The sequence below is a fragment of the Planktothrix paucivesiculata PCC 9631 genome (genome assembly GCF_900009265.2).
GTDB classification, from domain to species: domain Bacteria; phylum Cyanobacteriota; class Cyanobacteriia; order Cyanobacteriales; family Microcoleaceae; genus Planktothrix; species Planktothrix paucivesiculata.
Map to the genome: position 1 here is coordinate 1 of NZ_LR735014.1, position 55,291 is coordinate 55,291.

A 55,291-nucleotide genomic window follows, 5' to 3' on the forward strand; every position below is an offset into this window, starting at 1 on the left:
CATTACCCATTACCCATTACCCATTACCCATTACCCATTACCCATTACCCATTACCCATTCCCCATTACCCATTCCCCATTCCCTATTCCCTATAATGACCCAGTATTTTGCCACCGTTGCCAAGGGTTTAGAGTTTGTAGCGGCTCAAGAATTAGAAACTTTAGGTGCCCATGATGTTCGTCCCGACTTTGCGGGGGTTCATTTTAGCGGTTCCCGCCAACTGCTTTATCGAGTTAATCTTTGGGGAAGAACTCTGTTTCGGGTATTAGTTCCCATTGCTGAGTTTCCCTGTCCCAATGGAGAACGGTTGTATCAGGAAATTCAAAATATTGATTGGAATAACTATCTCTCACCCCTGAATACTTTTGCGGTTAACTGCACGGGCAAAAATGACGTTTTAAACCATACCCATTTTACCGCTCTTCAGGTTAAGAATGCCATCATTGATCAACAGCGTTTGGAATTTGGAGAACGCTCAGATATTGATATTAATAATCCCGATTTATGGATTAATTTTCATATCCATGACAATCAAGGAATTTTAAGTTTAGATAGTTCAGGCAGTAGTTTGCACCGTCGGGGATATCGTCCAGCCGTGGGGCTGGCTCCCTTAAAAGAAAGTCTAGCCGCCGCCCTCCTACACATGGCAGAATGGCATCCTGATTTACCGTTTTTAGACCCGTTATGTGGGTCAGGAACCTTACCAATAGAAGCCAGTTTAAAAGGTTTAAATATTGCTCCGGGGCTATTCCGAGAAACCTTTGGATTTATGAAATGGAAAGATTTTGATCCTAAATTATGGGCAGATCTAAAACAGGATGCCTTAGACGGACAATTAACTAGCTTAACCGCGCCGATTGTCGGTTCTGACCAGGATGAAGATATGATTGATCAAGCCTATGAAAATGCTCAACGCTGCGGCGTAGCCAAACAAATTCGACTGCAACAAATAGAATTATCTCAAGTCGAACCTCCGGCGGATCATGGGATCATTATTTGTAATCCTCCCTATGGCGAACGCCTAGGAAATACCGAGGACTTGGCTCCTTTATATAAACAGTTGGGAGATGTTTTTAAACAACGGTTTAAGGGCTGGACAGCTTATGTTTTAACCGGAAATAAAGCCTTGGGAAAACAGATCGGCTTGAGGACATCTCGAAGAATTGCGGTTTATAATGGGGCTTTACCTTGTACTTTGTTAAAGTACGATCTTTATTAGGCTAAATATAATTAGGCTAAATATAATTAGAAAAATTACCATTTCAGTATTAAGAAGATTGGAAAATATTCAATCTTTGGAAATCAGAAAAAATCATGCTATGATCTAAAGCTAAATTAATCATAAGTTCAAAAAAATATGTTAAAATTTGGCGCGTATGGTAAATCTCAAAGTAAATTTTTATATTTACTCATTGCTAGTATTGTTTTTCCAGTCCTAGCAGTCAGTTCTTTCAATATTATTAATTCTCGCCAATATTTAATGGATTCAGTGGTTCGTTCCATGACCAATGAATCCCAAAGTGGTGGAACAACCATTAATTTATTTTCAGATATTTTTAAATCTGATATTTTGTATCTAAGCCAAACCCCCCCGGTTCAAGGAATGATCCGAGCCCTGGAAAATAAGGGCATTGATCCAGAAGATAAATCGACCTATGAAAGTTGGAATAATCGCCTAGAAATTATTTTTACCTCTTTCATTAATAATCGACGGTATTATGATCAACTTAGGTATATTGATGAAAAAGGCAATGAACTGGTGAGAGTGCGGGCGATGAATAATCAAGCGGTAGTCACTCCTTTGAATCAGTTACGCAATGTATCTTCTACGGCATATTTTCCTAAAACTATAGGGCTAAAATCGGGAGAAATCTATGTCTCTGAGATTAATTTAAGCCGAGATAATGGTCAAATTGAAATCCCGTATAAACCGATTATTCGGTATGCGACACCCGTTTATAATCAGGCCGGAGAAAAACGAGGAATTTTAATTGCGAATATTTTGGTTGAACGTCTTTTTGAACTCGCGGATAATAGTGCCTTAAATGAACAAATGCAGCAACAGTTTTCAGCGATTAATCAAGATGGATATTATTTAAGACATCCGGTGGCTGATCGGCAATGGGGGTTTGAACTCAATAACAATAATAATATCAAAAATGACTACTCGGAAGCCATTGTAAACCAACTGCTATCGGGAGAAAGTGGTTTAGTGACAGAGAGTAATGATTATATTATGACTTATAATACTATTTTTCCCAATCAAATCACCCGGGAAAATCCTTTTATCATCTTCTATAAAGTCCCTAAATCCGTTGTTTTAGAACCGATTAATAGCTTTATTCGAGTCGCGGTGATTGTCACCCTCTTAGTCGGGGGAATTTTCATTGTTTTTGGTGTTATTTTATTCAAAAAATTAGTTAATTCTATTCTGGAAGTTGTAGCGGTAGTAACGGCTTTTTCCAGTCAGATTTTTGCCACAATTAATCAACAAGAACGGATTGCCAATCAACAATTATCTTCCGTTCAAGAAACCAATGTCACCATGGACGAACTCAGCGCCTCCTCTCAACAATCGGCGCAACAAGCAGAAGGGGCGGTTTTTGGCGCAAAACAAGCCCTAGAGCGGGTCGAACAGGGAACAGTTGCCATTCAGAAAGCCCTACAAGAATTAGAAACCCTAAAAGTTAAAGTTGAATCCATTGCCGAAAAAATTCTACAATTAAGTGAACAAACCCATCAAATTGGGAGCGTTTCGGATGTGGTGAGTGATTTATCCAATCAAACGAATATGTTAGCTTTAAATGCCGCCGTTGAAGCGGTACGCGCCGGAGAACATGGTAAAGGATTTGCCGTCGTGGCTTCGGAAATTAGAAAACTCTCCGATGCGAGTCAGAAATCGAGCCAGAAAATTAATATTTTGGTTAATGATATTCAACGAATGATTCAAACAACCGTTGTTGTCACCGAAGAAGGAACTAAAAATGTAGAATCCGGGGTACATATTGCCCACCAAACCGCTCAAGTTTTTGCAGATGTGGCTAAGTCTATTGAACAAATTTTTCAAAGTAGTCAACAGATTGCCTTAACTTCCAATCAACAAGCCCTAGCTATTGGACAAGTCAATCAAGCTATGAATAATTTAACCTCCGGGGCGAATGAAACCGCAAAAGGAATTAGTCAAATAAAAGTTGGCGGTGAAAAACTGAATGAATCCACTCAAAACCTCAAAGAAGTTTTGTAATCAGTCTCCTCGCCCTCACCAGTAATCAGACTTATTCCCTATTTATTCATTGATTTCATCAATTTCAGACTGAAAAGGGATGAAAGATTTCACCAAAACTAGCATCAAATCCAAATCCAAAGGTTTACTTAAATAAGCAGAAGCACCCGCATCTAAACAGCGTTCTCGGTCGCCAGACATTGCCATGGCGGTTAAAGCAATAATAGGAACGGATTGCCAGATAGAATGGGCTTTTAATTGACGCATTAATTCTAACCCATCGACCTCGGGTAATTGTACATCCATTAAAATTAAATTAGGAAGTGTTGTTTGCGTAACCAAGGGAGACTGAATGGCCTCTAACATGGTCTGACCATTACTAATTAATTCGACTCGATATCCCTCTAATTCTAAAACTTCCGACACTAATAATTGATTAAAGGGTTGATCTTCCACCACTAAAATTCTAGGGGAATTTTCACAATCAGGATTAGGATCTTTTAAAGATTCAGATAGTTTTTGTAAGGATAAATCGCAGGATTCTGGATTTAAACTGAGTTCTCCCCGCATTTCCGTTAACGGCAACCAAGCCCGAAATAAACTCCCTTGATTTACTATTGAACTAATAGAAACTGTTCCCCCATGTAATTCGGCTAATCGTTTAACTAAAGCTAATCCTAATCCCGTCCCTTCATGCCGTCGTGTCAGGGCAGAATCGACCTGTTGAAAGGGACGAAATAACAAATGCCAGCGATCTTCTGGGATGCCAATTCCTGAGTCTTGAACCTCTAAACAAAGATAGGGTGTACTGGCATTTACCGGAGAACAATCGGGTCGATAGTCGTGACTCATTTGGCTTCCATAGGCTAAAAATCCACTTAATTTAATGCTTCCGGCTTCCGGTGTAAATTTAACCGCATTAGAGAGTAAATTAATAATAATTTGGCGTACCCGTCGTTCATCTAAAAACGCATGATGCACACGATAATCTAATTCTACAGACATTTTTAACCGCTTTTTATCAGCCCGAGGCTGCATCATTTTCAAACATTCATTACAGAGGAGGTGAATATCCACGGATTGTAAATCTAATTCAGTTTTACCCGCTTCAATTTTGGATAAATCTAAAATATCGTTAATCAGTTGTAATAAATGTTGACCACTTTTTTCAATCAGTTGTAAATGGTTGAGTTGACGTTCATTTAAAGGGCCGCCAATTTGACGTTTAAGCAAGTCAGAAAAGCCCAAAATACTATTCAGGGGAGTTCTCAATTCATGGGACATGGATGCTAAAAATTCAGATTTGAGTTGAGAAGCCCGTTCTAAATCTTCATTAATTTGTTGCAAACGGGCTTGAGCTTGTATCCGTTCAATTGAGGCTCCCAGGGTTCGACAAGCGGCATTTAACATATCCCGTTGAGGATATTCTTGTAAACGATCTAAATCCCGGGATTCTAAAGTTAATACACCAATAATATTGCCATTCGTTGCCGGAATTGGAAAGATTCCTAACCGACCTAATCCGGGTTCTCGAAATCTGGGAATAGATTTAGGATGTTGGGCATAATTGTCAACAAATAAAGGTTCCCCCGTTTCCACTACATCCCATAATAGACCTTGACCATAGGGAATTCCCTGGTTTAAAACTTCCTGCATCGAAGCAATAGCAGGTTCTCCATAGGTAGCAATAAATTGACCGGAAATTTGATTGACAATGGCTCCCGCTTGGCGATTTTTTCCCTCTCCAGAAATGACTTTCACATCTCCAAAAGCCGCATCCATGACCGAGACTAAATAATTTAAGGCAAACTGGGCAATTTCTTGTAAATTATCCGAGTTTTGTAGGCGTTCATTTAATCCTAATAAAAATCTGAGTCGGCGCACTTCTGTATTTAAGCTGGCTTGGGAATTGCGATAATAGGTAATATCTCGAAAGGTAAATAATCGACTGCCATTGGAGGATAATCGGCTTTCAATTTCCAGACAAACTCGGTTATTTTGTTCGATGCAAAAGGATAAATTATCAATCTCGACTTGTTCTAAACAATTTTGCAGTTGTTGACAGTGCTTTGCTTCCCAATACCCTTGTAATAAAATCTCGGAAATTAGCACAGATATCGGGGGTTTTTGGTTGAGAAATTCTGGAGATAATCCCCAAATATCGGCTAATTTTTGATTGAATAGGATTAATTGGTGAGTATCATTGAATAGAGCGATCGCATTATCAATCTGATTTAAAATCAACGACCGTTCTTCCCGCAACTGTTGGACATCTAGGCTAGATTGTTGATTGTTGCTACTTATCGGTTCCGTCATAGTATTTTTTTTGGGGAAAAACCAGGTAAACAGGGGTTGAATTTAACTCAATTAATAAATCTTAACAAATTTCTCAGATATCTCAATCATCAGTTCGGGGATCTCGGTTAACTTTAGACGAACCCCTTCCTTGAGACAGAGAATCAAGACTTAAAGGGCCAAAATCGCCAACTTTTGTAATTTTTGATATAAAATCAAATTTATGTGAAGATTTGTTTAGAATAACCGACACCCATTTAGAGAGGAGAAAACACTGTGGCTTTTGAACTTCCCGCCTTACCCTTCGCTGACGATGCTTTAGAACCAAGCAAAATGTCAGCTAAGACCTTTTCCTTCCATCATGGTAAGCACCATGCGGCTTATGTCACAAACCTGAATAAGCTGGTTGAGGGGACATCACTAGCGGATAAATCCCTAGAGGATATTATCAAAGCAACCGCCAACGACCCTAACAAAGCTGGAATTTTCAACAATGCGGCCCAGGTCTGGAATCATACTTTCTTTTGGAACAGTCTGAAAGCCGGTGGCGGTGGCCAACCTACAGGTGCTTTAGCCGAAAAAATTAATGCTGACTTTGGTAGCTTTGACAAGTTTATCGAAGAATTCAAAACCGCCGCTACGACTCAATTCGGTAGTGGTTGGGCTTGGTTAGTATTAGATAATGGCACTCTGAAAGTTACCAAAACCGCTAATGCAGGAACTCCTGTTGTGGATGGAGCCACTCCGTTATTAACTTTGGATGTTTGGGAACACGCCTATTATTTGGACTTCCAAAATGCCAGACCCGCTTACATTGAAAACTTCCTCAATAAATTAGTGAACTGGGATTTTGTGGCCGAAAACTTCGCCGCTGCATAATTAAGCATTCTTTCTGAAATAGATTGAACCACAAGCAAGACAGTCATTCTATTTTTAGAACTGTCTTGTTTTTTTTATCATCCCAATTAATTCAAATTTTAACCATGAATAGTCAAGATCTTGCCCGATATATTGAAAGTACCAATGGTATTTCTAAGTCTTGGTTATTGGTACAATTGCGGTTAAAAAAACTCCAAGAACGCCGTTTAGAAATTTCCCAGGAAGAATATATTCAAGAGTTAGCCCAACTGCATCAAGAATTAATTAATTTGGGGGAGTGGTGGTTAGGAATAGAAGATGAGGTTTTTAGTTAAAATTTATATAGCGCTAGGGAACAGGGAACAGGGAAGCTGATATTCTTTAATCTTTGTCAGTAGGTATTAATAATTATTCCCCCGTTCGTTGTTGGGCTTTAGCCCCTCCCCTAGCGCCTATAAACAAACAAAAAAGTTTAATGCTTACAACCCCTATTCATCTGTAAATAATCGAAAATAGGATAATTAATATTATTCATTAATATCGACGGCAAAACCGCAGATTGATCCAATTCAGGTAAAGAGATTATAGCCTGTTCGATGGGAACAGCAAAAGCTAATTCCACCATTTTTTCTCGGAGTTGGGGACTGGGTAAAGAACCATCTTGATAAATATAGGGATCTCCCCAAAGAGGATAGGCGTGCATTCCATTAATTCCAATCACTTTTCCCTGAATATTTAATAATGGCCCCCCACTCATGCCCTTTTTAATCGGATTAGTATAACCAATTTTATATCCCTGTTGAATTGCTTTTTTAGATAATAAAGAAACCCGACCTCTGGTTAAATTAAATCCTAATTTTGGTAAAAATTCCGGTTCATTCAGTTGGGAAAACTTAGAAGGCAGTGGTTTATGATTAATCCTTAAATTAGAAGTATTTTTAGGGTGAATAAGTCTATTATTAATTTCAATAATATCCGGTGATTCTGAGCGTTTTACCCAAGGAAAACCCGCCCCAAATACCTTATCCCCTGGCTGAAGTACGTTTGAATATTCAAGATTAGCGATCGCATAAATTCTCAGACTTTCAAACTGTAATAACGCTAAATCCTGTCCTGAAAACTGAAAATTTGAAATCGGATTAGCCGAATAAATATGACCATCAGGGGTTTGAATAGAATAGGGCGGATCACTTGGGGTTAAAATATGTTGATTCGTCAAAACAGTATAAATATTTCCCTCTTTTCTCACTAAAATTCCTGACCCCCAAGCCGAACCCGATAAAATTTTAACTGTTATTCTTTGTGCAATTCTTTGTAATTCTTTTGGAGTGCAAACTTGACAATAATTTTGCCCACAAAAAGCATCGGATTTGATCGAGAAATTGATCGAACTTCCAGACCGAACTTCTAAAGATGAAGACTTAAAAAATAGATCAGAAAAAATAAATATTGGCAGGGTTAAAAAACAACTACCAATACTCGTAATTCTTGTAATTGTTAGACAACTTAGAAATCGATTAACCATGAAAACTTGAATCAAAATCAATTTATTTTTTGTTCAAGACTATCAATTTAATTGAACCGAATCGAGGACAGAAACACTACTTTGATCCTCAATATATTGACTCAGATCTAAATACAATCGACCATTACTTTCTTCCAAAGGCCCAGCACTGGCATTCGCCCTTAGATCAAATAACTGTTTCAAAGTACGATTAGCATTTTGATTCGGTTTCAACGTAAATAAAATCCCCAAACAAGGCCCATCTTGAGCATTAGAAACACAGATAACAGGTTGATTATTCACCCGTCCCGTGGTGACATAATTTAATAGACCCCGCTTCTGAAACTGTTGGAATTTGGAAGACACTTGACGACAACGAGTTTCAGGAACATAACCCGCATCATCAAATATTCGAGAAACCCAACGAATCACAGGGAAAGTTCCCCTGGTATTCTTAACAAATGTCGTCGGAATTCCATCGGAACTCAGATCACAATAAAACTCCTGTCTAATCGTTTCAGCATACTGACGTTCAGACAATTGAACTCCAGAAGATTCACAGGCACTCAAGTTACCAAAATTACAGGAACTATTTGTTATTAATTCCTGTCCTTGACTAACAGAAGCAAATCCCAAAATAGTGCTAAAAGCGATCGCACTAATTTGTAAACCTTTCCCAAAAACAGAGTTTTTCATAATTTATTCCCAATCATTTTTGATATTTCAATCCTTCCAATTCACCCCCAAACGTTTGAGATAATCCCAACCCCTTTGGGGCCAAACATGAGGACGCCCCGTTTTTTCAGCGATCCATTCCGCCACCTTTGGCCCAGACCAAGGGCCACCATCCGGTGCTGGCCCCTGTAAGGCTTGCATAAGTTCCTGTTGTTGTCCTGAAGTGAGCAAAGATTTGGCGATGGGGGGTTGGCGCTCCCGGCTACGGTTCTTCACAGAACTTGGCCCCTCGCGGTTGTAGCGCCGGATAATTTCTTTGGCATAGTCATAATTCAGCCCCACCACTTCAGCCGATTGTTTGATTGTCCAATCCCCCGCCACAAGGCAAAGCAAATGCCATCGACGGGCCTCTGTCGTGTCTCGTGCTTGACGATAGCGAGCTTTCAGGTCATCCGGGGTTAAGTAGGGTTCGATGTGCGCTTTAGGTGGCATTCCTCCGATTCAGCATCAGGAAAGTTGGTTAGTCTATCTGATGGTTTTAAGGGTTTTCCGGATCAAAGCCAGAATTTCTGAGAATTACGAATTACGAATTACGAATTACGAATTACGAATTACGAATGGGTTTTGGGTGATACTCAACGAGCGAGGACGCTCCCCCTGCCTCCCCTTAACACCCCCTCCTGGTGTTAAACTCTGATATGGGTATTTTAAGAATATGAGGAATAACAGAGTATGGCATCCATCCGTAAGTTGCACCGACAACTGATCAAAAAAGAGCGCTCCGCCGTTGAGATCACCCAGGAAGCACTGGATCGGATTGCACAACTCGAACCCCAATTAAAGAGTTTTCTCCATGTGACGGCGGATAGAGCCTTAGAACAGGCGCGTCAAGTCGATGCCAAAATAGCCGCAGGGGAAGAAATCGGCTTGTTAGCAGGAATTCCGATCGCCATTAAAGACAATATGTGTACCGAGGGCATTCGGACTACCTGTGGTTCCAAAATTTTAGAGAATTTTATCCCTCCCTATGAATCTACAGTTACCCAAAAACTCGCCGCAGCCGGGGCGGTGATGGTCGGAAAAACCAACATGGATGAATTTGCCATGGGCAGTTCCACGGAAAACTCCGCCTATCAGGTAACAGCCAACCCTTGGGATTTACAACGGGTTCCGGGGGGTTCATCCGGGGGCTCGGCGGCGGCCGTAGCAGCCGAAGAAGCGGTGGTTTCCTTGGGTTCGGATACGGGGGGTTCCATTCGTCAGCCCGCGTCCTTCTGTGGCGTTGTCGGACTCAAACCCACCTATGGTTTAGTTTCTCGCTATGGGTTAGTCGCCTATGCGTCGTCTTTGGATCAAATTGGGCCCTTTGGACGCTCTGTTGAGGATGTGGCTATTTTATTACAAGCGATCGCCGGTCACGACCCGAAAGATGCCACCAGTTTAAACTTTCCCATTCCCGATTATGTTTCAGCCCTGAGACCTTCTTTAAGAGCTAAAAGTGGGATTAAAATTGGAGTAATTAAGGAAACCTTTGGCGAAGGATTAGATCCAATTGTTGAAAAAATTGTCACCAAAGCTATTAGTGTTTTACAGGAATTGGGTGCAGAAATTCAAGTGGTTTCTTGTCCTCGATTTCGCTATGGTTTACCAACTTATTATGTGATTGCTCCTTCGGAAGCCTCTGCTAATTTAGCCCGTTATGATGGGGTGAAATATGGTTTCCGTTATCCCGATGCGGATAATTTAATTGAAATGTATCAGAAAACCCGGGCGCAGGGGTTTGGGGCGGAAGTCAAACGTCGGATTATGATGGGCACCTATGTATTATCGGCGGGATATTATGACGCCTATTATTTGAAAGCCCAAAAGGTCAGAACTTTAATTAAGGAAGATTTTGATCGGGCGTTTAGTCAAGTGGAGGTTTTAGTTTGTCCGACCGCGCCTTCAACGGCTTTTAAAGCAGGGGAAAAAACGGCCGATCCCTTGAGTATGTATTTATCGGATTTAATGACAATTCCAGTTAATTTAGCGGGTTTACCAGGTATTAGTGTTCCCTGTGGGTTTGATGATCAAGGTTTACCCATTGGGATGCAATTAATTGGGAAACCGTTAGGGGAATCTCGGTTATTAGAAGTTGCTAATGCCTATGAACAAGCCACGGATTGGCACAATTACAAACCTCAAGGAATCTAATCTGTAAATTCATGAGTCAGAAACCGGGTTTCTAGCCGTAGCCTTTTGGTTTTCATCTAATATTTTTGGATAGAAACCCGGTTTCTTGAGTTGTCTACAATGTTTCCTTATAACTAATTTCAGTTAATGGGACTTAAACAAAAATAAGGATGGAAATAGATGATAATGATTAGACATCTCCAAAATAGAAATGGGGAGGGATACTTGATGGTAAAATTTAATTTTACCCCAATGAGAGATGAGTAAATTAAGAGACTATCTGGACAAGAATCCCCAGCAAGCAAAAAGGCTATTAGGGATGGAATACGAACAGCTAATAAAACTTATTCAAGCCGCGGAGTTATTAGAGCAAGAAAGACGGCAGGAACAGGAAAAAGCTAAGATCAGGTTGATTAAAGCAGGCGGGGGTCGTCACCAGAAATTGTCTGTGGAGGAACAAATCTTACTAACTCTAATTTATCTGCATCAGATGCCGACATTTCAAATGTTAGGGTTACAGTTTGAAGTGAGTGAATCAACAGCGAATGATATTTTCCATAACTGGATAAAAATCTTGAGAGAATTACTGCCAGCCAGTTTAGTTGAGCAAATAAAAAAAACGAGAGTGATTGGGAGTGGGTAGAAAAAATTCTGCTGGAATTTGAGTTAGTAGTAGATAGCTATGAACAGCCCATGCAAAGACCAACAGACAATGAAGAGCAAAAAAAATATTACTCAGGAAAGAAAAAAACACATACCTTTAAAAATCAAGTCATTGTCATGCCAAACGGGAAAGAAATAGTGGATGTAGCTGTGGGTTATACCGGAGCAACAAGCGATCTAAAATTGTGGAGAGAAAGAAGGGAGGAATTGGGGAATCATCAAAAATACAGGGGGGATAAAGCTTATGTAGGGGAAACAGCAATTAATACACCACATAAGAAACCGAGGAATCAAGAAATATCCCTTGAACATCGAGAAGAAAANGAGTCGCCAAGAATAGAAAGGTAATCCTCAAAAAAGGGGAAGATGAAACAGAGGAAACTCGATTAGATAATTTAGCTAAATCGTTGCCCCAGGGAGCTTTTAGTGAAATTCAACTCCCAGTAGAAAAACCCAAAACTGTATGGGTAGCCACCGAGATACGTGCAAAATGGTACACGTTGTAAAGTTTTGTTAAGAAATCAGGTTGAAAGCATTGATTTTAGGTTCAGTCGAGCCAGAAATTTTTGAAGCGCTCGCTCGATAGTTCTGTATAGCGAATAGTGTGTTGAATATTCTTGTGTCCCAGATAAGCCTGAATAGCTCTAGTGTCATGACCATGAGATGCCAGATAAAACCCGCAGGCATGACGTAACATATGGGGATGTACTGATAAAGCTAAACCAGCACGAGTGCCAGCACGACGAATAATATTAAAAGCTGTGGCAGCAGCCATCGGAGTACCACGCTCAGAAACAAACAAGTAAGGAGAGTTAGGAGATTCTCGTTGTAGTTGTCGTAGCCACCTTAACTCTCTGGCACGTAAAGGATGCGTTGAACTGATACCATGCTTGAGTCGATTGATATAGATCGTGCCACTAGAAAAATCTATCTGCTCCCATCGCAGGGCTACCAATTCTGATACACGTAGACCGTGACGATAAGCCAGTAAAATTAAAGTCGAATCTCTGTGACCATGCCTCCCTGTTGACGAGGCTGCTTTAATCAGGGCTTCAACTTCATTGGGTAGCAGATGTTCTCGTGTTCGCTTCTCTAGATTTGTGACTTTTTTGGGTGGAGCAGTATGAGTCATAAAAACCAACTTGCCCATAAAAGATAATTGGGTGCTATGGCATTGAGTACGACACAATCAACTCCCCACACATTCCATTTTAAAAACTTGCCCATAAACAGTTCTTTTTGGTAATGTTTCTTTACATAAACTCCTGACGTAGTGGCTGATTGGTGATATATATCTTTTGAAGTCTTAAATCGCACAAACACATACTGATGGTGACATCGATAGAACGTACCGCTTACCCTCGATTTAAGCGTCAATTGACAGCCCAAGAACTCACGGAGATTTACACACCCAAAAAGAGCGAAATTGCTTTAGCTTATGCTACAACTCAAGGTGAAAGTAATATTCTGAACTTATTATGCCTATTAAAATCATTTCAGCGACTCGGTTACTTTCCTTCTCTAGTAGATATTCCTCTGAAAATAGTTGCTCATATTCGCAGCAGTTTAAAATTTTCAGTTGAGACTGTTTTGGGTTATGAAAATCGTAAAACCCTGTATCGGCACCGGACTGCTATCCGCGAATATCTTCAGGTCAATCAATTTAATCAAACTGGGCTACATCTAGCTATAAAAGCAGTGAATGAATCAGCAACTATCATGGATAACCCGGCTGATTTGATGAATGTAGCCATTGCTGAATTAGTTAAAAATAGATATGAATTACCCGGATTCAACACATTAAATAGATTAGTCCGGCGAGTGAGAAATGTAGTAAACCAAAGATTATTTTCCCAGGTACTGAGTCGCATCTCGTCAGATTATCAAGAACGCTTGCTGGACTTGTTAGAGCGTCATCCGCTTGAGTATAAAACCGCCTTTAATAGCCTGAAACAACTACCTAAAAGCCCTACTCGTAACAATATTAATGACTTTATTGTACATTTAATCTGGCTAGATTCTGTGGGTGATGTTCAGCCAATTCTCAAGGATCTTACCACTGCCAAAATTCACCATTTTGCTGCCGAAGCACGGGTGTTAGATGCCCATGAAATCAAAGATTTCAGTTTATCCAAACGGATGACTTTGATTTTATGTTTAATTTATGCGTCGCAAGTGACAGCACGAGATAGTTTGGTTGAGATGTTTTTAAAGCAAATGCGCTCAATCAATAACGACGCGACTAAAGAATTAGAACTCATCAAAAAAAGAATTCAAGAAACACAAGAGAAATTAGTTGAAGTGTTGACTAATGTTCTTCATGTATTTATAGATGAAAATCAATTAACTCATGAACAAGTAGATTCTCACCTAGAGCGGGAAGTATCCGATAGTTATTTATCTAATTCGCTAGAACAGATACAAGAATTGAATCTCTCTACCAAGCTCCTAAAAAATCAGGAAATATCTCTATTTCATAAACTCAATAATATCTTCACTCAAGACGGAGGAGCAGAACAACTACTTTCGGAATGTGAGGCGATGAATGCTTATAGAGGTAATAATCATCTTCCTCTAATTTGGAAATTCTATAAAAATCATCGTCAGACCTTCTTCCGCTTAGTAAAAGCCTTAGAGTTCAAATCAACGACTACCGAACAAAGTGTTATCGAAGCATTACAATTTGTCCTCGATAATTCTCATCGTCGAGGAGAATTTCTCACTTCAAGTATTGAACTAGATTTTATTTCAGAACAGTGGCGAAAATTAATTGTAGTCAAGCAGGGAGAGAAAACCAAATTCGTTCGGCGACACTTCGAGGCTTGTATTTTTTACTACCTAGCAGCCGAATTAAGGTCAGGAGATATCTGCGTCGTTGGTAGTGAAGATTACGCCGACTATCGAGAACAATTACTGCCTTGGTCAGAGTGTTTGCCTTTAGTTGACCAATACTGTGAGAATGTAGGCTTTCCTAATAACGCTTCTGAGTTTACTAAGACATTGAAATCCTGGTTGACGGACACGGCGGCATCTGTCGATGCAGGTTATCCCAATAACCATCAATTTATTATTAATGATCAAGGCTCACCCATACTCAAAAAGTATCAGCGTAACGAGTTGAGTGTTGCTGCCAAAGCCTTAATAGAGAAAATCGAAGAACTATTTCCAGAAAGAAATTTAATCGATATCCTCAGAAATGTTGACTACTGGACAAATTTTACCCGTCACTTTGGGCCATTATCCGGTTCAGATCCTAAAATTGAACGGGCAACGGAACGTTATCTTTTAACGACGTTTACTTACGGTTGCAATTTGGGGCCGGCTCAAGCAGCGAGACATATGCGAGGTATCGTCACCGCCAAGGAACTGGCATTTGTCAACCGTCGCCATGTGACCGTGGATAAGCTCAATGCCGCATTGGTGGATATTATTAACCGTTACAATGCTTTAAATCTGCCCAAGGTTTGGGGTGATGGTAAGAGTGCGGCGGCAGATGGAACGAAGTATGAACTCTACGAAGAGAATTTACTGTCTGAGTATCATATTCGCTATGGGGGTTACGGAGGAATAGCTTACCACCATGTCTCTGATACCTATGTAGCGTTATTTAGCCAGTTTATTTCCTGTGGCACTTGGGAAGCTGTTCATATCATCGAGGGGTTATTAAAAAACTCTTCCGATATTCAACCCGATACAATTCATGCTGATACCCACGGTCAATCAACACCTGTGTTTGCATTGGCACATATGCTGGGAATTAAGTTAATGCCTCGAATTCGGAATTGGAAAGATTTAAATTTTTATCGTCCTGACAAAGATACTGTTTATCAACATATTGATTCTTTGTTCTCTGAAACGGTGAATTGGAAGCGGATAGAAACTCATTGGCAAGATATTTTACAGGTAGTTTTATCAATTCAAACAGGTAAGGTATCGAGTGCAATTTTATTGCGTAAATTGGGGAATTATAGCCGTAAAAACAGGTTATATCAAGCTTTTCAGTCATTAGGACAAGTCGTAAGAACTGTTTTCTTGCTGCAATACATATCGGATATGCAACTGAGAAAAGAAATTACTGCTGTGACCAATATTGTGGAGGCTTATCATAAATTCTCGAAGTGGTTTTTCTTTGGTGGCTTTGGAGTTGTGATGAAAAATGACCCCATTGAACAGGAAAAGGTAATTAAGTATAAGGATTTGGTAGCCAATGCTGTTTTGTTCCAAAATGTTGTTGATTTAACTGATATATTGCGGGATTTACAGAAGCAGGGATATTTGATTAGCCGTGAGGATGTGGCGGTTGTGAGTCCTTATATTACGGCTCATGTTAAGCGGTTTGGTGATTACCTGATTGATCTGGAGACTGTGCCACCTTCGTTGGATGAGGTCGAAAGTTTAGTGCTGGCTTAACCATTTGGAATCCTTGAAAATCGCTGGTTTTGGGTTGGCTCCTTAACAAAACTTTACAACGTGTCCCATTTTGCACGTATCTCGGCGGCTACCCTAAACTGCGAGTGGGAAAACTCTACGATAAACCTTTACAGCTTGTAGCTTATGGTGGTGCAATTAATCGATGCTATGGTGAAAGTTTGTTTGGCACTAAAGTTGTTAATGGTTTAATTGTTGTGGCTCTTCCAGGTGAAGATGCCGAAATATTTACGTTCAAACGGGAAGAATTGCTCAACTACTGGCAGGAATGGTTAAAACGGCTAAAGTCTTTTGGAGAAAAAGCAGCTTGATAATCTTGACAATATTGATCGATCACCGAAACTGTTGTTAAATTAAGTTTCTGGTGTGTGTAGAAACCGGGTTTCTTTGTCAGATTATCAGTAATCAACATGGAATTCTATAGAAACCCGGTTTCTGATTATTGTTGTGTATATGAATTAAATATATGCCAACATTCAGAAGCGATCGCCCAATCTTCCTCCGTATGAACTACTAATACTTTCACTTGTGAATCTGCTGTTGAAATCTCTTGATCAATAGGGTGAGAGGCATTTTTTTCTAAATCTAATTTTAAGCCTAAAAACTCCCATCCCTGACAAGCTGTTTCTCGAACTTTTTCGGCGTGTTCTCCGACTCCGGCGGTAAAAACTAACGCATCTAAACCGCCTAAATTAGCTAACATTTGTCCTATTCCCATTTTTAAGTGATGAATATACATCTCAAAAGCCAGTTTAGCTTGAGCATTTCCAGCGTTCATTTCTGTTAACACATATCGCAGATCGCCCGACTCCCCACTAATACCTTTTAACCCCGATTCTTTATTTAAAATTTGATTAATTTGCTGAATATCGTATTTATATTGACTGATTAAATATAATACAATGGATGGATCAATAGAACCGCTTCTGGTTCCCATCATTAATCCTTCTAGGGGAGTAAATCCCATCGTTGTATTAATACTAATCCCATCTTTAATAGCGGCTAAGGAACATCCATTCCCTAAATGACAAGTAATTAATTTTAAAAATTCTAAGGGTTTTCCTAGAATTTTTGCAGTTTTTTGAGCGCAATATTTATGGCTAGTCCCATGAAATCCATAGCGTTTGATTCCATCTTGAAAATATTGATAGGGAATGGGATAAACCGTGGCATAATCGGGCATGGTTCGATGGAATGCGGTATCAAAAACCGCTACTTGGGGAACATTTCCTAATAGGGTTTCTACGGCTTCAATTCCTTCTAAATGGGCGGGGTTATGACTGGGAGCGAGGGGAATTAAATCCCGAATGGTTGCCTTTACTTTTTGATCAATTAATGTTGCTTCTGAATAGTCTGAACCTCCATGGACAACGCGATGACCAACTATTGTAATTTCTGAAAGATCATTTAAAACTTGGGTTTCTCCAGTAATTAGGGTATTAAATAACTGCGCGATCGCATCTTGTTTAGACTTTAAATCTAAGGGATATTCTTGTTTCACCCCTGGAGTTTTGACGGTCATTAAACCTAATTCTTTTGAAGCTGTCCAATCAATATTGGCTTCCCAAATCGGGTGTAAGGGATAGTCGGGTAATGCTGGTTCTTTAATTTCATACAGACAGCTTTTTTGAGAACTGGAACCCGCATTTAATACTAAGATTTTCATAGGATAAATTAAGTAAAATTGTGATTAGAACTTAACCTGTTGCGTCATTAAATTAATCCTTTAAATCCCTATTTTAAGTTCCAATAGAAGATCGTAAAGTTTCATCTAAATGACAACGATCCGCTAAAGTATGTAATAACGGCCCGCGAGAAGATAATTCTACTATACTAACGGCTGCCGTCGGCATAGCAATGCGATCGCGGAATCTACCAATATCAATTCCCAATAATCCACATAACATAATTCTAATCGTGGCTTTATGAGACACAATTAAAATATTACCCGAGGGATAACGTTCTTCAATTTCTTGAATTATCTGGGAAGAACGGCGAGCAATATCAATTCCTTTCTCCCCTCCGGTCGGTGCATTCCAACCTGGATCTGTTAACCATCTAACATAATCATCGTGGTAATTTTCATTAACAGTTTCGGGAAGTTTTCCTTCCCATTCTCCATAGGCAATTTCTTTTAAACCTTCTCGAAATTGCATTTCTAAACCCACTAGATCAGACAAGGGTTTGGCTGTGGCAATAGTTCGTTTCATCGGACTGACAAAGGCGGCTGTCCAAGTGAAATTCTGATAAGATTGGGCAAATTGCTCCGCCATTTTTAAGCCATTTTCGGTTAATTCCGGATCTAAATTTCCACAATAACCCCCTTGTTGACTATAGGTGGTTTCTCCGTGTCGTAAAAAATACAATTTAACAGTCATAATTTTGATAAAATAATAGGATTGATCTGCTCCTCCTAAATCCCATTAAAAAGGGGGTACTTTGATTTTCAGTTAGCTTAACATATCAGATTCTCCGACAATCCTTAAATTTTTAGGATTTAATCTTAATCTTCTATTAACATTTCTCGCCTACCAGCAAATCTTAAAAAAATAGGAAGAATAAAAATAGGATACCTCTAAACTCAAAAACCCGTGCTACCATTTAAAGCAATTTTGACGTGATGGTATCGCTCAAACAGCAAACAGCCGTTTAAGGATATCTGATGATCTCAAGCGTTGAAAAACCAAAACCCTTTATAATGGCCAGGAGTTATGGTATCTGCACCAGATAGACCCATGGAGACGAGTCACCCTCTGGGTGAGGACGAACTGCGTAAGATTGATGCCTACTGGCGAGCTTGTAATTATCTAGCCGTGGGCATGATTTATTTACGAGAAAATCCTCTGTTAAAAGAATCCCTCCAGCCCTCAGATGTCAAACATCGGTTGTTAGGACATTGGGGTTCCAGTCCCGGGTTGAGCTTTATCTACATTCACCTCAACCGACTGATTAAAAAATACGACCTGGATATGATTTATCTAGCCGGCCCAGGTCACGGCGCCCCCGGAGTCCTGGCTCCAGTTTACCTCGAAGCAACCTATTCGGAAATTTACCCCAATATCAGCGAAGACGCCGAGGGGATGCAAAAATTCTTTAAACAATTCTCTTTCCCCGGCGGAATTGGGAGCCACTGCACCCCGGAAACCCCCGGTTCCATCCATGAAGGGGGAGAGTTAGGCTATAGTTTATCTCACGCCTATGGTTCTGTATTTGATAACCCCGATTTAATCTCCGTTTGTGTGGTGGGAGACGGAGAAGCCGAAACCGGAGCCTTAGCCACCGCTTGGCATTCTAACAAATTTCTCAACCCGATTCGGGATGGGGCAGTGTTACCCATTCTGCATTTGAATGGCTACAAAATCGCTAACCCAACTATTTTATCGCGGATTAGCCATGAGGAATTAGAAGCCCTGTTTAAAGGTTATGGCTATAAACCCTATTTTGTGGAAGGGTCAGACCCCGCCTTGATGCACCAAAAAATGGCAGCTATCCTAGAAACAGCCATTTCTGAAATTAAAGCCATTCAAGCCGAAGCTCGGTCAACGGGAGTGGCTAAACGTCCCCTGTGGCCGATGATTGTATTGCGGAGTCCGAAAGGCTGGACTGGCCCAATGGAGGTCAATGGCCATAAAGTTGAAGGTTTTTGGCGGGCGCACCAAGTCCCCATGGCCGATGTCACCACCAACCCCACCCATCTCAAGTTATTAGAAGATTGGATGCGGAGTTATAAGCCCGAAGAACTGTTTGATGCTAACGGCCGTTTAATTCCCGAACTGAAAACTTTAGCCCCCCAAGGTACAAAACGAATGAGTGCCAGTCCCCATGCGAACGGGGGTGTGCTGCGTAAAGACCTGCGATTGCCGGATTTTCGGGACTATGGTGTTCCGGTGGAATACCCCGGTAAGTCCGAGGTGGAAAATACCAACCCCCTAGGAAAATTCCTCCGGGATGTGATGCGGAATAATCTGCAAAATTTCCGGGTATTTGGCCCCGACGAAACTGCTTCTAATCGTTTAAATGCGATATATGAGGTCAGTAAAAAAACCTGGATGGGGGACTTTTTACCAGAGGATTTAGATGGGAGTGAACTGGCGACCGATGGCCGGGTGATGGAAATGCTGAGTGAGCATACCTTAGAAGGATGGTTAGAAGGCTATTTACTCACCGGACGCCATGGATTTTTCCATACTTATGAAGCCTTTGCTCATGTGATTGATTCGATGTTTAATCAACACGCGAAATGGTTGGATATTTGCCGAAATGAGGTGTCTTGGCGATCGCCAATTTCTTCTTTGAATATTCTCTTATCTTCAACGGTTTGGCGTCAAGATCATAACGGGTTTAGTCATCAAGACCCGGGCTTTTTAGATGTGGTTACGAATAAAAGTGCCAGTGTCACCCGGATTTATTTACCCCCCGATGCTAACTGTTTATTATCCGTTGCGGATCATTGTTTAAAGAGTACCAATTATATCAATGTGATTGTGGCAGATAAACAGAAACATCTGCAATTTTTGACAATGGATGAGGCGATTAAACATTGCACAAAAGGGATTGGAATTTGGGAATGGGCCAGTAGTGATGATTGTGGAAAAGACCCGGATATTCCTGATGTAATTATGGCGGGTTGCGGGGATGTGGCGACGATGGAATCTCTCGCAGCTACGGCAATTTTACGGGAAGAAATTCCCGATCTAAAAGTTCGATTTGTCAACGTGGTGGATTTATTTAAGTTACAACCGGATACGGAACATCCCCACGGGTTATCAGACCGAGATTTTGATAGTTTGTTTACCACGGATAAACCGATTATCTTTAATTTCCACGGCTATCCTTGGTTAATTCATAAGTTAGCTTATCGTCGCAAAAATCACGCTAATCTGCACGTTCGTGGGTATAAAGAGAAGGGGAATATTAATACGCCTTTAGAGTTGGCAATTAATAACCAAGTTGACCGTTTTAATTTAGTCATGGATGTAATTGACCGGGTTCCTAAATTGGGTTCGGCGGCGGCTTATGTCCGAGAAAGAATGAAAAATGCGATCATCGAAAATGTCAATTATGCCCATGAGCATGGCATTGACAAAGATGAAATTGTCAACTGGAAATGGCCGTTTTAAATTCCTAGAAACCTGGTTTCCGTGTTAAATTGCTTGTGAGAAATCAAGATAACTTCAGAAACCGGGTTTCTGTATACCCGCACTAAGTGTCTAATCTTAGAAACTGGGTTTCTGTGTTGGATTTGTTTTGAGAAATCAAGATAAGTTGAGAAACTCGGTTTCTGTGAGAAAGATATTAAATTAATATTTTTTATTACGAACAAAAAAAAGATTTTGTGCTAAACTGTTGATGACAAATTTTATAATTCATTTACCATGAGTGACTTAATTGCGATCGCCTACGATGACGAATATAAAGCCGAAGAAGTCCGTCTGACTTTGATTAAATTACAAAAAGAACATTTAATCGAATTAGAAGACGCGGCGGTGATCGTCAAAAATGCCGAAGGAAAAATCAAACTCAAGCAAGCCGTTGATTTAACCACTGCGGGTGCAGTCAGTGGCGGGTTTTGGGGTCTATTAGTTGGAACCTTATTCCTGAGCCCCCTGTTAGGTGCCGCCGTGGGAGCCGCTGCTGGAGCCGCCAGTGGTGCCTTAAGTGATATTGGGGTGGATGATAAATTCATGAAATCCCTAGGGGAAAGCTTACAACCGAAAACCTCTGCCCTCTTTGTATTAGTGCGGAAAGTCACCCCCGATAAAGTTTTAGAAGAAATCGCGCCCTATGGGGGAACCGTGTTAAGAACTTCTTTAACTAAAGACGAAGAAGCTCAATTACAAGAGGTTTTGAGTACCCGAGGCGTGACCGTTTAATTCAATTTTTTAATCCCATTTGATCGGATTAAATTCAACGGTTAATAGGTAGAATTATCAAAAAAATTTTGATGGGTGTGTGGCCGATGGGTGACGCACCCATTTTTCAGTCATCAGTAATTAGTCAATATTTAGACCGTTGATTAATTAAATTATTTGTTATACTTTGTTGTGATTAGCGACCTAAATAGAGGACGGAAAATAATGGCACAAACTCTACTCGAACAACTACGGGAAATCACCGTTGTCGTGGCGGATACTGGAGATATCCAAGCCATTGAGATGTACACCCCTAGAGATGCAACTACCAACCCCTCCTTAATTACTGCCGCTGCCCAAATGCCGCAATATGAAAGTATTGTGGATGATACCCTCAAAAAAGCGCGTCACGAATTAGGGGGAAGTGCTTCGCCTACTGAAGTGGCAACTTTAGCTTTTGAAAGATTGGCTATTGCTTTTGGACTAAAAATATTAGCCATTATTCCTGGGCGCGTCTCCACGGAAGTCGATGCTCGGTTATCCTACGATACGGAAACCACCATTGCTAAAGGTCGTTATATTATCGAGCAATACGAAGCGGCTGGAATTTCCCGCGATCGCATTTTAATTAAAATTGCCTCCACTTGGGAAGGAATTAAAGCCGCCGAAGTCCTAGAAAAAGAAGGAATTCATTGTAATTTAACCCTATTATTTGGCATTCATCAAGCGATCGCCTGTGCTGAAGCTGGAGCGACCTTAATTTCTCCCTTTGTCGGTCGGATTTTAGATTGGTATAAAAAAGACACTGGACGAGATTCCTACCCCCCCGAAGAAGACCCCGGCGTTTTATCCGTCACCCAAATTTATAACTATTATAAAAAATTTGGCTATCAAACAGAAGTGATGGGGGCAAGTTTCCGTAATATTGGAGAAATTACTGAGTTAGCCGGATGTGATTTATTAACAATTTCTCCCGCCCTCCTAGAAGAATTACAATCAACCATTGGCGACCTTCCCCGCAAACTCAATCCCGAAACCGCCGCCAGTTTAGACCTAGAAAAAATCTCCATTGATCAAGATACCTTTAACCGAATGCACGCCGAAGATCCGATGGCTTCGGAAAAATTAGAAGAAGGAATTAAAGGGTTTTCCAAGGCCTTAGAAGCCCTAGAAAAATTCTTAGCTGAACGTCTAGCTCGTTTGGAAGGAGAAGAAGTAATTAGCCATGCGGCTGAAGATATTTTCCGCGCCTATGATTTAGATGGCGATGGCTATATTACCCGGGAAGAATGGTCAGGAACAGACGCCGTATTTGATGCCCTCGATCAAGATAATGATGGTCAAATTACCGTCGAAGAAATGGCCGCTGGACTGGGTGCATCCTTCCATTTAGCCACGGTTTAAACACCCAAAACTTGAGGAAAAACCGTAGAGACGTGCCACGGCGCGTCTCTCTATCTATCCCTACTCTGTTGCCCACGGCAATCTCTGATATATTGTTCTTATTAATTAAACAATCTTCACCCTCACGGGTAATAATTTTACTAATATGAGTCCATCAATTCCTAATTCTATTTTCAACGATCTAATGGCCGATGATTCCGAAACGGCACCCTCTTTAGACTATTTACAACGAGAATTTGCAACTAACCTTCTGTATCTTCAAGGTCAATTACCCACAACCGCAACCCCCCAAGAGTTATATCAAGCGTTAGCCTATACTATTCGACAATTTTTAATGCCCTCCTGGGTGAAAACAACTCAAACCTATTCCCAAAATAAAGTTAAACAGGTTTGCTATTTTTCCACTGAATATTCTTTAGGTTCCCATCTGGGAAATCATTTAGTCAATTGCAATTTGTGGGAACCTTTGAAACAATGCCTCGAAGCCTTTAACTTAAACTTACAAGACTTAGTTGATCAAGAAATAGAACCCAGTTTAGGATATGGAAATGTTGCCCAATTACCCATCGATCAATTAGATTCTCTTTCTACATTAAATCTTCCAGCTATTGCCTATGGAATTCGTTATGAATTTGGTAGTTTTGATCAAGAAATTCATCACGGTTGGCAAGTAGAAAGGATTGATAAATGGTTGCGTTATGGAAATCCCTGGGAAATTCTTCGTCCCGAGGCTACGGTAAATGTGCAGTTAGGGGGTCATACCGAGGCCTATTATGACCAAAAAGAACGCTATCGGGTGCGTTGGATTCCCCAGCGTTGCATCAAAGGAGTACCCTATGATACACCGATTTCCGGTTATCATAGTCATACCGTTAATACGTTAAGATTATGGAAAGCAGAACCCATTGTTTCCTATAATTCTCAAGATTTTAATATTGGCGATTATTACGGCAGAGTTCAGGGAAAACCTTTTGTTGAATTACTCACAAAAGTATTATATCCCCATGATGAAAGGATTCAACAAAAACAACTACGTTTAGAACAACAATTCTTTTTTGTCTCCTGTTCTCTCCAGGATATGATTCGCAATCATCTCGCAACGGGAGAAAATTTAGAGACCTTTGATCAGCACTATTCTATTCAACTGCATGATACTTCCAGTGCGCTCGCTATTGCCGAATTGATGCGATTATTTGTTGATGAATATGGCTTAGAATGGGAAAAATCCTGGTCTATTACCCGCAAAACTTTTACCTATCTTAACCCCACACTGTTACCCGAAGTTGAAGAAAAATGGGCGATGGGATTATTAGGGAGTTTATTACCCCGTCACTTAGAAATTATCTATGAAATTAATAATCGATTTTTGATTGGAGTTCGCAATCAATATCCGGGGGATTTTAGTAAGTTATCCCGACTATCTTTAGTTGATGAAACCGGGGAAAGATATGTGCGGATGACTCATTTAGCTTGTATTGGAAGTTATGCGATTAATGGAATTTCTCTATGGCAAACCGAAAGGTTAAAGCAATCGGTTATTCCTGATTTTTATGAATTAACACCGGAAAAATTTAGAACAATTAGCAGTGGTATTACCCCTCGGCGTTGGTTAGTTTTAGCTAATCCCCGTTTAACGGAATTAATTACCCATAAAATTGGTAATAGCTGGATTAAAAATTTTGCAGATCTACATCGCTTAGAATCGGAATTGGATCAGGTAGAATTTCGTTTGGCTTGGCGAAATATTAAGCAAGAAAATAAACGAAACCTGGCTAGTTATATTCAGCAGAATTGCGGGATCACGGTAAATATTGATTCTATTTTTGATATTCAAATTGAACGAATTCAGGAATATAAACGTCAACATTTGAATATTTTAAAAATTATTACCCTCTATAATCGGATTCGGAAAAATCCCGATCAAGATTATGTTCCCCAAACCTTTATTTTTGCAGGAAAAACCGCCCCAGGTTATGTGATGGGGAAATTGATGATTAAATTAATTCATGCGGTAGGTCAAGTGATTAATTCTGATCCTATTATTGGCGATCGCTTGAAAGTCGTATTTATTCCGAATGTTAATGAGACCCTAAGTCAACATATTTATCCGGCCGCTGATGTCTCGGAACATTTAGCAATGGCTGGGAAAAAAGCCGGCGGAATTGCAATTTTGAAACCTGCTTTTAATGCAGCATTAACCCTGGGAATTGTAGATGGAGCCAGTGAAGAATTACGCCATGTGATCGGAGCAGAAAATTTCTTTGACTTCGGATTAAGTTTACCTGAAATTGAAGTTTTAAAAGCCAAGGGTTATAATCCTTGGAGTTATTATCATGAAAATGAAAGCCTGCGAGAAAGTATTGATCAAATTGCATCCGGTTATTTTTCCCAAGGCGATCCGAATCTGTTTAAAACCTTGATTGATGCCCTATTATATCACGATGAATATATGGTTTTTGCCGACTATCAATCCTATATGGATTGTCAAGATAAAATCAGCCAAACCTACAGAGATTGGGAAACCTGGACGAGAATGTCTATTTTAACTGTAGCCCGTTTAGGTAGTTTTTCTTCCGATGGAATTGTCCAGGCTTATTCTGAGAATGTTTGGCGGATTCATCCAGTTTAGAATAGTATAAAGTTTAAGATTTTTGCACCCTTTAACCCGCTAAAATGAGTAAGATTACTTTTGCAGAGCAATTCCGCTACAGATTTGATAATTTCATGTCAAAAGGCACTATTGCCTTGGTCAGTGGTTTAGCACTGCTCTCCTTCGCCTTTATTCTGATTATGGGATTTTTAGTTAGTCTCGCCAGGGTTGCACCCCCGGGGGATGGCGCACTGAATCCCTTTGAGGCAATGTGGGCTGTTTTAATGCGTACCCTGGATGCGGGAACCATGGGAGGCGACCAGGGATGGTCATTTCGTCTGGCGATGTTATTGGTTACCTTTGGCGGAATATTTATTATTAGTACCCTGATTGGTTTGCTCAGTAGTGGCATTGATACCAAGTTAGAAGACCTGCGAAAAGGACGTTCACGGGTGATTGAAACCGATCATATTGTGATCCTGGGTTGGTCATTACAAATCATCACTTTAATTAATCAACTGATTTTAGCCAATGCTAACCGTTCAGATACTTGCATTGTTATTCTAAGTCCTGAAGATAAAGTTCAGATGGAAGATCGGCTCTATAATGAGTTGGGGAAACTGCGTCAAGTTCGCCTCGTTTGTCGTACAGGAAACCCCAGTAATTTAGTGGATTTAGGCATGGTAAATATTCAGGCAGCCCGCTCAGTTATTATTTTAAATGAATCTCTAAGCAAATCTGATAATCATTTAATTAAGACTCTTTTAGCAATTAAAAATTTACCCCGTTTAGAATCCAAACCCTATCATATTGTCGCTCAAGTTCAGGATATTAACACCCTCGATATTATTCAACTCATCGGACAGGATGAAATTGAAGGATTACTGACTCAGGATTTAATTTCCCGGATGATTGTTCAAACTTGCCGTCAATCTGGTTTATCGATTGTTTATATGGAATTATTGGATTTTAGCGGGAATGAAATCTATATTCACGAAGAATCTGCTTTACAAAATCAATCCTATGGAGATATTCTCCTAGCCTATCTTGATTCTGCGGTGATCGGAATACAATCAACCGATGGCACAATTCAACTCAATCCCACCCTAGATAGACTCTTGCAACCGGGAGAAAAATTAGTTGTTTTAAGTGAGGATGATAGCACGATTCGCTTATCCGGTGTTTCAGAATTTGCGATTAATCGGAGTGTGATCCAACTAACAAAAGAAACAGCCATCTCGACCCCCGAACATACGTTAATTTTAGGGTGGAATGATCACACTCCTCGGATTCTATCTCAACTGGATCAATATGTTGCCAGTAACTCCAGTGTTACCCTGGTTTCGCCTTTCCCAGAAACCGAGATTATTAATGCCTTAAATACCTTAAATTTACAACAACAAACCCTGGATTATTATCAAGGATTAACGACCGAAAGAAATGTTTTAGAGTCTCTGAATTTAGAGAAATATCACCATGTTATTGTCTTGTCTAATTCTGAGTTAGATCCAGAAGAAGCCGATGCTCAAACCTTAATTACCTTGATCTATCTTCGAGATATTGCCGACCGCAAAAATCCTAATATACAGATTGTCACTGAAATGTTAGATACCCGCAATCAAGCCTTAGCTCAGGTGGCGCGTCCCGATGATTTTGTGATTACTGAACAAATTATTAGTCGGATGTTAGCCCAAGTTTCAGAACAGAAAAACTTAAATGCTGTATTTGCCGAATTATTTAGTCCTCAAGGGTCAGAAATTTACCTCAAACCCGTCAGTAATTATGTCACTATTAACGAACCGATTAATTTTTATACCGTTGTTGAAGCGGCTAAACAACGGGGCGAATCAGCAATTGGTTATCGGTGTTTGAAGGATGCTAAAAATTTAGCCCGAGGTTATGGGATTGTGATCAATCCGAAAAAAGATGAAGTGATAAAATTTTCTTCTAAAGATCGGATTATCGTTTTAGCGGAGTCCTAACATCAACCCGGGCGCGCTCGCTATTCGTTGAAATTTAATCAGGGGTGTCTCTATGATGCTAAAAAAACAATTATTTGTCATAAATCCCAAGTCATTTTGGGTTAAAAATTATTGCGAAAACTTGACTTTATCACCTAGGAAAAACTACTATAGCACTACGCATTACAGTTAGAACGCTTCTAAATCCAGAACTCATTCCCTATTCCCTATTCCCTATTCCCTATTCCCTATTCCCTATTCCCTATTCCCTATTCCCTATTCCCTATTCCCTATTCCCTGTTCCCTATTCCCTGTTCCCTGTTCCCTAGCACTATAATATCCCTAGTATTAGGATGGAAAAATGATTACTTCAGAACCGATCATTTTAAGTTTTAAAAATGTCACCTTCAGCGACGAGCAATTTTATCAACTTTGCCAAGATAATGAAAATTGGCAACTCGAACGAACTGTCCAAGGAGAATTAGTAATTATGCCCCCCGTTGGTGGAGTCAGTGGTAATCGAGAATCAGATTTAAACGGTGAACTTTGGTTTTGGAATCGTCAAACTCAACTGGGAAAAGTTTTTAGTTCTTCTACTATATTTCGCTTACCAAATGGTGGCGATCGCTCTCCCGATGTCGCTTGGGTTGCTAAGGAACGTTGGGAATCACTAACACCAGAAGAACAAGAAAAATTTCCCCCAATATGTCCTGATTTTGTGATTGAATTACGTTCTCGCACTGACTCCCTAACCCAACTTCAAGCAAAAATGCAGGAATATCTTAACAGTGGTTTGCGCTTAGGTTGGTTAATTAATCCCCAAGAACAACAAGTAGAAATATATCGTCTTAATCAAGCTCTTGAAATTGTCAAATTACCCACAACTTTATCAGGGGAAAATGTCTTGCCAGAATTTATTTTAAACTTACCTATTTTTTAATTATTTTGCTTATTAACTACTAAATTCAGCTTGAAATAATCCTAGAAGTCTATTAAAAATGGTTCAATTACTAACTAAAACCTATTCCTTTGAAGAATATTTAGCTTATGACGATGGCACGGATAACAAATATGAATTAGTTAATGGAGAATTAAAACTTCTGCCTATTGCCAGTGGTTTTCATGCTTTGATCTTACATTTTATCTTTAAGATTTTAGAACAAGAAATTGACAACCTTAAACAGCAGTGGAAAGTAATGCCTGGTACAGTAGGAGTAAGAACAGCTAAAAAGAAATCAAGGATTCCTGATTTAGTCATTTTGTCAGAAAGTCAATGCCAAGAACTCCGAAAAATGTCCGCCGCCGTTTTAGAAGCACCTCCCCTTTTAGCGGTAGAAATTGTTAGTCCGGGTAATTCTGATGATGATTACCGTTATAAGCGTTCTGAATATGCGGTTAGAGAAATTCCTGAATATTGGATTATTGACCCAGAAACAGAAAAAACCTCGGTTTTATTATTAGTTTCTGGTTTTTATGAAGTTACCGAATTTACCGGTGAACAGGAAATGAAGTCTTTACTTTTTCCTGAATTAAAGTTGACATCTAAACAGGTTTTTCAGGTATAAATTTTGTTATTTATAGCAGTTGGCGCATTTGTTGGGACATTCACCGAAAGCTAAAACCTACTAATAAACTATACCAGCATCTCAATTAGCTATTTCGGAATTTACTTTTGGAAAACACCCAGATAGTATTGCCAATTAACCCTGATTTGGAGTCTCATCGGAGGGTTTGCTAATTCCTAGGCTTTTTTTGGATGACCGTAATTTTTTCCAAAGTTGTTTGATTTGTTGATAGGCTTCCTCTGAACTTACTTTACCATTGGTTTCCAATCCACAAATATAGTTAACTCGCTGGGCAAATTCCTGCAAGTTAGAATTGAAAATCAGTTTTTCTGGGGTAAACTCTCCCTGGTAGCGACTGCGAGGGTAGAGAAAATCATCGCGTTCTGACATAGCCATCTCCCTAATAATTAGGACTGTGGGGTTCCGAGTCGGACGGAAAACGAACAATTAGCCACAACCGTGATCATAAAAGCAGTTAAGGGCTAATTGAGGGGCAATTGAGTTCAATCGGTGATCCTATCCAGCTTGACACTCCCTGTGCCTAAAGGCGTGGGGATTCTTGGTTCAGCGAAACCACTTAATCAAAGTACCTTGCAGTGCTTTAACCAGAGGTGGGATTCTCTCCAAGCGTAAATTCGGGTATGCCCTACCCTATTCGCATTCCTGCGAGTTCTTTTTTACTTGAAACTAATTTGTTTTGTTTCAAAAAAACTGGTTGCCTAGCTCCCACGAATCTTTTACCCACTGCTGGGGGGAAACTAGAACTGTGCAGTAGAACCCTATAGATTCACTTGTCAAGGTTCAGCGTTTTGCCGTTAGGCATACTAGGTTTTTAGACAGGTTGTTTACCTTTTCCTGTTACTGGAAATGGTAGCACAATCAGACAACCTAATATAAAGCCGTCGTAGAACGACGGGGTTTTAAACCCATTTTTTCGATAACCTATCTGCTGGATTAATTCCATTGGCAATTCCTCCGGTGGAAATTGTGAGGAAACCCCCCGACTAGGTTCCCCGTCTGATTTTTTCCCACAACTGTTGATACTGTTTCACAGAAGTCGCTGAAAGCGGTTCCAAGAAATCACTATTATCTAAAATCGCTGGATCAGGAAATAATAGGGGATTTTCCCTTAAAGATGGGGGTAACTCCTGGGGGTTCATTCCCCAAATCATCGGTGATGCGGTTGCGGTTAATAATGACAGTTGAGTAGCCACTTGGGGCAACCAACAAAAATCAATCCAATTGTCTGCTAAAGTCGCGGTAGGAGAAGATTGAACCCCCACAGGTTTGACCCATAAATCTGACCATAAAGCCGTACCAGACTGAGGAACCACGGCGGCTAACCCATTCTGATATTGAACTTCTGGAGAAATATCCGTAGACCAACCCACGGCTAACCAAGTATCGCCTAAAATTAACGGTTTGAGATAACTATTAGAATCATAAAGTTTAACGTTTTGATGGAGTTTAAGCAGTTCGGATTCTAAGTTTTTAACTTTACTTAAATCGGCAGTATTATAGGAATGACCTAATTTTTTTAAGGTTAAACCAATCACTTCCCGGGCTTGATCTGGTAAAGAAATCCGGTGACGTAATTCGGGTCGCCATAAATCACTCCAGTCTTTCGGTGTCCATCCTAACCCCTTAAACTTATCAACCCGATAAATAATTACTGTACTACCCGAACGATAGGGGGCCGCCCAAATTTGACCCTTGGGATCAACTTCACCCTTAGCGTTGCGTCGGACAATATTTTGCCAACGGGACGGCAGTTTTGACCAACTAGGCCATAATTTTGGGTCAAGGGGTTGAATGAGTTCTTGTTGAATGGCTGAATGCAACCAAAAATCTCCGATCATGACTAAATCAGCTTGAGATGAAGGCTGAGATTGCCATTTTTTTAAGAGTCCAAATAAATCTTTGAGTTGGGGTTGGGGAACAAAACTCACCGGCCCTTGATCGGTTTGTTCTCGAAATTTGTTCGCCATTTGCATGGGAACAGAACCCTTGAGGACTTCAACCGTCAGTGCCGCAGCTTGTTTACATCCAGCTACGACGCTTAAGGTTAAAACACTAATTCCCTGTAGAAAAAACCTTCGCTTCACGGTCGCTATTCAATCCGTTTCTCTAAATACTGACCGATCATAGTTTGTTCCCCAGCCCGTGAAATAATCGTTTGCCGGGTGCGGTATCGTTGGCCAATCAGTTTAATTTCTTCTTCAAACATAGAACCATTGTACTCGCTTCTCAGACATAACGTATTGACATCAAGCATATAAAATTCAGCCACAACGGGTTTGGGTGTCATAAACCCCCGATCTCGATAAAGCCAGGTGTCACAAACCCCAAATCGAGTTGATCCAGTGGACATTTTTTTACCGGAGACAGAATTGCAGCTTTTCCAGGTAACTTTTGACCCACAACTGAGGAGCATCGGGTCATCTAATTGATGTAATTGAGCAATATCGAGCAAGTCAGGACAGCCGGGCTCTAAAAACTCGACTATAATCTCGCTGGCGACTTCTTGGGTATCTCCCTCGGGAAGTGTATAGTAGCGCCGTTCTGAATGCCAATTTCCCACACTGCGGCAAAAATAGTCCGCCACTTGGGAGGCAATCTCACGGGGGTTTTGCTGGATCAGGGCTTTCATTGATGGCTGCTCCTAAACACGATATGAACGGGTGGAATTCTTCCTTCGCAGGAGAGAGAAAAGTCAAATGTTTGTCACAATTCTTAATCTAATCATAACAAACTCCAACTGGCAATTATTTTCTGGTGATGGACAAGAAAAGTCTAATTTAGACCATTCGTAATATCTACTAGGCAGTAGAGTTAGGCTATAAGTACACTAATTGTTTCAATTTTTCAAGGTCTCTGTGATCAAAAATCTAAATTTCATGACAAAAATTTAAAATTGAGTGATTTTTCTCGCTTTGGGGAATAAGGAAAACTTAACTATTATTGAGAAATGGGTTTTTTTTTTCCAGAATAGGGGAATTTTAAATTAATTTTATAAATCGAGATTATTTAAAATAATAATTAGCTGTGAATAAATTATTGATATTTATTGATTTAACGACCAATATAATATTAATTATTTTTTACCTAAAAATCAATTATTGTTTGAGGGATTTATTTTTACTATCTTCTGGGATAATAGATACCCGATTCTCGGTAGAACTACACTTGATAGCCTAGAGTCAGTTAAAGGTTCTGATTTTGAGAGTAACCGCTTATTCCCTATTCTTTGCCATAAAGCTTAAGCAAAAGGTTAAATAATTTAGTAAATAATTGGGTCTTCGCTCCTCTAATGTCTAGGATCAGCTTAGAAAATTTTTTACCTAAACAGGAGTATTTCAATGGATGGACTGACCCAAAAAGTTGTGACTTTGACCCATAAAGTAGATGCCTTATACGAGATCATCACACAGCTTACGAATCAAGTCTCTGAGCATTTGTCTTCAGAAGAAACCCCGAACTCATCTGATCAAACCATAGCTTTTTCCCCGTCCCTCCCCGATGTTTCCCAAACTCGCAAAGGTCTATCCCAACAGGAACACAAAGACATCTTAATCGATGATGAATATATGGAAACCATTTACTACAGCCAAGAATCCTCCCTCACCGCCGATATTCAAATTCAACGACTCACGGCCCAACTCACCGCCGCTTATAACCGAATTGCGGCTTTAGAAGAAAAATTATTGTCACAAAGAGTACATTTTTAAGGCGCGGAGAAAGGGTGTTAACACCTCAACAGTAAACTGTCAATCGTCAACACCCAGCCCGCATCGGTTAGATGTAATATTGACCCATCTCTATTTGGGTACAAACCAAGAACGAACTTGCCCTAACGTAACTGGAATCATATAACTCACATCTGAAAAGCGTTAGTTGCTGCGAAATTTAACGCCCTATCTTTTAAAATTAAACCGACCATTCACTTTTTCACCCTGAATATCAGTTAAAACCGCAACTTTATATTCTCCTGGGGTTTCTCCAGGCAGAAGAACGGCATAATGTTTACCTTCAGCATCATAAATTAAATCTAAGGTTTGTTGTTCACCATTGGGAACTTCAATTTGGGCTGTAACTTTTGCATCTGCAACCGCTTCATGATTATCCCCAGTTAGGAGATAAAAATCTAAATGGGTTCCGGTTGCTTCGGGTAACGCTACTAATTCTAAATGATACTTACCTACTTCCACCACTTGCCCCCCTTTATTCGGTGCAGAATGGTCTTTTGTTGCGGTTTCTAGGGCGGGTTTTTCAGCAGTTGTTGCCGGAGTTGTAGGCATAGGAGAACTGGTCGTTTGGGCTGTGGGTTCAGGGGAATTTGTTGTTGAAGTTTGACTACAAGCCACAATTAATAATAATCCCAAACCGATGAAAATATAAAATTTGGATTGACAAAACTTAACCATTTTTAGTTCTCCTTTAATTTAAAGTTTTTAAGACATAGATTCCGGATAAAATGTTCCGGCTTTTTGAGATTGTCCAGCCCCATTTTTATCCTCTTTAGGTTGGGGAAATAAGACTTTACCAAATTGAGCATAAAGCGCTGGAATTACCACTAAGGTTAATACCGTTGATGTAAATAATCCTCCTAAAACAACAATGGCTAAGGGTTGTAAAATTTCCTTTCCTGCCCCAGTTCCTATAACTAACGGCCCTAACCCTAATGCCGAAGTAAAAGCGGTCATTAAAATCGCGTTTAAGCGTTCCATTGACCCTTGAATAATTACCTCTTGAATGGGTAATCCTTCAGCAAATTTAGTATTGTAATTATCAACTAATAATAACCCATTTCTAGCGGCAACTCCAAATAAAGTAATAAATCCCACCAGAGAAGCAACGGAAATAATGCCACTGGTAAAGGCGACGGAAATCACACCGCCAATTAACCCTAAAGGTAAATTAATCATAATCATGGCAGTAGAAGGAATAGATTTAACCGATAAATACATCAAAAAGCTAATAATTATAAAAGCAATTAAGGTAAAAATAATTAAATTTTGAGTTGCCCGTTGTTCCGATTCAAATTGTCCGCCATATTCGATAAAATACCCCGTAGGAAGTTGCACTTGTTGTTTAACTTGGCTTTGAATTTCATTAACAATAGACCGTAAATCTCGACCGGAGGCATTAGCAGAAACCACAATTAAACGGGAGACATTTTCACGGTTAATGGTATTGGGGCCAGTGCTATAATCAATTTTGGCGACCTGTGCTAAGGGAATTTTTTGACCTGCGGGAGTATCAATTAATAAATTACCCAAGGTTTCTAAATTATTTCGAGAATTTTCGGGAAGCCAAACTAATAAATCAAAGGTTTGTTGTTGTTCTAAAACTTGCGAGACGACTCGACCATTTAAAGCGGTTTCTATCATATTAGAAATTGCCCCCACGGTTAACCCATAGCGTCCCGCTTGTTGACGGTCAAATTGAATATTAATTTGTGGAATTGGGACTTGAGGTTCAAGTTGTAAATCAACAATGCCATTCACGGTTTTCATTAAATCTTCAATCTGTTTTCCTAACCGTCTTAATTCTTCTAAATCTGGGCCAAATATTTTAACAGCAATGGCACTTCTGACCCCCGATAAAACTTCATCCATCCGGTGAGAAATAAATCCCCCAATATTAGGAGCAACTCCGGGTAATTTGGCAAATTCTTCTCGGATTTTCTCAATACTTCCTTTTCGATCTTTAATCCCTTTTTCACTTAATTCTACATCTAAATGGGCTTGATTCACACCCGCCGCATCCGCATCTCCTGGGGCTCGTCCTGAACGCAATTGAATGTAATCAAATCTAGGGTCATCTTTCAGGGCTTCTTGCATGGCAAAACCTGCCCGATTTGTAGCTTCTAAAGATACCCCAGGATAGAGGGTTAAGGTATTAACTAAAGAGCGTTCTTGAAATTCTGGTAAAAATATTCGTCCCAAGGAGGGAACAATAATAATTGTAGCAATTAAACTGGCAAAAGCGATCGCTAAAATAATTTTAGCAGATGACATGGAAAATTTTAAAATAAAAGTATAAATTCGTTTGAAAAATCGAGCAATAGCCGTTTCTTCCTGCGGTAATTTTCCTTTGGGTAATAAAATCGCACAGAGGGCAGGAGTAACGGTTAAAGCTGTTATTCCTGATGTTAAAACCACTACTAAATAGGCAATTCCCATAGGCGCAAAAATTCGACCTTCTACTCCTTCTAAAGCAAACACGGGAGAAAATATTACTCCTGTAATTAATGTGGCTCCAAATAGAGAATCACGGACTTCTTGGCAGCCTTCAAACACGATTTCTAAAGCGGGTCTAGGATGGGGAGATAATCGATTTTCGCGTAAACATCTATAGACATTTTCCACATCGACAATGGCATCATCAACGGCATTACCAATGGCAACGGCTAACCCTCCTAATGTCATGGTATTGAGTCCCTGACCTAAGAAATTTAAGCCTAATAATCCTAATAATAAAGATAGCGGTAAAGCCGTTAAACTAACCACGAGCGCTCGCCCATTCATCAAAAAAGGAATTAAAATCAGAGCCACAATAATACTTCCTTCAATTAAAGCTGCTCGGACATTTTCAATAGAAGCCTCAATAAAATCTTCCTGTCTAAAGGTATTATCAATTTCAATTCCTTCGGGTAAACTGGCTTTAATTTCTGCCATTGCTGCTTCAATATTTCGCGTTACCGTCGGCGTATCAGCTTGAGGTTGTTTATTAATTAAAATCACAACGGCAGGTTTTCCATTCAACCAGCCATCACCCCGTTTTAACGCTGCACCGATTCTAACTTCAGCGACATCTTTTAATCGAATTGGAATACCATTACGAGAGATAATTACAGATTCTTTTAAATCTTCAATCGAGGTAATTCGCCCCACACCTCTAATTAAAAATTCTTGGTCAGGATTAGTTAAAAATCCTCCGGGTGCGTTAGTATTAGCTTGTTCTGCGGCTTCAGTAACCGCCTGTAAGGAAATATCAAAGGCTTTAAGTTTTGATGGGTTAACTAATACCTGATATTGACGAATATCTCCCCCATAAACTACCACTTGAGATACCCCCGGAACTGCTAATAAACGGTTAGTAATTTGCCAATCTACCAGTCTTCTAACTTCCATTAAATTCATTTTTGAGGTGGAAATTGGGTTAGCAGAAGCAGGAGGAGTAATAGAATCCCTATATTTTTCGTCTTCAGTTAAAGTTAAAGCATATTGAACAACGGTACTAATGGGCGAAGTAATTGGAGAAATCTGGGGAGAGTTAACACCATTAGGTAGTTTTTCTTGAGCTTGTTGTAATCTTTCTGTTACTAATTGTCTGGCTTGATAAATCTCAGTATTCCAGTTAAAAATTACCTTAACAACTGATAATCCAATGCCGGAAGCAGAACGTACTGTTGTTACTCCTGGCGTGCCATTAATCGCACTTTCAATAGGTAAAGTTACCAAAGATTCGACTTCTTCCGGTGCCAGTCCTGGTGCTTCTGTTTGAATTTCCACTTGAGGCGGTGCAAAGGCGGGAAACACATCAACAGGCATTTGAGAAACGACGCTAATAATCCAAATTGTAATCACCGCCGCCAGTAAAATTACCAGATATCTTTGTCGAATTGACCAACGAATTAATGTACTTAACATGGTAACTCATAAAAAATAAACAAATCCCCTTGTTGTTGAGCTTTAGCCCATTCTTTTTAGGCTAAACCCCAACAACAAAGTTAATTTTTCCTATGGACGATGATGGTTGTTACTGGGTAATTCACAATATTGACCGATAGATTCTTGAGGCAAATCCTTTAATTCTGCAAGAGTCAATTGATGAGGATAAATAGGTTTTTTCTGTTGGGTGCGACGACCTAACCAAAATGCCCCAATTGCGATTATCCCCCCCACAGGTAAAACCATTAAATCAGGTGAAAATCGAGAAAATTCAGTTAAATTTTTAGACGGTTCTTGGGCTTTTTCTTCTGCTTTTTTAGTTCCTCCTCGTAAGGATTGAGCATAGAGTTGTAACGCGCCTTGAATAACAATTTGATCTCCTTCAAATAATCCTTTTTTAATTTCTATTTTTTGATTAAATTTCTCCCCTAAAGTTACTTCAACCGCAGCAAAACTATCACCGTTTTGGACATAAACTAAATTTTTACTATTCATATTAACTACAGCATTTGAGGGAATTGATAATACCGGATTAACCGTTTGAGAGGTAATTAATTCTAATTCGGCAAACATCCCGGGTTTTAATTTCCCCTCTGAATTGTCTAATTCTGCCCAAACTGGAATTACCCGACTTTCACCTTCAAAAGTGGGTGATATTTTAGTAATTTTTCCTGAAAAAACTTGATTTTCTAATCCTGATACTTTTACTTGTACTTGTTGACCTACTTTAATATCTTTTAAATCTTTTTCATAAATATTTGCCGTTGCTAATACTGTAGTATTATCCTGAATTGTCATAATTGCTAAACCAGCATCATCCACCGATTGACCTAATGTAATATCTCGATGACTAACAATTCCTGAAATCGGAGAAGTAATTGTTACAGTTCCATCTTGGTCTGCCCCGGTTCCTAACTGTCTTAACCGGGTTTCATAAGCTGTTTGACTTAAATTAAATCGCGATTTTGTGGCTTCTAATTCGGCTTTAGAGCGTTTTAATTCTGCTTCAGCTTCTAAAACCTCTCGCCGTTGTTTGGCTTTGACTAATTCGGCTGTGGCTGTGGCTAATAAGGTTTCTGATTCTCGTAAATCTCGCACAGGTAAATCAATTTCTGACTGTCTAACGGTGGTTTCGGCTGCTAATACCTCACGCTGACTTTTTGCTTTGGTTAAATCTGCTTTTGCTTGGGCTAAATGGGCTTGAGATTCTAAAAAAGTCCGTCGCGGTATTGCCCCTGTTTCTACTAAATTTTTATCTTGGTCATATTGTTCTTGAGCAACGGCTAATTCTGTTTCTGCTTGGGCGATTTCTGCTTCAGCAATTTTAATTTGTCGTTGATAATTTTCCTTCGCTACACTAACAATTGCCCCCTGATTTACAATAGAATTATCCCGTTGATAACGGCTTTGGGCTGCTACTAATTGATTTTGGGCTTGTTCAATCTCGGAATTAGCAATATTAACTTGACGTTGATAGTTTTCTTGTGCTAATATAAAGTTAGCTTCTGCCTGCTTAACTTCTGATTCTGTAGTTGCTGAATTTTGCAAAGATTCTACTCGTAATGAAACTAATTCAGGACTGGATAAAACCGCAATTGCTTCTCCTTTTTGAACCCTATCTCCTGGTTCTACGAATAACTGCACAATTTTACCAGCAGTAGGAGAGGTAATTTCTACTTTTTTATCGGGTAAACTTTCAATCTGTCCGGTGGCTTTAATTCCCCCATCCATGAATTGTTTTTTAACAGGTTCTACACGAATTCCCATGCGTTGAACGGTCTGGGAATCTACTTTAATTCCGGTGGCGGGTGTCGCCTCCATATTCCCTTCAAATTCATGTCCACCATGTCCAGCATGGGCTAATACAATATTGGGAGTTGTGAGTAATAAAATAGCGAGAAGGGTTCCTGACCCATAGGTGAGTCGAGAAACCCATAAACGGAAACTTAAGCAGTTCATCATCAAGGGGGGTGTTGCTATGGGTTCTGTCTTTATAGTTTCCAATATAAATATGAAATTAGGATGAAATCAGAAGTTTTAGGACTTACGCATAAGACCCAAGAAACCGGGTTTATCAACAGAAAATCTGGATTTTATCCGCAAAATCTGAACCAGAAATCTAAAATTAGGGTTTAAATTCAGAAGATTGAGGCAGTTTCCCAAATAACGATTTTTGCCAGATAAAAATTCTAATTGCACTTAAACAAAACAACCCCATCACTCCCGCTAAAGGGTTTTTATCAATTCCAGTAATAGCCTCAGAAACGGTTTCAGAATAATTAATTAACTGCCCAACATTAATGATATCAGGACTTACGCAAGCAGGCTATATATAGCGTGTCAAAAGTAGGCGATCGCATATCAATGATAATAGCAATCGCCCTAAAAAGTCCTAATTATTTATTTTCCCCCCAATGTTGGGGGCTAGGGGGCTAGATGGCTTGAAATGTATAGTGTTTAGACAGATTTCTCAAGCAGCAATATTTGCCCCCTAAATCCTCCAAAATTGGGGGACTTTAAGAGGTTGTCCTGTTAAAGTGATCTCGTTTGAGTTAGCTCTTTGTCAATGGTTTAATCATTACAAATTACAACATCACTATAAATGGTTGAATTATTTATAACAATCCGTTTCAGTTTTTGAAAAATTCTGTCTAACCCGAATTAACTCAATCTTTTAAATAACGATTTTTGCCAGATAAAAATTGCGATCGCACTCAAACACAATAACCCCATCACCCCCGCTAACGGGTTTTTATCAATTCCGGTAATAGCTTCAGAAACGGTTCCAGAATAATTAATTAACTGCCCAACATTAATTATATAATAACCCCAAACCAAACCCCCATGTAATCCCATAGGTAAACCCAACCAACCGGAGGGACTTAGGCGTAAAGTATTAGAAGAAGCCGGAAAAAAAGCTAATTTGGAGATAATTAATATTAATCCTAATAACACTAATCCGGGAAATTGTAAAGCAGTTCTTTGAATTTCTGCTAAAGGTTTAATAAAATGTAACCCCGCAAAAATTATACTATTAATTCCTAAAGCAATTTTAGGGTGATAATCCCGGTTTAGTTCATCGAGTAACCATCCCCGAAAAAATAATTCTTCAGCAAACCCAATTCCCAGGGCAACTAAAAACCCTTCTAAAATAATTCTTAAAAAATTAGGGTTTGCAGGTTGCCATATTACCCAACCGAATAGAGATTCTATGATAAATAATCCCATTAAACTGAATAATCCTAATAATAATCCTTTAATATAATTTTGATAATTTTTAGGATTAAAAACTAAACCATAGCGAGTTAGGGGGTGAGATTCACGATAAATTAATTTTGCCCAGAAATGAATTAAAATAATAAACTCGATATAAAGGAAAATTAACGTAATAATACTAACAAAATTGCGATCGCTAACAAACAAATAAAAAGGTGCCGCCAGGGGAAGCCAAAGCAACACCAAAACTAGGAGAAAAATAACAATTCTCAGAAAAGCAGGATATTCTCTTAGAAATTCAAGATCGTATTTCAAACCCATTATCCTATAGTTGAGATGGTTTATTCATCGGGTTCAATAGTGCTAATGAGTCCATGATTTTTTAAGGTTTCGCAGTAAAATTCCGCGTGTTCTTGAGCGCAAGTAATCACCAAGGCAAGATTATTAGTATGGGCTTCCATCATAATACTCACCGCTTGGGGTTGAGTTAAACTGGGAACCGTTGTCATCAACACTTGGACAACATACTCCATGGAATTATAATCATCGTTATGTAGTAAAACCCGATAACGGGGGGCAATTTTTCTAACGGTGGCACTCTTTTGTACTGTCTCAACAGACACGGCTTTTTCTCCTTTTTGAAAAATTGAAAGGGTTGAGGGTAAATAGACTCTATGAATAATCAGACTTTATACAGTTTAATCAATCATTGCGATGGCGACAAGGTTGTTGAGGGTTGATGCTTGTTCAGTCGCAATCGGAGTTAAAGTATTGAACAGTAGTATCCGTGATGGCTGATGACAGAGGAAGAACTGCAACAACTAATCGAACAAGCAGCTAGGGAAAATTGGACAGAACTGGATGTGTCTGGCAATGAGTTAAGGGTTTTGCCCCCGGAAATTGGGAAACTGCATCAACTCAAAAAACTGTTCCTGGGCAAATATATTGAAGACAAAGACGGTTATACCTCAGTTATTGGCAACCCGTTAACAGCCTTACCAGGAGAAATTGGCCAACTTACGAATCTTGAGGAACTGCACATTGTTAAAAATCGTTTAACTGGTCTACCTGTAGAAATCACTCAACTCACCAATCTGCAAACCCTCGACCTGAGTAGCAATCAACTCAGCAGTCTACCTGTAGAAATCACTCAACTCACGAATCTGCAAACCCTCGACCTGTGGAACAATCAACTCAGCAGTCTGCCTGTAGAAATCACTCAACTCACGAATCTGCAAACCCTCAACCTGGGTAACAATCAACTCAGCAGTCTGCCTGTAGAAATCACTCAACTCACGAATCTGCAAACCCTCAACCTGTGGAACAATCAACTCAGCAGTCTGCCTGTAGAAATCACTCAACTCACGAATCTGCAAACCCTCAACCTGGGTAACAATCAACTCAGCAGTCTGCCTGTAGAAATCACTCAACTCACGAATCTGCAAACCCTCGACCTGTGGAACAATCAACTCAGCAGTCTGCCTGTAGAAATCACTCAACTCACGAATCTGCAAACCCTCGACCTGAGTAGCAATCAACTCAGCAGTCTACCTGTAGAAATCACTCAACTCACGAATCTGCAAACCCTCGACCTGTGGAACAATCAACTCAGCAGTCTGCCTGTAGAAATCACTCAACTCACGAATCTGCAAACCCTCAACCTGGGTAACAATCAACTCAGCAGTCTGCCTGTAGAAATCACTCAACTCACGAATCTTAAAAAGTTGGACTTGCGGGGAAATCCAGTCCCCATTCCCCCTGAAATTTTAGGCTCCAAAAATCTATGGGAAAATCCGGGTGATGTGCAAGAGATTCTAAATTTCTATTTTCAAGTTCAAAATCCCCAGGAAACTGAACCACTTTATGAAGCAAAATTCTTGATTATTGGTGAAGGGGGAGCAGGTAAAACCTCCCTCGCAAAAAAAATAGAAAATGAAGCCTATAAACTGCAAACCGATGAGAACTCTACCCAAGGCATTGATGTGATTCAGTGGCAGTTTATCGGCTCAGAGGGACAGAAAGTTCGAGTCAATATTTGGGATTTTGGCGGACAAGAAATTTACCACCATACCCACCAGTTTTTCCTAACTGAGCGCTCTCTGTATGGATTAGTGGCCGATACACGGGAGGAAAATACCGACTTTTTCTATTGGCTGAAAGTTGTTGAACTTTTGAGTGATAATAGTCCAGTTTTGATTATTAAAAATGAAAAACAAGAGCGTCAGTGCCAAATTAACGAGCGCCACTTGCGTTCAGAATTTACCAAGTTAAAGGATATTCTCTCAACAAATTTAGCGACCGATCGCGGATTATCGGAAATAAAAAAAGCCATTCAATACCAAATTAGTCAACTTCCCCATATTGGCACTCCCCTCCCTAAACTTTGGGTGAGAATTCGTTCTGCTTTAGAGAACGATTCTCGCAACTATATTAGTGAGGAAGAATATTATCGCCTGTGTCAAATTAATGGCTTAACAAATCGCCCCGAAATGCGACAAATCAGCCGTTATCTTCATGACCTGGGAGTCTGTCTGCACTTCCAAAATGATTCCCTCTTAAAAAAGACAGTAATTCTAAAACCGGAATGGGGAACAAAGGCAGTTTATAAAGTTTTAGTAGATAATCCAACAGTTCAGAAAAATTTAGGCTGTTTTACCCAAGCCGATCTCGCCGATATTTGGAAAGATATTCAATATGCCCAAATGAGGGATGAACTATTACAGTTAATGATGCGGTTTAAACTCTGTTATGAAATTCCGTGTCGTCCCCAAACCTATATTGCTCCTCAATTGCTTTCTGCAAATCAACCGGAATATGATTGGAATGATCAACAAAATCTGATTCTGCGCTATGAATATGAATTTATGCCAAAAGGGATTCTCACTCGCTTTATTGTGGAAATGCACCGCTTAATTGAGGAACAAAAACAGGTTTGGAAACATGGTGTGATTCTTAATAATAATAATCGAGCTAAGGCGGAAGTGATTGAATGCTACCGCTATCATAAAGGGGAAATTAAAATTCGGGTTTCTGGGTTCCATAAAAAAGAGCTTCTCTCTATCATTAATAATAAGTTCGACGAGATTCATCAATCCTTTGAACGCTTGCAATATAAAACTTTAATTCCCTGTAATTGCTTTAAATGCAAGGACAACCCCGATCCCGAAAACTACCCCTTGGATCGCCTTTATAAATATCTTCAAGATAACCGACCCACAATTGAGTGCAGCAGCAGCTATGACAGGGTAAATATTCGAGGTTTGATTGATGATGTGATAGAACCTATATATAGAGAAAGGGATTCTTTTGATTCCTTTCCCCCGTCGTCCAATAAACGACAACAACACATTAACATTAATATTGGTCAGGAGAATCCAACCATGTCTACTAATTATCTAACGCATTATGGTTCTGGCGATAATGTCGGAAACGTCGCAGGGGATAAGGTGACACACAACATCTATAATAATCAGGAGATTCAGCAAACAAGCCAAGAAATTAACGTTTTGCTGAGTACCATTTCCCAAAACTATGAACCGAATACACCCGCCGGACAAATGATGATTGGTGCGAAAGCCATTGAGATCGTTGACCAAGATCCGACCCTCAAAAAAAGGGTAATGGGTGCTTTGAAAAGTGCAGGGGAAGAAGCACTAGAACAAATGATTGAACATCCCGCCGCTAAAGTGTTTATAGCAGGTGCAAAAGGCTTTATAGACCCATAAAAATAATTTGATCTTGTGTTGATCTGCTTGTTTGTGGCGGTTCTGATTCGCTAAAGTAATCATGGGGTGAGCGATCGCCATCCCTAGACAGACAATATTAACAGTTGAGCGTTCTCTGCTGAGTGTCAAGCCCCACACCGGACATCTAAACGCGATAACATATTAGAAGGAATATACTCTACTCTAGTTTGAGTGTTTCAACCCGGTTGAGTTAATATGAGACGTAGAAACAAAATGGCACCTGCTAAACCTTCACTCTTTAATTACACAGCTTTAGCAGTAATTGGCGGGGTACTGATTTTAGGAATTGGGATTGGAATTGCGATCAGTTCCACCACCACCTTAAATCCATCCAACGTAGCCTCTAGCCAATTTATTGACCAAAATGCACCGAATACCGAAACCTGTATTAAATTCGGTGCCAGTGCAATGGTCACCGATCTGCGTGTCTTTGTCACCCTAAACCCCTTCAATGTCTATGTCACACAGCCCAAACTCCAGCCGGGATGTGTTCTGCGTACCAGTAACTGGGCAATTTTAAAACAACGGAATCTGTTAAATAATGAACAAGAGCGAGATTGTAGACAACGCATGAATACCTTTGGATTTACCGGGGAATTGGAAACTAATCCCACCATTAATTGTATTTATCAAAATGATGGTGCCGCTAACCTGTTTATTAACCAACCCGGAAGCATTCAACCGCCCACTCGGTCAGAAACAGAGCGATTTTAAATTGCAACAGGGAACAGGGAATGGGGAATGGGTAATGGGTAATGGGTAATGGGTAATGGGTAATTACGAATTACGAATTACGAATTACGAATTACGAATGGGTGATGGGGAATAGAAAGAGTTTACCTCCCCTGCTTCCCCTGCTTCCCCTGCTCCCCCTGCTTCCCCTGCTCCCCATTCAACTGAATGCAATATTAAAGACCAATTACATACTTTTGCCACTCTTTATTCATACCGCTTTTAACGTGCCGAGTCACCTCAAAATAGAGGCTACTATGGGGTTTGCGCGGTGGGGTACGCAAGGTCATTCCCGCCTCTTTGGGGGTGCGACTGCCCTTTCTGACATTACAGCAAACACAGGCGGAAACCAAGTTTTCCCAGGTATCCCCGCCCCCACGAGATCGGGGAATCACGTGATCTAGGGTTAAATCCTCTCCGGTGTGACCACAGTATTGACAAGAGTGGCTATCTCGGTGCAATATATTTCTTCGGGTAAGGGGAATATCTTTATAGGGAACTCGAACATAGTGGCGCAGCCTAATCACGGTGGGCAATGGAAAATCGGGGAGAAGGAATTTTCCATTATGCTCAACCTGCTCGGCTTTTTCTTTGAGTAATAAGACAACCGCCCGTCGCCAAGTCGTAATATTGAGTGGCTCATAGGAGGCGTTCAATACCAAAACACTACCCATTGGCTAGATTTTGCGATAAGATTTGACCGATATTAACACAGCTTAACCCCTTCAGGGGTTAAACGACAAAAATATGCTGAGTGGAAAATCTATTTCTATTAAAAACACGACTTTGCTCAATTCGGAAATAGAAGTTGGGATTCGTCAACGGGCGTGGGTGGAAGTGGATTTAGATGCGATCGCAGAAAATATCCGCCAGATTAAGGGTTTATTATCTCCCCAAACAAAATTAATGGCGGTGGTCAAAGCCGACGCCTACGGACATGGGGCGGTTTCCGTGGCGAAAACCGTTTGTCAGGCGGGGGCGGAGTGGTTAGCCGTTGCCACCCTCCCAGAAGGGATAGAATTGCGGGAAGCGGGTATTAAGCAACCGATATTACTCTTGGGGGCGATCCATACGGCCGAAGAAGTGCAAGCGATCGCCCATTGGCAACTTCAACCCACTTTATGCACACCGCAACAGGCATTATTATTCTCAGAAACTTTAAATCAATTAAATCAATCTTTAGCAGTTCAAATTAAGATTGATACGGGAATGTCACGGTTAGGAACTCCTTGGCAACAAGGGTTAGAATTTTTTAAATTAGTTCAACGATTACCTAATTTAGAATTAGCCGGAATTTATTCCCACTTTGCCACGGCCGATAGTCCCGATCCCACGGTGATGCGACAACAACATTATCGGTATGAAAATGTAATTAATGAAATACGAGATCATTGGCAATCTGATTCTGATCTCCAATTTCCCTTATTACATATTGCCAACTCGGCGGCAACATTAGCAGATAGGAATTTACATTATGATATGGTGCGAATTGGATTAAGTCTTTATGGTCTTTATCCCGCAACTCATTTAGCATCTGTAGTTAGTTTAAAACCCGGGATGCAAATTAAAGCCCGGGTCACACAAGTTAAAACCATTGAAGCCGGAACAGGAGTCAGTTATGGCTATCAATTTATTGCCAAAAAACAAACCAAAATTGCCGTGATTGGAATTGGTTATGCCGACGGCATTCCTCGTAATCTTTCTAATAAAATTAAAGTCTTAATTCGAGGTCAATGGGTGAATCAAATTGGCACAATTACCATGGATCAAATCATGTTAGATGTGAGTAATATTCCAGATTTACAAGTCGGGGAAGTCGTTACATTATTAGGTAAAGATGGAGAATATTCGATTTCTGCCGATGATTGGGCGAATACCATTGGTACAATTTCATGGGAAATTTTATGTGGATTTAAACATCGACTTCCCAGAGTTAATATTATGAATAAATAGTTATTTAGGATATCCGTTGTGGTTCATCATCACTCCCATAATCATTCCCATAGTCATGCCCCAAAAACCTATACCCGGGCCTTTCAGATCGGTATCGGTTTAAATATTGGCTTTGTTTTGATTGAGGTAGCCTTTGGATTAATTACCCAATCCCTGGCACTACTAGCCGATGCCGGACACAACCTGAGTGATGTTTTGGGGCTGTTACTGGCCTGGGGTGCTAGTTACCTGGGGCAGCGTCCGCCCAATCAAACCTATACCTATGGTTGGCGGCGATCATCAATTTTAGCCGCCCTACTCAATGGAATTCTGCTCCTGCTGGCAATGGGAGGCATTACCTGGGAAGCCTTGCGCCGACTCCAAGAACCCACTCCCGTGCCGGGCATGACCTTGATTTGGATCGCTGGGGTGGGAGTCGTGATCAATACCCTGACCGCCCTCTTATTTTTCTCCGGGGGTAAGAAAGACATTAATATTCGGGGTGCGTTTCTGCACATGGCGGCCGATGCCTTGGTTTCTCTGGGGGTGGTGTTCGCGGGCATAGCCATTCTGTTAACGGGGTGGCTATGGTTTGATCCTGCTATCAGTTTAGTGATTGTGGTAGTAATTGTGGTAGGGACTTGGAACCTACTGCGGGATGCCCTAGGATTAATTTTAGATCGAGTACCCAAGCACATCGAACCCCTGGCAGTAAGGACTTTTCTGCAAGAGTTACCTGGGGTGGCACAAGTCCATGATCTTCATATTTGGGGCATGAGTACCACAGAAACGGCCCTGACAGCCCATTTGGTGATGCCCGAAGGCTGCCCAGGAGATGGCTTTTTAACCCATATCAGCGAGGAATTGCATCATCACTTTGACATCGACCATCCCACCCTACAAATTGAAACTGGGGATCAGCATTATCCTTGTCTCCTAGAGCCTGATCATATTGTGTAATGGGTAATGGGTAATGGGTAATGGGTAATGGGTAATGGGTAATGGGTAATGGGTAATGGGTAATGGTCAAGACTAGAGTTATAGCAGTTGCGGCATCTGTCTATATTTTTACCGTTTTAAATAGGTTGATTTTGTAACCAATTTGCGGTATCTATTCCCGATTTTAACGCTCCTTCAATTTGATTTCCGCCACACCAGTCCCCCGCACAAACTAGGGGTAATGGAGTCATATTTGTTAAACAGGAAACGCTTAAAGGTGTTCGACAAAAGGCATAACGCCAGCGATGAATTTGTATCCATTCAGGGGTATCTAACCAGGGTAATAAAGTATTTGCAGCTTGATTAATTAATTTTTTTCCAACGGCGTTTAAATCAGTTGCTTCTAAATATTGTTGAGCAAAAATACTATTACTTTGAATTACAAAAATAGGCTGGGTAGAATTTAATCGTTTACTGTTATCTATTCCTACCCAAGCTAATAGGGGATCATCCGAGAAAGTTACCGCTTTCCAATCTGGAATATCTGGATTATGTTCTTGAGAATAACCTGCTATTACCGTAATACAAGGATCGTATTCAACGGATTTGATCTGATTTAAAAAAATAGATTCAAACTCAATATTAGACGATTCTAATAACATCAAGGCTTGGGGGGCAGGAATGGCAATAACCAGAGATTTTGCTGTCACTATTTCAGGTAATTCTGGATTATTTTTATCAGTTAATTCTATATGACATTGCCAATTAATTTCGGTTGTAATTGTTACAGATTCAACTCGACTATTAACCTGAATATTTAAGCCCTCAGCCATAATTTTTCCCACGGTATTCATACCAGAAGGCATAATATAATAGGGTTGATAAATAGTTTGAGGTTGGAGTTGATTTTGTTTAAACTCATAGAGGGTATTTGTCCAAAGTTGTAATTTATTTTCTAAGGGTTCCTGAGTTTGTAAATCTTGAATTAACTGTTGTAATAGTTCCCCCTTCGGTTCTAAATAACGCACACCATGATCTGCACGAGTTCCTGATACTCGTCGAGTCGCCATCCGTCCTCCCACACCCCTTGATTTATCTAAAACAATAACGTTATATCCGGCTTTTTGTAACTGTTGAGCGCAGGTTAAACCCGAAACTCCTGCACCAATGACCGCGACATCAAATATGATTGAATTCATGGGTATTGTTGAACTTCAGTTTCTTAGATTATAAGTGTATATTGCTAATTCCTGATATTCTAAATGAATGAAAGTTTTAAGAGGAGTATCTCTAATTAAGAAACGACTAAGGCGAGTTGAACTTGGAAATTTAGGAGATTATCGCCCAGTAGGAGAAGGAGTATATGAATTTAGGATTGATTATGGATCGGGTTATCGCATTTATTTTGGACAAATTGGTTTAACTGTTGTATTACTTCTCTGTGGTGGTGATAAAAGTTCTCAAAAAGAAGATATTAAAAAAGCCAAGAAATACTGGAGAAATTATGAACAAACTGAAAGTTACCACAAGTAAAAACTATCATGAATATTTGATTTCTTCTCTCAAAGATCCCATTAGTGCTGCGAGCTATTTAGAAGTAATCTTAGAGATTGAAGATAATCAACCTGAACCCGAATTACTTCAGGCTGCATTTAAAGATATTGTTGATGCGTATTTACAAAATCATCAGTTAACCGAAGAAGCTCATCAACTTTATAAAAAGCTAGATCAGATGTTATCTCAAAGTAAAGGTGAAGAAATTTATACATTTATTTCCTGGCTTAATGCAATGGGTTTACAATTAAATGTAACAGTTAAACCCGTTGAGCAAAAAGAATAATGATCAATTGTTAATAAAACAGGATTTACTGCTCACGGATAAGAGATTTTCCCAAAAAGTAGTAAAATAGTAAAGGGAAAAACTCCCAATTGAGGAGGATATCAACATTGGACGAACTTAGATCTGGATTAGAACTAGCAACAGAAGATGAGTTAGAACAGTTAACAAAACTCTTGTTTAGTCGGGGTTTGAACCCTTTAGACTATGTAAAAACTCCCACGCCTATCGACGTTCAAAGTCAAGACCGAGAAGCCTGGTTAGACGCCTTAGAACAGCGTTTTCGCTATCTCGCCGCCGATGGGGTAACGGTTTTGCGGGGAAAAACTCAACAGGTGACTTACCGCCAAACGTTAATTCAAGTTTGTCGTTATTTGAAAATTCCCTATGCAAAAAACCTGTCAACGGCTGACTTAGAAGCGGAAGTTTTTTTACATCTTTTAGGTCAAGCTTGGAAACGTTTACCCCAGTCAGAACAAACCAACCTCACCCAAAAAGTTCAAAAAGCATTAACCGAAACAAAACCTTTACAACCCTTACCAATTTCTGCCCAAAAAGATCCGTTAGGATGGTTATTTAAAGCGGGAAGTTTGGTAGCAGTTAATTCTGTTATCCGACCGATAATTTTAGGACAAATAGCCAGTCAATTTGCTTTACATTTTGCTAAATATCAAGTAGCAAAAGAAGCCTTAATTAAAGGAGGTGCAACTGTCGCTACTCAATTTCAAAATTATGTTGCTATTCAGACTGCAAACCGAGGAATGGCGGTTACAGCAACCAAATATGGGTTAACTCGCAGTGTATTTTCTTTCCTGGGGCCGTTATTATGGACGTGGTTAGTAGCTGACTTAGGATGGCGAGCAATTTCTACTAATTATGCTCGGATTATTCCTACCATATTTACTTTAGCACAAATTCGTTTAACCCGTTCCGATTGGGCTTATTCTTAATACTAATTCAAGGTTTTTTGACCGATTTTAACCCATGCAATCAATACTTTTACCCCACCCAGAACGACGGTTACAATTACCTTGGAATTGTTTACAATGGGGGGTATTTTTATTACCTATTTTACCAATATTGGGCAGCATTTCTATTTTTTTAGGAATGATTTTTAGTTATCAACGTCAGTTTAAATTAATTTGGAAAAATCCCCTTAACCAAGGATTAGCCATTTTAAGTATTTTATTAGTTATTATTTCTATTTTAGCAGAGCATTCCCTTGAATCTTTCCTGGGTTTAAATAATTTTATTCCCTATTTTATTATGTTTGCGGGGTTAAGTCAAATTATCCAAACCCCTAGTCAATTGCGACAGTTATCATGGTTAATGATATTTGGTGCTATTCCCGTGACAATTTTGGGACTCGGACAACAATATTTAAGCTGGTCGGGAATTGATAGTTTACAGGGAATTTTAGGTTGGAGTTTACAACTCAATGGCAACCCGGTGGGTCGAATGTCATCGGTATTTATGTATGCTAATATTTTCGCGGCATATCTAGTGATTATTTTCACATTAACCCTAGGATTATTAATTCAAGAATGGCAAAATAAATCCCAGAATTATGATATTTATATTTTCAATAAAAACCAGAAAATAACAATATTAATTATAACTCTATTGTTAACCACAATTGACTTGATTTTAACTAACTCTCGTAATGCTTGGGGGTTAGCGGTTTTATCAATTTTAGCTTATGCTTTATATTTAGGATATTGGTGGTTAATTTTATTAGTAACAACAGCAGTAACGGCCGTTTTCGGGTCAGCTTTTGCACCCTCTCCAATTAAAGAAGGGTTAAGAATGATTATCCCCGCTTATTTTTGGCAAAGACTGACCGATGAAAATTTTGTCCGTCCGGTAGAAACCCTCAGAATTACCCAATGGAAATTTGCCTTAAATTTAGCCCAAACTCGCCCCTTAACCGGATGGGGATTAAGAAATTTTACCCCACTCTATGAAGCTAAAATGAACGTTTGGTTAGGTCATCCCCATAATTTATTTTTAATGCTATTGGCTGAAATAGGAATTGCAGCAACATTGCTATTTATGGGGATAATAGGTTGGATTTTAAGTCAAGGATTTTTAGTCTTAAAAAATAGCTTAACTAATCCTTCAGAGCGATTAATTTATTATAGCTATTTAATTACCTTTTTAGCGTTAATTTTGTTTAACTGTTTTGATGTCAGTTTATTTGATTTTAGAGTAAATACCTTGAGTTGGATCATTTTATCGGGAATTTGGGGGGTTATTTGTCATGGGCAAAAATCTGATTATAACACCGAATATCCGTTGGAATAGCGACTAAATTCTTGATTTGAATTGTAGCAGTTTGCAGATGAACACTCGCCAAATGGGTTTGTAAATGCTCGGAACTTTCCCAGGTTTCTACAAAGGTGAAATCCGTTGGATCTGCTTGATTTTGTAATAAATCATATTCTAAACAACCTGGTTCCTGGCGAGTGGGTTCAACTAACCCTAGTAATACCATTTTTAAGGCTTCTATCTTATCCGGTAACGCCACAACCCGAGCAACAACACGCAATTTTTGAGTCATTTTAAAGTCCTCGTAAAATTTGGTCAATCTATGATTTAATAATATCAAAAGAATGTTATGATTAAGCTAAAATCCTGCAAGTTATGAACATAATTTTAACTAATTAATTAGATCTAAAAGAATTTTAAGATCGGGATTTAATCCAAAGTTTTCCAACAAAACTGTCTTAATTCCTGACTTCCTCGTTGATAAATATATCCTTAAAAAAAGACACAGAAATAATCACCGTTTTTCCAATTTCTTTGACCTGATCAAAGTCCTTATCTCCAGTTATTAAAAAATCGGCTTGACTCGCCATTGCTAAGGCCAAAAACTTAGCATCTTTAGGATCTCGAGGAAAATTAATTTTCACCTTAACTTCAACTAATTGGGGAATCGTTTCCAGTTTATTAAGCCATTGATTTCTAGTGTCATTTGGTATTTTAAACTTAGGTCGCTTTAGAACTTCCCGATATTCCTCTAAAATTTCTTGAGAAACTATCCAATCAAAGTTAGATTGGTCAATAATGAATTGAATCACATCCCTGGCATTTTTCCCTTTTAAAACAGCAGAGATTAAAACGTTGGTATCAACAATGATTTTCATTCCCCTCCCCTATAGGCTTCTATTTCGGCGGCTATTTCCTCCTCGGTTATATCTCCAATCCCAGGGATAGATTGAGTTTTATCAAATAGCTCTTTTAGTTCTCGACTCAATTTTTGTTCTTCGGGGTTTAGAAATTGGTTTTGATTGTTTTCTAGGTTATCGCTAAACTCTTTAATCTTTTCTGTCAGGAGCTTTTTAGCTGATGCGCTGCCTGGAATATTGGCAAGCAATTCGCTTTCCTCCTCTTTTTCTAACAGCTTAAAGGCTTTAGAAATTACCTCTTGCGGGTTATTGTATTTTCCGGTTTGGAGTTGGGCTTGTAAAAATGCTTCTTGTTCGGAGGTTAAGGTAATTTTGAGCATAATTTATTCTCCTTGGTCTTGAATTGATTAATATTTGCCCTATAAACTCCTCAATAATTCCACCGCCACCCGTCGATAATCCGAAGCCGCTTCTCGGGAATTATGACTTTTAGATTGAATAATCGGCACTCCTTCCAAGGGACAACGCTCATGGGCTTTATAGGCCCGAATAATGTTTTTAAAGACCGGAATACCCGCCTCTTGTAAGGATTTTTGGGCATCAAAAGCATCCCCTAAACTGCGAGGATCTACTTTGGTCATTAACACTTTATGGGGAACTTTTGACGGGGTAATAGTCGATCGCACCGTTTCAATTAATGCTACTAAATCCATCGGCGCCACCTGGGTCGGTAACACCAAATAATCGGCTACTTGCACAACAGCTAATAACGCATCGGATTTTAAAGCCGGAGGCGTATCTACGACTACCAATTCATAGTCCTGTACCTGTTTCAATCGAGATAGTAAACTCGGGTCAGTCTCAGAAGAATGCTCAAAGGGCATTTCTCCCCCTTGGCCCTGTTCAGCCCACCAACAAGCCGAACCCTGGGGGTCTGTATCCACTAAAAGGGTGCTAAAGTTATTAGCGAGAATTGCAGCTAGGTTAATGGCGGTTGTGGTTTTGCCCACTCCCCCTTTTCCGTTGGCGATCGCTAGAATTTTGGCCATAGTTATAGATCCGGTGGCAAGCAAATTTCAGTTTAACTGATCAAGAGCCAGCCTTAACCGTTAATTATTAACCGAAAAAAAGTTAATCTAAACCTGTTATCCTTTAAGCTAAAAATTAATATAGCGGAATTTAAGATTATGGATGCCACTGCACTCTGGCAACGCTACCAAGATTGGCTATACTACCATGACAGCTTAGGACTGTACCTGGATATTAGTCGGATGGGATTTGACGATGATTTTGTTGCATCCTTATTGCCCAAGTTTGATCAAGCTTTTCAAGCTATGGACGCCTTGGAAAAAGGGGCGATCGCTAACCCCGACGAAAACCGCATGGTCGGCCATTATTGGTTGCGTGACCCTGATCTGGCCCCAACCCCGGATCTCAAGCAAGAAATTGTTCAGACCTTAGAAAAAATAGAAGATTTTACTAGAAAGATTCATCAAGGTGAAATTAAACCCCCTAATACTGCCAAATTCACTGATATTTTATCAATTGGTATCGGCGGATCGGCTTTGGGGCCGGAATTTGTGGCGGAAGCCCTAGCCCCCGATCTTCCCCCTCTGAATATCCATTTTATTGATAACACTGATCCTAGAGGGATTGATCGGGTTTTGGCTAGAATGGGCGATCGCCTGGATAGTACCCTGGTGCTGGTGATTTCCAAGTCCGGTGGCACTCCAGAACCCCGTAACGGCATGATTGAGGTGAAAAATGCCTTTTCTGTCAAAAACCTAAACTTTGCCCAACAAGCCGTGGCTGTGACCGGAATTGGGAGCAAACTAGATCAACAAGCCCATGCTGAAGGCTGGTTAACCACCTTTCCCATGGCCGATTGGGTGGGGGGACGAACTTCTGAATTATCGGCCGTGGGGCTATTACCTGCGGCTCTACAGGGGATTAATATTCGGGGGATGTTAGCCGGGGCTAGGGCCATGGACATCGCTACCCGCAAACCGGAATTTAAAACCAATCCGGCGGCCTTATTAGCCTTGGCCTGGTATTATGGCGGAAATGGCAGGGGCGAAAAAGATATGGTGGTTTTACCCTATAAAGATAGTTTGCTGTTGTTTAGTCGTTATTTACAACAGTTAGTCATGGAATCCTTGGGGAAAGAAAAAGACCTAGATGGCAATATTGTCTATCAAGGAATTGCCGTTTATGGGAATAAAGGATCAACCGATCAACACGCTTATGTTCAACAATTACGCGACGGAGTGCCTAACTTTTTTGCTACATTTATTGAAGTTTTAAAGGATCGATCTTTACCTTCTATTGAAATAGAACCCGGGGTAACAGCAGGAGATTATTTATCAGGATTTTTACTCGGAACTCGACAAGCATTGTATGAAAATCAGCGAGATTCGATTACCATTACAGTTCCAGAAGTTAACCCCGAAATTGTCGGTGCGTTAATTGCTTTGTATGAACGGGCGGTGGGTTTATATGCGTCTTTAGTGAATATTAACGCTTACCATCAACCGGGTGTTGAAGCCGGGAAAAAAGCAGCAGCAGAAGTTCTGGACTTACAACATAAAATTATTCAAGTCCTTCAAGATGCAGGTCAACCTCTATCTCTGGAAATCTTAGCTAAACAGGCAGGAGTTCCTGATCAAATTGAAGCAATTTATAAAATTCTGCGACATTTAGCCACCAATAAACGCGGCATCCTATTAGCAGGAAATCCCGCAAAACCAGCCAGCTTAATAGCAAGTATTCACTGGTAAGTGTGGATTTTTAATTATTAATTGTTAATTGTTGAGGTGTTGATGTATTAATTATTAGCCAGCGAAGATACTCGCCCTACTTACCCCCCCTACCTCCCCTGCTCCCCCTGCTCCCCC

47 protein-coding genes and 1 pseudogene are annotated in these 55,291 nt (G+C 39.9%); 27 read left to right on the forward strand and 21 right to left on the reverse strand.

Annotated features, from left to right (window positions below; genetic code table 11):
- Positions 1–95 precede the first annotated feature (95 nt).
- Both PL9631_RS11110 and PL9631_RS11115 read left to right on the forward strand, forming a co-directional pair.
- Positions 96–1,220 carry a THUMP domain-containing class I SAM-dependent RNA methyltransferase gene (locus tag PL9631_RS11110; protein WP_083620529.1) on the forward strand — a complete coding sequence of 375 codons (1,125 nt, stop codon included), beginning with the start codon at positions 96–98 and terminating at the stop codon, positions 1,218–1,220.
- Positions 1,221–1,358: 138 nt separating this feature from the next.
- Complete coding sequence (locus PL9631_RS11115; RefSeq protein WP_083620259.1) at positions 1,359–3,245, forward strand: methyl-accepting chemotaxis protein; 1,887 nt, start codon at positions 1,359–1,361, stop codon at positions 3,243–3,245.
- A gap of 42 nt (positions 3,246–3,287) precedes the next feature.
- Here the strand turns inward: PL9631_RS11115 and PL9631_RS11120 are convergent, their stop codons facing one another.
- Positions 3,288–5,540 (reverse strand): hybrid sensor histidine kinase/response regulator, encoded by a 2,253-nt coding sequence (locus PL9631_RS11120; RefSeq protein WP_083620261.1) that lies wholly within the window; start codon positions 5,538–5,540, stop codon positions 3,288–3,290.
- 255 nt (positions 5,541–5,795) lie between these two features.
- Here PL9631_RS11120 and PL9631_RS11125 point away from each other — a divergent pair, with 255 nt between their 5' ends.
- Both PL9631_RS11125 and PL9631_RS11130 read left to right on the forward strand, forming a co-directional pair.
- Complete coding sequence (locus PL9631_RS11125; RefSeq protein ID WP_083620264.1) at positions 5,796–6,398, forward strand: superoxide dismutase; 603 nt, start codon at positions 5,796–5,798, stop codon at positions 6,396–6,398.
- Positions 6,399–6,502: 104 nt separating this feature from the next.
- Positions 6,503–6,712 (forward strand): hypothetical protein, encoded by a 210-nt coding sequence (locus PL9631_RS11130; protein ID WP_083620532.1) that lies wholly within the window; start codon positions 6,503–6,505, stop codon positions 6,710–6,712.
- Between the two features lie 137 nt (positions 6,713–6,849).
- Here the strand turns inward: PL9631_RS11130 and PL9631_RS11135 are convergent, their stop codons facing one another.
- From PL9631_RS11135 to PL9631_RS11145, 3 genes are read right to left on the reverse strand one after another with little or no spacing between them, the layout of a single operon-like run.
- Positions 6,850–7,902 carry a S1 family peptidase gene (locus PL9631_RS11135; RefSeq protein ID WP_083620266.1) on the reverse strand — a complete coding sequence of 351 codons (1,053 nt, stop codon included), beginning with the start codon at positions 7,900–7,902 and terminating at the stop codon, positions 6,850–6,852.
- Positions 7,903–7,944: 42 nt separating this feature from the next.
- Positions 7,945–8,577 carry a COP23 domain-containing protein gene (locus tag PL9631_RS11140; RefSeq protein WP_083620269.1) on the reverse strand — a complete coding sequence of 211 codons (633 nt, stop codon included), beginning with the start codon at positions 8,575–8,577 and terminating at the stop codon, positions 7,945–7,947.
- Between the two features lie 27 nt (positions 8,578–8,604).
- On the reverse strand, positions 8,605–9,048 hold the full coding sequence (locus PL9631_RS11145; protein ID WP_083620272.1) for a helix-turn-helix domain-containing protein: 444 nt from the start codon (positions 9,046–9,048) through the stop codon (positions 8,605–8,607).
- A gap of 240 nt (positions 9,049–9,288) precedes the next feature.
- Here PL9631_RS11145 and gatA point away from each other — a divergent pair, with 240 nt between their 5' ends.
- The 4 genes and pseudogenes from gatA to PL9631_RS27530 all read left to right on the forward strand — a co-directional run.
- A complete protein-coding gene (gatA, locus tag PL9631_RS11150; RefSeq protein ID WP_083620274.1) occupies positions 9,289–10,749 on the forward strand; it encodes an Asp-tRNA(Asn)/Glu-tRNA(Gln) amidotransferase subunit GatA in 1,461 nt (486 codons plus the stop codon).
- Positions 10,750–10,987: 238 nt separating this feature from the next.
- Positions 10,988–11,371, forward strand: coding sequence for a helix-turn-helix domain-containing protein (locus tag PL9631_RS26725; protein WP_231516703.1), 384 nt, complete (start codon positions 10,988–10,990; stop codon positions 11,369–11,371).
- 50 nt (positions 11,372–11,421) lie between these two features.
- Positions 11,422–11,739, forward strand: a complete 318-nt coding sequence (locus tag PL9631_RS26730) for a transposase family protein (protein WP_231516704.1) — start codon at positions 11,422–11,424, stop codon at positions 11,737–11,739.
- Positions 11,718–11,870: pseudogene (locus PL9631_RS27530) on the forward strand (IS701 family transposase); the annotation flags it as partial. The gene PL9631_RS26730 and the pseudogene PL9631_RS27530, both read left to right, overlap by 22 nt.
- 68 nt (positions 11,871–11,938) lie before the next feature.
- Here PL9631_RS27530 and PL9631_RS11160 read toward each other — a convergent pair.
- Positions 11,939–12,523, reverse strand: coding sequence for a tyrosine-type recombinase/integrase (locus tag PL9631_RS11160; protein WP_083620277.1), 585 nt, complete (start codon positions 12,521–12,523; stop codon positions 11,939–11,941).
- A gap of 200 nt (positions 12,524–12,723) precedes the next feature.
- Here PL9631_RS11160 and PL9631_RS11165 point away from each other — a divergent pair, with 200 nt between their 5' ends.
- Both PL9631_RS11165 and PL9631_RS11170 read left to right on the forward strand, forming a co-directional pair.
- Entirely contained in the window at positions 12,724–15,801 is a 3,078-nt protein-coding gene (locus tag PL9631_RS11165) for a Tn3 family transposase (RefSeq protein ID WP_083620535.1), read from the forward strand.
- Between the two features lie 104 nt (positions 15,802–15,905).
- The gene (locus PL9631_RS11170) at positions 15,906–16,130 is read left to right on the forward strand and encodes a hypothetical protein (protein ID WP_156090523.1); all 225 of its coding nucleotides are present in this window, start codon (positions 15,906–15,908) and stop codon (positions 16,128–16,130) included.
- Between the two features lie 128 nt (positions 16,131–16,258).
- Here PL9631_RS11170 and PL9631_RS11175 read toward each other — a convergent pair whose 3' ends face one another.
- Together PL9631_RS11175 and PL9631_RS11180 are read right to left on the reverse strand one after the other, a co-directional pair.
- Positions 16,259–17,485, reverse strand: a complete 1,227-nt coding sequence (locus tag PL9631_RS11175; protein ID WP_083620283.1) for an acetate kinase — start codon at positions 17,483–17,485, stop codon at positions 16,259–16,261.
- 73 nt (positions 17,486–17,558) lie between these two features.
- Positions 17,559–18,197, reverse strand: coding sequence for a histidine phosphatase family protein (locus tag PL9631_RS11180; protein ID WP_083620285.1), 639 nt, complete (start codon positions 18,195–18,197; stop codon positions 17,559–17,561).
- 333 nt (positions 18,198–18,530) lie between these two features.
- On the opposite strand from PL9631_RS11180, the gene PL9631_RS11185 reads away from it, so the two are divergent.
- From PL9631_RS11185 to PL9631_RS11215, 7 genes are all read left to right on the forward strand, one after another.
- Complete coding sequence (locus PL9631_RS11185; protein ID WP_083620286.1) at positions 18,531–20,939, forward strand: phosphoketolase family protein; 2,409 nt, start codon at positions 18,531–18,533, stop codon at positions 20,937–20,939.
- 255 nt (positions 20,940–21,194) lie between these two features.
- Positions 21,195–21,692 carry a DUF1269 domain-containing protein gene (locus tag PL9631_RS11190; protein WP_083620289.1) on the forward strand — a complete coding sequence of 166 codons (498 nt, stop codon included), beginning with the start codon at positions 21,195–21,197 and terminating at the stop codon, positions 21,690–21,692.
- Positions 21,693–21,896: 204 nt separating this feature from the next.
- A complete protein-coding gene (locus tag PL9631_RS11195; RefSeq protein WP_083620292.1) occupies positions 21,897–23,075 on the forward strand; it encodes a transaldolase in 1,179 nt (392 codons plus the stop codon).
- Between the two features lie 145 nt (positions 23,076–23,220).
- On the forward strand, positions 23,221–25,704 hold the full coding sequence (glgP, locus tag PL9631_RS11200; protein WP_083620294.1) for a glycogen/starch/alpha-glucan family phosphorylase: 2,484 nt from the start codon (positions 23,221–23,223) through the stop codon (positions 25,702–25,704).
- A gap of 95 nt (positions 25,705–25,799) precedes the next feature.
- A complete protein-coding gene (locus tag PL9631_RS11205) occupies positions 25,800–27,647 on the forward strand; it encodes a CASTOR/POLLUX-related putative ion channel (protein ID WP_231516705.1) in 1,848 nt (615 codons plus the stop codon).
- A 340-nt stretch (positions 27,648–27,987) separates the two neighbouring features.
- On the forward strand, positions 27,988–28,566 hold the full coding sequence (locus PL9631_RS11210; protein WP_083620298.1) for a Uma2 family endonuclease: 579 nt from the start codon (positions 27,988–27,990) through the stop codon (positions 28,564–28,566).
- Between the two features lie 58 nt (positions 28,567–28,624).
- The gene (locus PL9631_RS11215) at positions 28,625–29,191 is read left to right on the forward strand and encodes a Uma2 family endonuclease (RefSeq protein WP_083620301.1); all 567 of its coding nucleotides are present in this window, start codon (positions 28,625–28,627) and stop codon (positions 29,189–29,191) included.
- 135 nt (positions 29,192–29,326) lie between these two features.
- Here the strand turns inward: PL9631_RS11215 and PL9631_RS11220 are convergent, their stop codons facing one another.
- The 3 genes from PL9631_RS11220 to PL9631_RS11230 form a co-directional block, all read right to left on the reverse strand.
- Entirely contained in the window at positions 29,327–29,581 is a 255-nt protein-coding gene (locus tag PL9631_RS11220) for a DUF7219 family protein (RefSeq protein ID WP_083620303.1), read from the reverse strand.
- A gap of 614 nt (positions 29,582–30,195) precedes the next feature.
- Positions 30,196–31,296, reverse strand: a complete 1,101-nt coding sequence (locus tag PL9631_RS11225) for an extracellular solute-binding protein (protein WP_083620306.1) — start codon at positions 31,294–31,296, stop codon at positions 30,196–30,198.
- Between the two features lie 5 nt (positions 31,297–31,301).
- Complete coding sequence (locus PL9631_RS11230; RefSeq protein ID WP_083620308.1) at positions 31,302–31,841, reverse strand: phycobiliprotein lyase; 540 nt, start codon at positions 31,839–31,841, stop codon at positions 31,302–31,304.
- A 709-nt stretch (positions 31,842–32,550) separates the two neighbouring features.
- Between PL9631_RS11230 and PL9631_RS11235 the strand changes: the two genes are divergently transcribed.
- Entirely contained in the window at positions 32,551–32,919 is a 369-nt protein-coding gene (locus tag PL9631_RS11235) for a hypothetical protein (RefSeq protein WP_083620311.1), read from the forward strand.
- Between the two features lie 186 nt (positions 32,920–33,105).
- Here the strand turns inward: PL9631_RS11235 and PL9631_RS11240 are convergent, their stop codons facing one another.
- The 5 genes from PL9631_RS11240 to clpS all read right to left on the reverse strand — a co-directional run bounded on the left by PL9631_RS11240 (position 33,106) and on the right by clpS (position 40,706).
- Positions 33,106–33,615, reverse strand: coding sequence for a hypothetical protein (locus tag PL9631_RS11240; protein ID WP_083620314.1), 510 nt, complete (start codon positions 33,613–33,615; stop codon positions 33,106–33,108).
- 27 nt (positions 33,616–33,642) lie between these two features.
- Positions 33,643–36,846: an efflux RND transporter permease subunit gene (locus PL9631_RS11245; protein WP_083620316.1), complete on the reverse strand. Its 3,204-nt coding sequence runs from the start codon at positions 36,844–36,846 to the stop codon at positions 33,643–33,645.
- Positions 36,847–36,936: 90 nt separating this feature from the next.
- Complete coding sequence (locus tag PL9631_RS11250; RefSeq protein ID WP_083620319.1) at positions 36,937–38,829, reverse strand: efflux RND transporter periplasmic adaptor subunit; 1,893 nt, start codon at positions 38,827–38,829, stop codon at positions 36,937–36,939.
- A 699-nt stretch (positions 38,830–39,528) separates the two neighbouring features.
- Positions 39,529–40,398, reverse strand: a complete 870-nt coding sequence (locus PL9631_RS11255) for a CPBP family intramembrane glutamic endopeptidase (protein WP_231516706.1) — start codon at positions 40,396–40,398, stop codon at positions 39,529–39,531.
- 26 nt (positions 40,399–40,424) lie between these two features.
- Positions 40,425–40,706, reverse strand: a complete 282-nt coding sequence (gene clpS, locus PL9631_RS11260) for an ATP-dependent Clp protease adapter ClpS (RefSeq protein ID WP_042154579.1) — start codon at positions 40,704–40,706, stop codon at positions 40,425–40,427.
- Between the two features lie 174 nt (positions 40,707–40,880).
- Between clpS and PL9631_RS11265 the strand changes: the two genes are divergently transcribed.
- A complete protein-coding gene (locus tag PL9631_RS11265) occupies positions 40,881–43,808 on the forward strand; it encodes a leucine-rich repeat domain-containing protein (protein ID WP_083620324.1) in 2,928 nt (975 codons plus the stop codon).
- Between the two features lie 216 nt (positions 43,809–44,024).
- Entirely contained in the window at positions 44,025–44,543 is a 519-nt protein-coding gene (locus PL9631_RS11270; RefSeq protein ID WP_083620327.1) for a DUF3172 domain-containing protein, read from the forward strand.
- A gap of 194 nt (positions 44,544–44,737) precedes the next feature.
- Here the strand turns inward: PL9631_RS11270 and PL9631_RS11275 are convergent, their stop codons facing one another.
- Positions 44,738–45,235: an HNH endonuclease gene (locus PL9631_RS11275; protein ID WP_083620329.1), complete on the reverse strand. Its 498-nt coding sequence runs from the start codon at positions 45,233–45,235 to the stop codon at positions 44,738–44,740.
- Positions 45,236–45,308: 73 nt separating this feature from the next.
- Here PL9631_RS11275 and alr point away from each other — a divergent pair, with 73 nt between their 5' ends.
- Together alr and PL9631_RS11285 are read left to right on the forward strand one after the other, a co-directional pair.
- A complete protein-coding gene (alr, locus tag PL9631_RS11280; RefSeq protein ID WP_083620332.1) occupies positions 45,309–46,514 on the forward strand; it encodes an alanine racemase in 1,206 nt (401 codons plus the stop codon).
- An 18-nt stretch (positions 46,515–46,532) separates the two neighbouring features.
- On the forward strand, positions 46,533–47,453 hold the full coding sequence (locus PL9631_RS11285) for a cation diffusion facilitator family transporter (protein WP_083620334.1): 921 nt from the start codon (positions 46,533–46,535) through the stop codon (positions 47,451–47,453).
- Positions 47,454–47,569: 116 nt separating this feature from the next.
- Here the strand turns inward: PL9631_RS11285 and PL9631_RS11290 are convergent, their stop codons facing one another.
- Complete coding sequence (locus PL9631_RS11290) at positions 47,570–48,631, reverse strand: NAD(P)/FAD-dependent oxidoreductase (protein ID WP_197046340.1); 1,062 nt, start codon at positions 48,629–48,631, stop codon at positions 47,570–47,572.
- Between the two features lie 67 nt (positions 48,632–48,698).
- Between PL9631_RS11290 and PL9631_RS11295 the strand changes: the two genes are divergently transcribed.
- The 4 genes from PL9631_RS11295 (at position 48,699) to PL9631_RS11310 (ending at position 51,573) form a co-directional block, all read left to right on the forward strand.
- Positions 48,699–48,965, forward strand: coding sequence for a type II toxin-antitoxin system RelE/ParE family toxin (locus tag PL9631_RS11295; protein WP_083620337.1), 267 nt, complete (start codon positions 48,699–48,701; stop codon positions 48,963–48,965).
- Positions 48,937–49,272, forward strand: a complete 336-nt coding sequence (locus tag PL9631_RS11300; RefSeq protein WP_083620340.1) for a helix-turn-helix domain-containing transcriptional regulator — start codon at positions 48,937–48,939, stop codon at positions 49,270–49,272. Before PL9631_RS11295 ends, PL9631_RS11300 begins: the two co-directional genes overlap by 29 nt.
- 107 nt (positions 49,273–49,379) lie before the next feature.
- The gene (locus PL9631_RS11305; RefSeq protein WP_083620341.1) at positions 49,380–50,219 is read left to right on the forward strand and encodes a YaaW family protein; all 840 of its coding nucleotides are present in this window, start codon (positions 49,380–49,382) and stop codon (positions 50,217–50,219) included.
- 34 nt (positions 50,220–50,253) lie between these two features.
- A complete protein-coding gene (locus tag PL9631_RS11310) occupies positions 50,254–51,573 on the forward strand; it encodes an O-antigen ligase family protein (RefSeq protein WP_083620343.1) in 1,320 nt (439 codons plus the stop codon).
- On the opposite strand, the gene PL9631_RS11315 is transcribed toward PL9631_RS11310, so the two are convergent.
- The 4 genes from PL9631_RS11315 to PL9631_RS11330 form a co-directional block, all read right to left on the reverse strand.
- The gene (locus PL9631_RS11315) at positions 51,521–51,829 is read right to left on the reverse strand and encodes a putative quinol monooxygenase (protein ID WP_083620345.1); all 309 of its coding nucleotides are present in this window, start codon (positions 51,827–51,829) and stop codon (positions 51,521–51,523) included. The genes PL9631_RS11310 and PL9631_RS11315 overlap by 53 nt on opposite strands.
- A gap of 166 nt (positions 51,830–51,995) precedes the next feature.
- Positions 51,996–52,415 (reverse strand): putative toxin-antitoxin system toxin component, PIN family, encoded by a 420-nt coding sequence (locus PL9631_RS11320; RefSeq protein WP_083620347.1) that lies wholly within the window; start codon positions 52,413–52,415, stop codon positions 51,996–51,998.
- Positions 52,412–52,777 carry a ribbon-helix-helix domain-containing protein gene (locus PL9631_RS11325; RefSeq protein WP_083620350.1) on the reverse strand — a complete coding sequence of 122 codons (366 nt, stop codon included), beginning with the start codon at positions 52,775–52,777 and terminating at the stop codon, positions 52,412–52,414. Before PL9631_RS11325 ends, PL9631_RS11320 begins: the two co-directional genes overlap by 4 nt.
- Before the next feature lie 39 nt (positions 52,778–52,816).
- Positions 52,817–53,446 carry a ParA family protein gene (locus tag PL9631_RS11330; RefSeq protein ID WP_083620352.1) on the reverse strand — a complete coding sequence of 210 codons (630 nt, stop codon included), beginning with the start codon at positions 53,444–53,446 and terminating at the stop codon, positions 52,817–52,819.
- Between the two features lie 138 nt (positions 53,447–53,584).
- Here PL9631_RS11330 and PL9631_RS11335 point away from each other — a divergent pair, with 138 nt between their 5' ends.
- Positions 53,585–55,174 (forward strand): glucose-6-phosphate isomerase, encoded by a 1,590-nt coding sequence (locus tag PL9631_RS11335; RefSeq protein ID WP_083620355.1) that lies wholly within the window; start codon positions 53,585–53,587, stop codon positions 55,172–55,174.
- Positions 55,175–55,291 lie beyond the last annotated feature (117 nt).

Coding starts and splice junctions, on each gene's coding strand:
- PL9631_RS11325 (WP_083620350.1), bottom strand. CDS start 52,777: ATGCTCAAAATTACCTTAACCTCCGAACAAGAAGCATTTTTACAAGCC.
- PL9631_RS11230 (WP_083620308.1), bottom strand. CDS start 31,841: ATGAAAGCCCTGATCCAGCAAAACCCCCGTGAGATTGCCTCCCAAGTG.
- PL9631_RS11195 (WP_083620292.1), top strand. CDS start 21,897: ATGGCACAAACTCTACTCGAACAACTACGGGAAATCACCGTTGTCGTG.
- PL9631_RS11315 (WP_083620345.1), bottom strand. CDS start 51,829: ATGACTCAAAAATTGCGTGTTGTTGCTCGGGTTGTGGCGTTACCGGAT.
- PL9631_RS11335 (WP_083620355.1), top strand. CDS start 53,585: ATGGATGCCACTGCACTCTGGCAACGCTACCAAGATTGGCTATACTAC.
- PL9631_RS11160 (WP_083620277.1), bottom strand. CDS start 12,523: ATGACTCATACTGCTCCACCCAAAAAAGTCACAAATCTAGAGAAGCGA.
- PL9631_RS11190 (WP_083620289.1), top strand. CDS start 21,195: ATGAGTGACTTAATTGCGATCGCCTACGATGACGAATATAAAGCCGAA.
- PL9631_RS11270 (WP_083620327.1), top strand. CDS start 44,025: ATGAGACGTAGAAACAAAATGGCACCTGCTAAACCTTCACTCTTTAAT.
- PL9631_RS11220 (WP_083620303.1), bottom strand. CDS start 29,581: ATGTCAGAACGCGATGATTTTCTCTACCCTCGCAGTCGCTACCAGGGA.
- PL9631_RS11120 (WP_083620261.1), bottom strand. CDS start 5,540: ATGACGGAACCGATAAGTAGCAACAATCAACAATCTAGCCTAGATGTC.
- PL9631_RS11145 (WP_083620272.1), bottom strand. CDS start 9,048: ATGCCACCTAAAGCGCACATCGAACCCTACTTAACCCCGGATGACCTG.
- PL9631_RS11300 (WP_083620340.1), top strand. CDS start 48,937: ATGAACAAACTGAAAGTTACCACAAGTAAAAACTATCATGAATATTTG.
- PL9631_RS11330 (WP_083620352.1), bottom strand. CDS start 53,446: ATGGCCAAAATTCTAGCGATCGCCAACGGAAAAGGGGGAGTGGGCAAA.
- PL9631_RS26725 (WP_231516703.1), top strand. CDS start 10,988: ATGAGTAAATTAAGAGACTATCTGGACAAGAATCCCCAGCAAGCAAAA.
- PL9631_RS11130 (WP_083620532.1), top strand. CDS start 6,503: ATGAATAGTCAAGATCTTGCCCGATATATTGAAAGTACCAATGGTATT.
- PL9631_RS11265 (WP_083620324.1), top strand. CDS start 40,881: ATGACAGAGGAAGAACTGCAACAACTAATCGAACAAGCAGCTAGGGAA.
- PL9631_RS11245 (WP_083620316.1), bottom strand. CDS start 36,846: ATGTTAAGTACATTAATTCGTTGGTCAATTCGACAAAGATATCTGGTA.
- PL9631_RS11320 (WP_083620347.1), bottom strand. CDS start 52,415: ATGAAAATCATTGTTGATACCAACGTTTTAATCTCTGCTGTTTTAAAA.
- PL9631_RS11275 (WP_083620329.1), bottom strand. CDS start 45,235: ATGGGTAGTGTTTTGGTATTGAACGCCTCCTATGAGCCACTCAATATT.
- PL9631_RS11310 (WP_083620343.1), top strand. CDS start 50,254: ATGCAATCAATACTTTTACCCCACCCAGAACGACGGTTACAATTACCT.
- PL9631_RS11210 (WP_083620298.1), top strand. CDS start 27,988: ATGATTACTTCAGAACCGATCATTTTAAGTTTTAAAAATGTCACCTTC.
- PL9631_RS11180 (WP_083620285.1), bottom strand. CDS start 18,197: ATGACTGTTAAATTGTATTTTTTACGACACGGAGAAACCACCTATAGT.
- PL9631_RS11175 (WP_083620283.1), bottom strand. CDS start 17,485: ATGAAAATCTTAGTATTAAATGCGGGTTCCAGTTCTCAAAAAAGCTGT.
- glgP (WP_083620294.1), top strand. CDS start 23,221: ATGAGTCCATCAATTCCTAATTCTATTTTCAACGATCTAATGGCCGAT.
- PL9631_RS11240 (WP_083620314.1), bottom strand. CDS start 33,615: ATGGTTAAGTTTTGTCAATCCAAATTTTATATTTTCATCGGTTTGGGA.
- PL9631_RS11185 (WP_083620286.1), top strand. CDS start 18,531: ATGGTATCTGCACCAGATAGACCCATGGAGACGAGTCACCCTCTGGGT.
- PL9631_RS11290 (WP_197046340.1), bottom strand. CDS start 48,631: ATGAATTCAATCATATTTGATGTCGCGGTCATTGGTGCAGGAGTTTCG.
- PL9631_RS11135 (WP_083620266.1), bottom strand. CDS start 7,902: ATGGTTAATCGATTTCTAAGTTGTCTAACAATTACAAGAATTACGAGT.
- PL9631_RS11140 (WP_083620269.1), bottom strand. CDS start 8,577: ATGAAAAACTCTGTTTTTGGGAAAGGTTTACAAATTAGTGCGATCGCT.
- PL9631_RS11295 (WP_083620337.1), top strand. CDS start 48,699: ATGAAAGTTTTAAGAGGAGTATCTCTAATTAAGAAACGACTAAGGCGA.
- PL9631_RS11115 (WP_083620259.1), top strand. CDS start 1,359: ATGTTAAAATTTGGCGCGTATGGTAAATCTCAAAGTAAATTTTTATAT.
- PL9631_RS11235 (WP_083620311.1), top strand. CDS start 32,551: ATGGATGGACTGACCCAAAAAGTTGTGACTTTGACCCATAAAGTAGAT.
- PL9631_RS11215 (WP_083620301.1), top strand. CDS start 28,625: ATGGTTCAATTACTAACTAAAACCTATTCCTTTGAAGAATATTTAGCT.
- PL9631_RS11250 (WP_083620319.1), bottom strand. CDS start 38,829: ATGATGAACTGCTTAAGTTTCCGTTTATGGGTTTCTCGACTCACCTAT.
- PL9631_RS11205 (WP_231516705.1), top strand. CDS start 25,800: ATGTCAAAAGGCACTATTGCCTTGGTCAGTGGTTTAGCACTGCTCTCC.
- PL9631_RS11110 (WP_083620529.1), top strand. CDS start 96: ATGACCCAGTATTTTGCCACCGTTGCCAAGGGTTTAGAGTTTGTAGCG.
- alr (WP_083620332.1), top strand. CDS start 45,309: ATGCTGAGTGGAAAATCTATTTCTATTAAAAACACGACTTTGCTCAAT.
- gatA (WP_083620274.1), top strand. CDS start 9,289: ATGGCATCCATCCGTAAGTTGCACCGACAACTGATCAAAAAAGAGCGC.